Annotated in this window: 60 protein-coding genes, 7 tRNA genes, 1 rRNA gene, 1 pseudogene and 2 riboswitches (1 of these 71 running past the window's edge); of the genes and pseudogenes, 66 read left to right on the forward strand and 3 right to left on the reverse strand. The window is 42.6% G+C overall.

Features of this window, described 5'->3' with window-relative positions; all coding sequences use genetic code 11:
* Nucleotides 1-9 precede the first annotated feature (9 nt).
* From rrf to ACPUYX_RS18545, 14 genes and pseudogenes are all read left to right on the forward strand, one after another.
* Nucleotides 10-125, forward strand: a 5S ribosomal RNA gene (gene rrf / locus ACPUYX_RS18480).
* A gap of 48 nt (nucleotides 126-173) precedes the next feature.
* Nucleotides 174-257, forward strand: a tRNA-Tyr gene (locus ACPUYX_RS18485).
* 9 nt (nucleotides 258-266) lie between these two features.
* Nucleotides 267-341, forward strand: a tRNA-Met gene (locus tag ACPUYX_RS18490).
* A gap of 6 nt (nucleotides 342-347) precedes the next feature.
* A tRNA-Gln gene (locus tag ACPUYX_RS18495) sits at nucleotides 348-422 on the forward strand.
* A gap of 20 nt (nucleotides 423-442) precedes the next feature.
* Nucleotides 443-518 (forward strand) — tRNA-Asp (locus tag ACPUYX_RS18500).
* 4 nt (nucleotides 519-522) lie between these two features.
* Nucleotides 523-598: transfer RNA gene (locus ACPUYX_RS18505), tRNA-Lys, on the forward strand.
* 8 nt (nucleotides 599-606) lie between these two features.
* Nucleotides 607-683 (forward strand) — tRNA-Arg (locus tag ACPUYX_RS18510).
* A gap of 210 nt (nucleotides 684-893) precedes the next feature.
* Nucleotides 894-967: transfer RNA gene (locus ACPUYX_RS18515), tRNA-Cys, on the forward strand.
* Between the two features lie 1,410 nt (nucleotides 968-2,377).
* A riboswitch (cobalamin riboswitch) is annotated at nucleotides 2,378-2,567 on the forward strand.
* Nucleotides 2,568-2,746: 179 nt separating this feature from the next.
* The gene (locus ACPUYX_RS18520; RefSeq protein ID WP_426381099.1) at nucleotides 2,747-3,499 is read left to right on the forward strand and encodes an energy-coupling factor ABC transporter permease; all 753 of its coding nucleotides are present in this window, start codon (nucleotides 2,747-2,749) and stop codon (nucleotides 3,497-3,499) included.
* Complete coding sequence (locus ACPUYX_RS18525; protein ID WP_426381100.1) at nucleotides 3,499-3,825, forward strand: energy-coupling factor ABC transporter substrate-binding protein; 327 nt, start codon at nucleotides 3,499-3,501, stop codon at nucleotides 3,823-3,825. The genes ACPUYX_RS18520 and ACPUYX_RS18525 overlap by 1 nt, the downstream gene beginning before the upstream one ends.
* A gap of 12 nt (nucleotides 3,826-3,837) precedes the next feature.
* On the forward strand, nucleotides 3,838-4,620 hold the full coding sequence (gene cbiQ / locus ACPUYX_RS18530) for a cobalt ECF transporter T component CbiQ (RefSeq protein WP_426381221.1): 783 nt from the start codon (nucleotides 3,838-3,840) through the stop codon (nucleotides 4,618-4,620).
* Nucleotides 4,621-4,909: 289 nt separating this feature from the next.
* Nucleotides 4,910-5,752: an energy-coupling factor ABC transporter ATP-binding protein gene (locus ACPUYX_RS18535; RefSeq protein WP_426381101.1), complete on the forward strand. Its 843-nt coding sequence runs from the start codon at nucleotides 4,910-4,912 to the stop codon at nucleotides 5,750-5,752.
* A gap of 224 nt (nucleotides 5,753-5,976) precedes the next feature.
* Nucleotides 5,977-6,194, forward strand: a pseudogene (locus tag ACPUYX_RS18540) (YnfA family protein); the annotation flags it as partial.
* Nucleotides 6,195-6,289: 95 nt separating this feature from the next.
* Entirely contained in the window at nucleotides 6,290-6,442 is a 153-nt protein-coding gene (locus ACPUYX_RS18545; protein WP_426381102.1) for a hypothetical protein, read from the forward strand.
* Between the two features lie 568 nt (nucleotides 6,443-7,010).
* Here ACPUYX_RS18545 and ACPUYX_RS18550 read toward each other — a convergent pair.
* Nucleotides 7,011-8,459: an MFS transporter gene (locus ACPUYX_RS18550; RefSeq protein WP_426381103.1), complete on the reverse strand. Its 1,449-nt coding sequence runs from the start codon at nucleotides 8,457-8,459 to the stop codon at nucleotides 7,011-7,013.
* A gap of 672 nt (nucleotides 8,460-9,131) precedes the next feature.
* Here ACPUYX_RS18550 and ACPUYX_RS18555 point away from each other — a divergent pair.
* The 4 genes from ACPUYX_RS18555 to ACPUYX_RS18570 all read left to right on the forward strand — a co-directional run bounded on the left by ACPUYX_RS18555 (nucleotide 9,132) and on the right by ACPUYX_RS18570 (nucleotide 14,796).
* Nucleotides 9,132-9,701 (forward strand): TetR/AcrR family transcriptional regulator, encoded by a 570-nt coding sequence (locus ACPUYX_RS18555; protein WP_426381104.1) that lies wholly within the window; start codon nucleotides 9,132-9,134, stop codon nucleotides 9,699-9,701.
* Between the two features lie 191 nt (nucleotides 9,702-9,892).
* On the forward strand, nucleotides 9,893-12,985 hold the full coding sequence (locus tag ACPUYX_RS18560) for an efflux RND transporter permease subunit (RefSeq protein ID WP_426381105.1): 3,093 nt from the start codon (nucleotides 9,893-9,895) through the stop codon (nucleotides 12,983-12,985).
* Nucleotides 12,975-14,204: an efflux RND transporter periplasmic adaptor subunit gene (locus tag ACPUYX_RS18565; RefSeq protein WP_426381106.1), complete on the forward strand. Its 1,230-nt coding sequence runs from the start codon at nucleotides 12,975-12,977 to the stop codon at nucleotides 14,202-14,204. The genes ACPUYX_RS18560 and ACPUYX_RS18565 overlap by 11 nt, the downstream gene beginning before the upstream one ends.
* Before the next feature lie 343 nt (nucleotides 14,205-14,547).
* Nucleotides 14,548-14,796, forward strand: a complete 249-nt coding sequence (locus ACPUYX_RS18570; RefSeq protein WP_426381107.1) for a hypothetical protein — start codon at nucleotides 14,548-14,550, stop codon at nucleotides 14,794-14,796.
* Between the two features lie 65 nt (nucleotides 14,797-14,861).
* On the opposite strand, the gene ACPUYX_RS18575 is transcribed toward ACPUYX_RS18570, so the two are convergent.
* Both ACPUYX_RS18575 and ACPUYX_RS18580 read right to left on the reverse strand, forming a co-directional pair.
* Nucleotides 14,862-15,242, reverse strand: coding sequence for a response regulator (locus ACPUYX_RS18575; RefSeq protein WP_426381108.1), 381 nt, complete (start codon nucleotides 15,240-15,242; stop codon nucleotides 14,862-14,864).
* 133 nt (nucleotides 15,243-15,375) lie between these two features.
* Nucleotides 15,376-15,463, reverse strand: a riboswitch (cyclic di-GMP riboswitch).
* A gap of 328 nt (nucleotides 15,464-15,791) precedes the next feature.
* Nucleotides 15,792-16,778 carry a DUF4405 domain-containing protein gene (locus ACPUYX_RS18580; protein ID WP_426381109.1) on the reverse strand — a complete coding sequence of 329 codons (987 nt, stop codon included), beginning with the start codon at nucleotides 16,776-16,778 and terminating at the stop codon, nucleotides 15,792-15,794.
* 373 nt (nucleotides 16,779-17,151) lie between these two features.
* Between ACPUYX_RS18580 and ACPUYX_RS18585 the strand changes: the two genes are divergently transcribed.
* The 48 genes from ACPUYX_RS18585 to ACPUYX_RS18820 all read left to right on the forward strand — a co-directional run.
* Nucleotides 17,152-17,682 (forward strand): YqeG family HAD IIIA-type phosphatase, encoded by a 531-nt coding sequence (locus ACPUYX_RS18585; protein WP_088226369.1) that lies wholly within the window; start codon nucleotides 17,152-17,154, stop codon nucleotides 17,680-17,682.
* 98 nt (nucleotides 17,683-17,780) lie between these two features.
* Nucleotides 17,781-18,611 carry a shikimate dehydrogenase gene (gene aroE / locus ACPUYX_RS18590; protein WP_426381110.1) on the forward strand — a complete coding sequence of 277 codons (831 nt, stop codon included), beginning with the start codon at nucleotides 17,781-17,783 and terminating at the stop codon, nucleotides 18,609-18,611.
* A 21-nt stretch (nucleotides 18,612-18,632) separates the two neighbouring features.
* On the forward strand, nucleotides 18,633-19,067 hold the full coding sequence (locus ACPUYX_RS18595; RefSeq protein WP_426381111.1) for a prepilin-type N-terminal cleavage/methylation domain-containing protein: 435 nt from the start codon (nucleotides 18,633-18,635) through the stop codon (nucleotides 19,065-19,067).
* An 88-nt stretch (nucleotides 19,068-19,155) separates the two neighbouring features.
* Nucleotides 19,156-20,304 carry a chorismate synthase gene (gene aroC / locus ACPUYX_RS18600; protein WP_426381112.1) on the forward strand — a complete coding sequence of 383 codons (1,149 nt, stop codon included), beginning with the start codon at nucleotides 19,156-19,158 and terminating at the stop codon, nucleotides 20,302-20,304.
* Nucleotides 20,305-20,331: 27 nt separating this feature from the next.
* Nucleotides 20,332-20,859 (forward strand): shikimate kinase, encoded by a 528-nt coding sequence (locus ACPUYX_RS18605; RefSeq protein ID WP_426381113.1) that lies wholly within the window; start codon nucleotides 20,332-20,334, stop codon nucleotides 20,857-20,859.
* The gene (aroB, locus tag ACPUYX_RS18610; protein ID WP_426381114.1) at nucleotides 20,837-21,931 is read left to right on the forward strand and encodes a 3-dehydroquinate synthase; all 1,095 of its coding nucleotides are present in this window, start codon (nucleotides 20,837-20,839) and stop codon (nucleotides 21,929-21,931) included. Before ACPUYX_RS18605 ends, aroB begins: the two co-directional genes overlap by 23 nt.
* A 296-nt stretch (nucleotides 21,932-22,227) precedes the next feature.
* Nucleotides 22,228-22,596, forward strand: coding sequence for a competence type IV pilus major pilin ComGC (locus ACPUYX_RS18615; RefSeq protein ID WP_426381115.1), 369 nt, complete (start codon nucleotides 22,228-22,230; stop codon nucleotides 22,594-22,596).
* A gap of 201 nt (nucleotides 22,597-22,797) precedes the next feature.
* A complete protein-coding gene (locus tag ACPUYX_RS18620; protein WP_426381116.1) occupies nucleotides 22,798-23,148 on the forward strand; it encodes a type IV pilus modification PilV family protein in 351 nt (116 codons plus the stop codon).
* 1 nt (nucleotide 23,149) lies between these two features.
* On the forward strand, nucleotides 23,150-23,671 hold the full coding sequence (locus ACPUYX_RS18625; protein ID WP_426381117.1) for a PilW family protein: 522 nt from the start codon (nucleotides 23,150-23,152) through the stop codon (nucleotides 23,669-23,671).
* 56 nt (nucleotides 23,672-23,727) lie between these two features.
* A complete protein-coding gene (locus ACPUYX_RS18630; RefSeq protein ID WP_426381118.1) occupies nucleotides 23,728-24,027 on the forward strand; it encodes a hypothetical protein in 300 nt (99 codons plus the stop codon).
* A gap of 2 nt (nucleotides 24,028-24,029) precedes the next feature.
* Entirely contained in the window at nucleotides 24,030-25,700 is a 1,671-nt protein-coding gene (locus ACPUYX_RS18635; protein ID WP_426381119.1) for a GspE/PulE family protein, read from the forward strand.
* A 14-nt stretch (nucleotides 25,701-25,714) separates the two neighbouring features.
* Nucleotides 25,715-26,761, forward strand: a complete 1,047-nt coding sequence (locus ACPUYX_RS18640; RefSeq protein ID WP_426381120.1) for a type IV pilus twitching motility protein PilT — start codon at nucleotides 25,715-25,717, stop codon at nucleotides 26,759-26,761.
* Entirely contained in the window at nucleotides 26,758-27,957 is a 1,200-nt protein-coding gene (locus tag ACPUYX_RS18645; protein WP_426381121.1) for a type II secretion system F family protein, read from the forward strand. Before ACPUYX_RS18640 ends, ACPUYX_RS18645 begins: the two co-directional genes overlap by 4 nt.
* An 81-nt stretch (nucleotides 27,958-28,038) precedes the next feature.
* Nucleotides 28,039-28,551, forward strand: coding sequence for a type II secretion system protein (locus ACPUYX_RS18650; RefSeq protein ID WP_426381222.1), 513 nt, complete (start codon nucleotides 28,039-28,041; stop codon nucleotides 28,549-28,551).
* A 103-nt stretch (nucleotides 28,552-28,654) separates the two neighbouring features.
* Nucleotides 28,655-29,404, forward strand: coding sequence for a prepilin peptidase (locus tag ACPUYX_RS18655; protein WP_426381223.1), 750 nt, complete (start codon nucleotides 28,655-28,657; stop codon nucleotides 29,402-29,404).
* Nucleotides 29,405-29,419: 15 nt separating this feature from the next.
* Nucleotides 29,420-30,868 (forward strand): competence protein ComA, encoded by a 1,449-nt coding sequence (locus ACPUYX_RS18660; RefSeq protein WP_426381122.1) that lies wholly within the window; start codon nucleotides 29,420-29,422, stop codon nucleotides 30,866-30,868.
* Nucleotides 30,869-30,900: 32 nt separating this feature from the next.
* Nucleotides 30,901-31,383 (forward strand): hypothetical protein, encoded by a 483-nt coding sequence (locus ACPUYX_RS18665; RefSeq protein WP_426381123.1) that lies wholly within the window; start codon nucleotides 30,901-30,903, stop codon nucleotides 31,381-31,383.
* A gap of 78 nt (nucleotides 31,384-31,461) precedes the next feature.
* Nucleotides 31,462-31,980 (forward strand): LysM peptidoglycan-binding domain-containing protein, encoded by a 519-nt coding sequence (locus tag ACPUYX_RS18670; RefSeq protein WP_426381124.1) that lies wholly within the window; start codon nucleotides 31,462-31,464, stop codon nucleotides 31,978-31,980.
* A gap of 297 nt (nucleotides 31,981-32,277) precedes the next feature.
* Complete coding sequence (aroQ, locus tag ACPUYX_RS18675) at nucleotides 32,278-32,724, forward strand: type II 3-dehydroquinate dehydratase (protein WP_426381125.1); 447 nt, start codon at nucleotides 32,278-32,280, stop codon at nucleotides 32,722-32,724.
* Nucleotides 32,725-32,738: 14 nt separating this feature from the next.
* Nucleotides 32,739-33,800: a M24 family metallopeptidase gene (locus ACPUYX_RS18680; protein ID WP_426381126.1), complete on the forward strand. Its 1,062-nt coding sequence runs from the start codon at nucleotides 32,739-32,741 to the stop codon at nucleotides 33,798-33,800.
* Between the two features lie 118 nt (nucleotides 33,801-33,918).
* On the forward strand, nucleotides 33,919-34,476 hold the full coding sequence (gene efp, locus ACPUYX_RS18685; RefSeq protein WP_047809565.1) for an elongation factor P: 558 nt from the start codon (nucleotides 33,919-33,921) through the stop codon (nucleotides 34,474-34,476).
* A gap of 79 nt (nucleotides 34,477-34,555) precedes the next feature.
* A complete protein-coding gene (locus tag ACPUYX_RS18690) occupies nucleotides 34,556-36,229 on the forward strand; it encodes a ribonuclease J (RefSeq protein ID WP_426381127.1) in 1,674 nt (557 codons plus the stop codon).
* A 169-nt stretch (nucleotides 36,230-36,398) separates the two neighbouring features.
* On the forward strand, nucleotides 36,399-37,421 hold the full coding sequence (gene spoIIIAA / locus ACPUYX_RS18695; protein ID WP_426381128.1) for a stage III sporulation protein AA: 1,023 nt from the start codon (nucleotides 36,399-36,401) through the stop codon (nucleotides 37,419-37,421).
* Nucleotides 37,421-37,930, forward strand: a complete 510-nt coding sequence (locus ACPUYX_RS18700) for a stage III sporulation protein AB (RefSeq protein WP_426381129.1) — start codon at nucleotides 37,421-37,423, stop codon at nucleotides 37,928-37,930. The genes spoIIIAA and ACPUYX_RS18700 overlap by 1 nt, the downstream gene beginning before the upstream one ends.
* Nucleotides 37,931-37,950: 20 nt before the next feature.
* Nucleotides 37,951-38,148: a stage III sporulation protein AC gene (gene spoIIIAC, locus ACPUYX_RS18705; RefSeq protein ID WP_047809561.1), complete on the forward strand. Its 198-nt coding sequence runs from the start codon at nucleotides 37,951-37,953 to the stop codon at nucleotides 38,146-38,148.
* Nucleotides 38,149-38,159: 11 nt separating this feature from the next.
* Nucleotides 38,160-38,546 carry a stage III sporulation protein AD gene (gene spoIIIAD / locus ACPUYX_RS18710; protein ID WP_426381130.1) on the forward strand — a complete coding sequence of 129 codons (387 nt, stop codon included), beginning with the start codon at nucleotides 38,160-38,162 and terminating at the stop codon, nucleotides 38,544-38,546.
* 4 nt (nucleotides 38,547-38,550) lie between these two features.
* Nucleotides 38,551-39,729 (forward strand): stage III sporulation protein AE, encoded by a 1,179-nt coding sequence (gene spoIIIAE, locus ACPUYX_RS18715; protein ID WP_426381131.1) that lies wholly within the window; start codon nucleotides 38,551-38,553, stop codon nucleotides 39,727-39,729.
* A 9-nt stretch (nucleotides 39,730-39,738) separates the two neighbouring features.
* Nucleotides 39,739-40,317, forward strand: coding sequence for a stage III sporulation protein AF (locus tag ACPUYX_RS18720; protein ID WP_426381132.1), 579 nt, complete (start codon nucleotides 39,739-39,741; stop codon nucleotides 40,315-40,317).
* Between the two features lie 29 nt (nucleotides 40,318-40,346).
* Entirely contained in the window at nucleotides 40,347-40,910 is a 564-nt protein-coding gene (locus ACPUYX_RS18725; RefSeq protein WP_426381133.1) for a stage III sporulation protein AH, read from the forward strand.
* Nucleotide 40,911: 1 nt separating this feature from the next.
* On the forward strand, nucleotides 40,912-41,481 hold the full coding sequence (locus ACPUYX_RS18730) for a SpoIIIAH-like family protein (protein WP_426381134.1): 570 nt from the start codon (nucleotides 40,912-40,914) through the stop codon (nucleotides 41,479-41,481).
* Nucleotides 41,482-41,601: 120 nt separating this feature from the next.
* Nucleotides 41,602-41,961, forward strand: a complete 360-nt coding sequence (locus tag ACPUYX_RS18735) for a response regulator (protein ID WP_426381135.1) — start codon at nucleotides 41,602-41,604, stop codon at nucleotides 41,959-41,961.
* Between the two features lie 274 nt (nucleotides 41,962-42,235).
* Nucleotides 42,236-44,152: an acetyl-CoA carboxylase biotin carboxyl carrier protein gene (accB, locus tag ACPUYX_RS18740; RefSeq protein ID WP_426381136.1), complete on the forward strand. Its 1,917-nt coding sequence runs from the start codon at nucleotides 42,236-42,238 to the stop codon at nucleotides 44,150-44,152.
* A gap of 11 nt (nucleotides 44,153-44,163) precedes the next feature.
* Complete coding sequence (gene accC / locus ACPUYX_RS18745; RefSeq protein WP_426381137.1) at nucleotides 44,164-45,510, forward strand: acetyl-CoA carboxylase biotin carboxylase subunit; 1,347 nt, start codon at nucleotides 44,164-44,166, stop codon at nucleotides 45,508-45,510.
* A 215-nt stretch (nucleotides 45,511-45,725) separates the two neighbouring features.
* A complete protein-coding gene (locus ACPUYX_RS18750; protein WP_088226394.1) occupies nucleotides 45,726-46,121 on the forward strand; it encodes an Asp23/Gls24 family envelope stress response protein in 396 nt (131 codons plus the stop codon).
* 51 nt (nucleotides 46,122-46,172) lie between these two features.
* Nucleotides 46,173-46,688, forward strand: a complete 516-nt coding sequence (amaP, locus tag ACPUYX_RS18755; RefSeq protein ID WP_426381138.1) for an alkaline shock response membrane anchor protein AmaP — start codon at nucleotides 46,173-46,175, stop codon at nucleotides 46,686-46,688.
* Nucleotides 46,685-46,930, forward strand: coding sequence for a DUF2273 domain-containing protein (locus tag ACPUYX_RS18760; RefSeq protein WP_426381139.1), 246 nt, complete (start codon nucleotides 46,685-46,687; stop codon nucleotides 46,928-46,930). Before amaP ends, ACPUYX_RS18760 begins: the two co-directional genes overlap by 4 nt.
* 15 nt (nucleotides 46,931-46,945) lie before the next feature.
* Nucleotides 46,946-47,392 carry a transcription antitermination factor NusB gene (nusB, locus tag ACPUYX_RS18765; protein WP_426381140.1) on the forward strand — a complete coding sequence of 149 codons (447 nt, stop codon included), beginning with the start codon at nucleotides 46,946-46,948 and terminating at the stop codon, nucleotides 47,390-47,392.
* Nucleotides 47,393-47,550: 158 nt separating this feature from the next.
* Entirely contained in the window at nucleotides 47,551-48,393 is an 843-nt protein-coding gene (locus tag ACPUYX_RS18770) for a sulfide/dihydroorotate dehydrogenase-like FAD/NAD-binding protein (protein WP_426381141.1), read from the forward strand.
* Nucleotides 48,393-49,784: an NADPH-dependent glutamate synthase gene (gene gltA, locus ACPUYX_RS18775; protein ID WP_426381142.1), complete on the forward strand. Its 1,392-nt coding sequence runs from the start codon at nucleotides 48,393-48,395 to the stop codon at nucleotides 49,782-49,784. Before ACPUYX_RS18770 ends, gltA begins: the two co-directional genes overlap by 1 nt.
* 155 nt (nucleotides 49,785-49,939) lie before the next feature.
* Nucleotides 49,940-50,791, forward strand: coding sequence for a bifunctional 5,10-methylenetetrahydrofolate dehydrogenase/5,10-methenyltetrahydrofolate cyclohydrolase (locus ACPUYX_RS18780; protein ID WP_088226400.1), 852 nt, complete (start codon nucleotides 49,940-49,942; stop codon nucleotides 50,789-50,791).
* Nucleotides 50,791-51,426, forward strand: a complete 636-nt coding sequence (locus ACPUYX_RS18785; protein WP_426381143.1) for a cyclodeaminase/cyclohydrolase family protein — start codon at nucleotides 50,791-50,793, stop codon at nucleotides 51,424-51,426. Before ACPUYX_RS18780 ends, ACPUYX_RS18785 begins: the two co-directional genes overlap by 1 nt.
* A gap of 331 nt (nucleotides 51,427-51,757) precedes the next feature.
* Nucleotides 51,758-52,963, forward strand: coding sequence for an exodeoxyribonuclease VII large subunit (gene xseA / locus ACPUYX_RS18790; protein ID WP_426381144.1), 1,206 nt, complete (start codon nucleotides 51,758-51,760; stop codon nucleotides 52,961-52,963).
* A gap of 1 nt (nucleotide 52,964) precedes the next feature.
* Entirely contained in the window at nucleotides 52,965-53,237 is a 273-nt protein-coding gene (gene xseB / locus ACPUYX_RS18795; RefSeq protein ID WP_426381145.1) for an exodeoxyribonuclease VII small subunit, read from the forward strand.
* Nucleotides 53,238-53,244: 7 nt separating this feature from the next.
* The gene (locus ACPUYX_RS18800; protein ID WP_426381146.1) at nucleotides 53,245-54,111 is read left to right on the forward strand and encodes a polyprenyl synthetase family protein; all 867 of its coding nucleotides are present in this window, start codon (nucleotides 53,245-53,247) and stop codon (nucleotides 54,109-54,111) included.
* Between the two features lie 14 nt (nucleotides 54,112-54,125).
* Nucleotides 54,126-54,566, forward strand: coding sequence for a divergent PAP2 family protein (locus tag ACPUYX_RS18805; protein ID WP_426381147.1), 441 nt, complete (start codon nucleotides 54,126-54,128; stop codon nucleotides 54,564-54,566).
* A 31-nt stretch (nucleotides 54,567-54,597) separates the two neighbouring features.
* Complete coding sequence (locus tag ACPUYX_RS18810; RefSeq protein WP_426381148.1) at nucleotides 54,598-55,212, forward strand: hypothetical protein; 615 nt, start codon at nucleotides 54,598-54,600, stop codon at nucleotides 55,210-55,212.
* Nucleotides 55,187-57,097, forward strand: a complete 1,911-nt coding sequence (gene dxs, locus ACPUYX_RS18815) for a 1-deoxy-D-xylulose-5-phosphate synthase (protein WP_426381149.1) — start codon at nucleotides 55,187-55,189, stop codon at nucleotides 57,095-57,097. The genes ACPUYX_RS18810 and dxs overlap by 26 nt, the downstream gene beginning before the upstream one ends.
* 18 nt (nucleotides 57,098-57,115) lie before the next feature.
* Nucleotides 57,116-57,671 carry the 5' portion of a TlyA family RNA methyltransferase gene (locus ACPUYX_RS18820; protein WP_426381150.1) on the forward strand. Its footprint extends 254 nt past the window's final position, so the window shows 556 of its 810 coding nt (coding positions 1-556); it begins with the start codon at nucleotides 57,116-57,118; its stop codon lies beyond the right edge, outside the window.

Below are 57,671 nucleotides of genomic sequence, written 5' to 3' on the forward strand. Positions count from 1 at the left end.
TCTCAGAGATCTGGTGATCATGCCGGAGGGGTTCCACCCGTTCCCATACCGAACACGGAAGTTAAGACCTCCAGGGCCGATAATACTTGGGGCATAGCCCCTGGGAAAGTAGGTCATCGCCAGGTAAGACAAGGGGACTACTCGAAAGGGTAGCTCCTTTTGTGTCCTAAATTGGGTAGGTGGCCGAGTGGTTAAAGGCGACAGACTGTAAATCTGTTCCGCGAGGTACGATGGTTCGAATCCATCCCTGCCCACCATTTAACCATCGCGGGGTGGAGCAGTGGTAGCTCGTCGGGCTCATAACCCGAAGGTCGTCGGTTCAAATCCGGCCCCCGCAACCAAAAAATTGGGGTGTCGCCAAGCGGTAAGGCACCAGACTTTGACTCTGGCATTCGTTGGTTCGAATCCAGCCACCCCAGCCATGTCATCGCCCACCAATTAAGGCCCCGTGGTGTAGTGGTTAACATGCCTGCCTGTCACGCAGGAGATCGTCGGTTCAAGTCCGATCGGGGTCGCCAAAATGAGCCATTAGCTCAGTCGGTAGAGCACCTGACTTTTAATCAGGGTGTCCCGCGTTCGAGTCGCGGATGGCTCACCAAAAAAATTGCGCTCGTAGCCCAGCTGGATAGAGCGTCTGACTACGAATCAGAAGGCCGGGAGTTCGAATCTCTCCGAGCGCACCAAAAACAAATATGCCGTTGTAGCTCAGAGAAGTACTCAAGTGGCTGAAGAGGACGGTTTGGAAAACCGTTAGAGTGGGTAACTGCTGCCAGGGTTCAAATACCTCCTTCTCCGCCATAATATGTTCCTCGGTTGCTCAATGGCAGAGCACTAGCCTTCCAAGCTAGCTACGTGAGTTCGATTCTCATCACCCGCTCCATAAGTTATTCTTTGGCGGCATAGCCAAGTGGTAAGGCAGAGGTCTGCAAAACCTTTATCCCCAGTTCAAATCTGGGTGCCGCCTCCAATATTTTTGCCAATGTGGCGGAACTGGCAGGCAGACGCACGGGACTCAAAATCCCGCGGGTTAATAGCCCGTACCGGTTCGATTCCGGTCATCAGCACCATAACGAAAGTTGAAATAAGCATAATAGATTTTAACAAACAACTGATCTTTTTGGGTCGGTGTTTTTTATTTTTGATGAGGCTCAACGCTTATGGGGCAAAAGCCAGGTTTTTGAAAAGCACAAGGTTAATAAATCTGAGCCAGACTTAATAATTGAAATAGCCGAGAAGATTTCAGACTGGTCTGTGATGGCCTTGTTGGAGAAGGTCAAGAAATACATAATGGTGAAGAAGCAGGTATTGCAGGAAAGATGCAATTAAAAAGCAGGAAGTAAACATGGATGGTAGTTTGTCCACCAAAGCTAGAGAATGTTTTTAAAGATATATGTCGAGTTAAAACTTTTGATAAATTGGATTTGAATGTTTCTCTACGTTCTCATTTGGCAGATGATGTTTCCGAATGGGTGGCCAGCCTACTTGATGAAACATAGAGGAAGCAAATAATATTAGTATAAAATTCTTGGCCTACAAGTCTCTTAAAAGACTAGACGGATATCCGGTAAGCAGGGTGCCTGTGACGATTTTGTTATTGGAGAACTTTAATAGTCTAACAGTGGCTTGTACTCACTTGTGGCGCGGTACTCGAACAAGCCGGACCAGCAAGAAGTGCCGAACCCCAATGTCGGAGCATAAAGCTGGGCATACGTGAGTGTAAAATGAGTGTTGTCTCGGCCGAGAGCGAAACGGTCTCTATCTGCCGTAGCGATGATAAGGCAGGGCGACCCGATATGCTCTATGAGCGGATATCTTTAGGCACAGGTTAATCCATTTTTGAGTTTTTCGCTTCTGGTCACTTTTTGGTACTTCTTCCAACTCCCATACTGGGAAAGACTCCGGCGTTTTCCGGACATCCGACATTCGTGTAATTTTGAAGATTCAATATGTATGTTTTTGCTATTTCCGGTGGCAATACAGTTATATGGAAACAAAGTATGTTTTTATGCTTGAGTTGATTAGATCTTCAGACAAACAGGAGGAATAATATATACTGTACATAAATTATCCCCTACTACTTAGTCTGATTTATAGTTGGAGTTTTCCTTAATTTAAAGGAAAAGTTTCTGTTATTAATAAAAGCCATTAATAACATATCAACATTCTATCGACAGGGGATATATGTAATGATAACCTTTTATTAGTTAAAGTGGATTGGCGTTCACTTTAACCTCCTTGTTGGGCTCCTGTAGCGATACGGGGGTTTCTTCTTTTGCATAATAACGAGTCTCAGATACAATGGTGATAACAAAGTAATCAGGTCCATTAGAATTACATAAACACTATACAAACTCTTTTCTTCTTGTTATAATAATTATAGTTAAATATTGGAATGAGTGATTCTTTCCTGAGGGGAAGGAATTGAAAAGGGAAGTCAGTTAAAGCTGACGCGGTGCCCGCCACTGTAAAAGGGAGCCAATTCACAAATGTCACTGGATATCGATCCGGGAAGACGTGAGTTGATGATGATCTTAAGCCAGGAGACCTGCTTATTCCGAAGTTGAACTACCTACGGGATGTTAGGGAGGTGTATACCTGTGTTTTTGGTAATTTTACCTGATACCGGTTGAGCTAGAAACCCTTCTGTTGGTAGAAGGGTTTTTTTAGTTGGAGGGTAATTCGAACAAGCAGGAGTCTATTAAGAATAAGGAAGAGGTCTTTTTAAAAGTTAGGGGAGGATTCAATTATGAATATAAGGGAAAAGAAAATAGTTAGCCTATTTGCGGTCTTTGCAGGGTTATTCGGAATAACTCCGGCTGCTTATGCAATGCATATTATGGAAGGATACCTTCCACCCAAATACTGTATCGCATGGGGACTCATCTGTCTGCCATTTCTGGCAGCAGGTTATTTTGCCATCAAGAAACAAGCTGCACAGAATCGTAAATCCATGACCTTGCTAGCAATGGCTGGTGCCTTCGTTTTCGTCTTATCTTCTTTAAAGATTCCATCAGTTACAGGAAGCTGTTCACATATGACAGGTACAGGACTTGCTGCAATTTTATTTGGACCATTTGCAGTAAGCATTTTGGGTATTATTGTACTTATTTTTCAAGCAATTCTACTGGCGCATGGCGGACTTACCACGCTGGGTGCAAACACTTTCTCCATGGCAATTGCTGGCCCGATTATATCCTATGTTATTTATATGTCGTGTAAAAAACTAAAGGTCAATAATAATGCTAGGATTTTTCTAGCAGCTTCAATTGGAGATTTATTTACGTATTGTATTACCAGTTTTGAGCTGGCACTTGCCTATCCGTCATCGAACGGCGGTGTTGTTGCCTCTGCTCTTAAGTTTCTCGGTGTATTTGCACCGACCCAGGTGCCGTTGGCAATTATTGAGGGTATTTTGACAGTTGTTATTGTGATTGGTCTTGAGACGTATGCAAAATCAGAATTGATAGGTATCGGATATATGGACGGAGGTGTTGAATAATGTCGAAATCGAAAAAAACAGTTATCATTTTATCATTAATTGCACTACTGATCGCAGTTGTTCCTCTGTTTATGTTAAAAGGAGCAGAGTTTGGTGGTTCTGATGACGCCGGAAGCAAAATAGTTGCAGAAATTACAGGAACCGACTACAAGCCGTGGGTTGAACCGGTTATGAATCGATTAATTGGTGGAGAATTACCGGGCGAAGTAGAAAGTCTATTGTTCTGTGTACAGACCGGTATCGGCGTGGGAGTTGTGTTCTTCTTCCTCGGCAGATTTGTTGAAAGAAGTAAATGGGAAAAAGAAACAGGCAAAAAATTAGGTTAGGGGGTTGTTTTTCTGAAACATGGGGGGGAATTCGAAATTGATTTTTATTCCTATGCTTCGAAAATCAGAAAATGGAATGCCACGTTTAAGGTTTTATTTGCAGTATTATTAATGAGTCTGTGCATTGGACTGAATAATCCCTATGTATCTGCTGCAGTTATCCTTGGAATGGCATATTTGATCGTGATGAAGGGAGGTCTTTCATTACACGAATATCTTTCGGTATTGGCGATTCCAATTTCCTTTATTCTCCTGGCAACTCTGACAATTGCCGTTGATTTTGCCTGGAAGCCAATAGGACAATATAATTTACATCTTGGCCTTTTCTATGTTTTTACCTCCCTGGAGAAGCTCAAAGAGGCAATTTTCATGATCCTAAAAGTGTTTGCTGCAGTTAGTGCATTACAGATGATGACATTATCAACACCATCTTCAGAAATTATCTCTGTTATGAGGAAAGCACATATTCCGAAACTTATAATTGAACTGATGAACATGATTTATCGTTATATTTTTATTATTTTAGATGTTCACTCCAAAATGAAGAATTCTGCAAACTCACGACTGGGGTTTTGCGATTTCAAGACATCATTGCATACCTTCGGAGGGATTGCCAGTAATATGCTTGTTATTTCTTTGAAAAAGGCAAATGGATATTATGATGCGATGGCAGCTCGATGTTATGATGGTGAAATGATATTTTTGGAGGAAGACAAAAAGATAGACATTATCCAGTTAATATCGGCAGCAGTATTTATTGCCATTTTGTTTTTGATCTGGGGATTTACTAAATAGATTTCTTCGCCGCTAAAGGTACCATCAAAGAGTGAACTCGTTCAGCTAAAACTGAACATCGGAGCTTCGGTGACGAAAGTGTTCTGCGGACACTTTCGCCGAAAGCGCCAAGCCCATAACAAATGCTATCGCGCTGAAGGATGGACTCTAACACCACCGAAGCGAACGGGGGTCACTCCCACTTGAAGTGGGGGTCTCACGATTAGATGAAAACTGGTGCGCAGCAAACACTTCCTTTTGAGGAAGATCTGGAGTTTCTTGACACTATTTAATCATATGAGGAGAGTCTATGAAAGAACCAATTTTAAGTATCCGCGATTTATATTATATCTATGGAAACGGACAAGCAGCATTAGACGGGGTCAGTATTGATATTAATGAAGGTGAGAAAATTGCAGTTATCGGTTCAAATGGAGCCGGAAAATCTACATTTTTCCTGAATGTCAATGGTGTTCTAACGCCGAAAAATGGAGAAATTCGTTATAAGGGCACTATTATTAATAAAATGAATCTAAAAGAACTGAGGAAAACTATTGGAATTGTTTTTCAGGATGCAGATAATCAGATTATTGCTTCAACGGTCAGGGCGGAAGTAGGGTTCGGACCAATGAATTTAAAACTTCCTAAAGAGGAAGTCATAAGAAGGGTCGATGAAGCCCTGACTTATATGAATATCCTAGATTTTAAAGATCGTCCGCCTCACTATTTAAGTGGTGGGGAAAAGAAAAAGGTCACTATTGCTGACATTATTGCCATGAAGTCAGAAATCATTATTTTTGATGAACCAACGGCTGCGTTAGACCCGTTAAATGCCAAGATGTTGGAAGAGATTTTATCCAAATTGAGTATGGAAGGGAAAACAATTTTGATTTCTACACATGATGTGGATTTTGCTTACCGATGGGCACAAAGAGTTCTTGTTTTTTGTCAGGGAAAGATCATTGCGGACGGAACACCACTGGAAATATTCCAAGAAGAAGCAGTTTTAAAGAAGGCAAATTTAAAGCAGCCGATGATGTTAGGTGTGTATGAATCGCTGGTGGAGGAGCATCTTCTTGCCGATGGAAAAATATTTCCAAAAAGTATCCAGGAGTTTCGAGAAATGCTCCAGAAGATGCGTAAAAGTAACTAATTTCATAGTCAGCATAACGACAGTTCCAGTTAAGGGAGACTTCGGATAAATACCAAGGTCTCTTTTTACGTTATAAGGCACATCAAGGCCATACAATTACCGTAATAATTAGCGGTTTGCGTTTGTTAAGACAAAGTCGAGTAGAATTGACATAATACTTAAATTTAGAAAGGAATTAGTTTGTATGAATGCAATCATACTATTTGTTCTTGCTGGTTTGTTTTCTTGGTAGAATCATACTTGTTATATACGGTATCATCCCTACTTTACAAAGGTTTCCGAACTTCGGGAGAGTTTATGCTGCTTATGGAGGGGTATTCATATTTTTAGCTGTTTTATGGGGGTGGATCATTGATAAAAAAGTACTTGATCGGTGGGATTGGATAGGTACAGTAATTTGTTTAGTGGGTTATCAATAATGCTTTGGACACCCCGTCATTAGATTTTGCTGGTTTGACTTATATAGAATACTTCTAAGCAACGTTCTTTATAGCCTTGTTTCTAAATTGCATTCCGGTTGTGATTTCGTTAAATATAATGGATATCGTCAGAAAGTCCGGTGACAAAATCGATTCTCAGAAACTTGGAGCGGCTTTAGGCTGCGAAGTTGTGGAAACCGCCGCAATTATAAAGGTGAAGGTTCCATATACTTTTCTTTACGCTGTATATGTTGTTCCGTCCGTTACCTAAACAAAAAGCAGTTCTGAGCCGGGCAGTAGGTGCTGAGGCATAGATTTATTTTCCAATACAATCCCCATTTGCTTAAGAAGGTTTTTTTTATGAATTTGCCTACAATACTTATCAGTTTTTTCCTAGTTGCTCTTTTTGCTCTGGCCGTCCGCTGCGTTATAAGAAAAGGAACCTGCGGTGGATGTGGCCAAAAAGGCTCCTGCAGTCATTGCAGTCACAGTTAAGACGATGAAGGTTTCCGATTACCAGGAGAGGTTGATGCTAATCTTTCATAAGTGTTTATAGAGAAGGGACAGAATTATGCGTTCACGAGACAAAAGTTCAATCCCAGTAATAGGTTCATCGATTAGTAAGGGTTTAACTTTCTGTGCCAGACATGGAATTACATGCAAACTGGCTTGCTGACCTTTGGACAAGTTGGAATTCGATGAACTTGAAGACGCATACTAGCCTTGCCTGATCATGTCTGCTGTGTAGAACTGTAAGAAAGGTCCCCCCGATTTTCCGTTACTGGAAATCGGGGGGACCTTTTGGGGATGCTATTTGTTCCACCGCTTAACTAAAGCAGTTAATGAAGAGATATATATTTATTTAACTCAACACTTGTGTTGTCGGAGTGTTTAGCAGCAAATACACAGATTAAAGAAGCAATAATCCCCAGGATAGTTATTCCTGCGAAGCCTACATGAAATGAAAGTATCTGGGCTTTAGCAAGAGTATGGTGTACAAGAGAGTAATCACTGAAAGCACCGTCATAGAGAGTCCCTGCGATGGCTACTCCCATACTCATACCTAAGGATCTGGACATATTCAATATTCCTCCGGCAACGCCTGCGTGCTCAGGCGGAATGCTCCCCATTACCGAACTATTATTAGGAGGCGTGAATATTCCAATTCCTGCGCCTACTAAAACCAATCCCAAGAGATAGACATAAGCAGCAGTATTATTTGATAATAGGATTAATACAATTGCGCCCAACGAAGAAATAATCATACCGCTGCTCGTCAATAGTTTAGTTCCCATATGGTCAGCAAGTGCTCCGGAAAAGGGTGACATAATAAACATCGCCAGAGAGACTACCGTCATTATAAGACCGACCAGGAATGGAGACAGTTGTAATATCCATTCCAGATAAAACGGCATCAAAAATAGTACACCAAACATTAGCGAATAAGAAAGTAATCCAGTAATATTTCCGCTTGTAAACGTTCTGTTTTTAAATAAGTGAAAATCAATCATAGGATTTTTGCATTTTTTCTCCCTAAGGATAAAAAGAGAAAAAAATATAATACTTACAAGAGACTCCACTAAAATTTCGGGGGATAACCAACCGACTTTATAACCGTTTTTAAAAATCAGAACCAATAAGATCAAAAATGGTGTGAAAAGCAGGGCGCCTAAATAGTCGAACCGGGAGGAATGAAGATTAGGCTGATCCTTTGGTAAGATAAAACTTGCTGTGATTGTACCGATTATCGCAATAGGAATATTAATATAAAAGATTAAACGCCAACCAAAACTTCCAATTATTAAGCCGCCAACTGTAGGCCCTATAGATAGACCAATAGCTTGAGCTGCCCCTTGGATGCCAATAGCTTTACCTCGGCTTGTTGAGGGAACAACTGAAGTGATAATTGCAATTGAGTTCGCCTGTAACATGGCTGCGCCCAGAGCTTGCAACACTCTGGATCCTATTAGCAAGGGCATGGTTGAAACGACTCCGCATAATCCTGAGCCGAAACCAAAAATTACAAAACCAACGGTGTAGAACTTTTTTCTTCCTATCCTATCTGATAAACTGCCTAATAAGGTAAGCAGAGATGTTAACGCTAAAAGATAAGCAATTGAAACCCATTCAACGCTGTTCATACTTACCGCAAAACTTTTACTTAAAGTAGGCATAGCAACATTGATGATACTTGCGTCCAAGGCAGCCATAAATGCACCAATACACACTGTACCTACTACGAACCAATAATAGCCTTTTCTATGATGTAATGATGCATTCGTACTCATTATTGTCACTCCTTAAAGTTCAAATAGCTGCATTGTTTAAATTTAAAATAAGATTGTTTAGGGGCCATTCTGAAATGGGTACCTTTGTAAATCAATGAAATATTTGTATAGAGCATTATTATGCTCTTCTCAATAACATATTTTAATAGCATTAACCTTGAAATTAATTCGGTCAACTTGTTAATACCAGTGAATAATATAAGTATAAATTTAAACAACTCGAAAATCAAGGAGATCAAGGTCTAAAAACATAGAAAATTGTAGAATGTTATTACATATGTTTTAATATTTGGTAATAGATAGGAATACCCGTATTTTGACTTAGAGATATTAGGCATATGATTGCCTAAATAAAGAAAAGTGACCATTAAATATAATAATAGCACTTTGCTGCAGTGTCCATTTGATCGAAGATCATTATCTTTGATGGCGCAAGTGCCATTCACCTTGGTGCAGGGGCATCCTTTTTTAGATTCAGCCATTGGACACATTCTTTAATCCTTGCCAAAACACTACCAGTGATTAATGGCTGTTTAAAATGACCTTGCTTTTCCAAAGACGTTAGATTAAACATTATTACGAAATAGAATTGACAAATCATAGTAATATTAGCTTTTACTATTTGTGAATTTTGTGTTATACTTTAGCGGAATAGTGAAAAGAGGTTCATTTATGCAACATCTTAAAGATGAAGTTCGAAACAGAATAATCATGGAGGCAATGAAAGAATTTCAAGATAGGGGGTTTTTACATGCGTCAATGAGAACTATAGCTAATAATGCCGGGGTAGCTATAGGCAATGTCTACAGATACTTTAAAAACAAGGAAGATCTGTTCAATGAAATAGTAGAGCCGGTATATCAATGCTTTTTAGGAATGGAAGTACATAAGCAAGAGATATATTCGTTTGAAGAAATTGTTGATTCCATTATGGAAGTTATGAAAGAGTATAAAATCCAGTTATTAATTATGGTGGATAAAAGCAAAGGAACAAAGTATGCGAGTTTCAAGGAAGAAATAACTAAGTTCGCAGAAAAAAGTCTAAGAGAAAGTTTATGGCCTGAATTGCAAAAAAAAGGAATTGAAGTTAAAGATCCTTTTATTTTTTATATTATTGCTTCAACGTTTATCGAAGGTTTATTTTTAATATTACGAAAAGCTGAGGAGGAAGTGGCAACACGATACTTGATTCATCAGCTGATGATTCTGTTTTTTAATAACCTGGATAAACGTTTTGAGTAGTTTTTATAAGTTATTAAATAGGGGCATTTTCAGGGAATAAATGAAATTTAGCACATTCTTTATGACAAATAAGTAGGGCGAGGCAATTTGTTGAGTACTTAACCTAGTAGTCAGATTATTTAGTTTGCCTATTTTGGAAGAGAGCGTAAACTTGTCAGTTACTAAATTTGAAATGAATAAGGAAGAAAAAAATGAATTTAACAGAGATATCGGTTAAAAAACCAGCGGCGATGTGGATGGTCGTCGTATTATTAGTGGCGTTAGGAATAATTGGTTATACCAATATGGGCGCCAATTTACTGCCTTCGATGAATATTCCGGTTATATCTGTCACAACAACGTACAGCGGTGCAAATGCTGAGGACATCAGGAAAGATATTATCAAGCCGATTGAAGATGCTGTCTCAGGCATAAGCGGGGTAGACACAATAAATTCCACGGCTAAAGAGGGATATGGAACTGTCACAGTTACTTTTAAAATGTCTGCGGACATGAATACTGCTTATTTGGATGTCCAAAAAGCTATTGATGGTATTTCCAATACACTCCCGGCAAATGCCGATAAACCTGTTTTATTTAAGATGGACACCAACGCAATTCCAATCTTGCTGCTTTCTGTCAAAGGAGATAAGGTTGGTAGTGACGAGCTTTATAATGAATCAGATATCATCAAGCAGAAAATAGAGAAAATCCCGGGAGTAGGTAATGTTACGATCAGCGGCGGAGAAAAGAAAGAGTTAATGATTAAACTCGATAAATCCGCTGTGGAATATTATGGCATAACCGTTAACACGTTAATCAACAAATTAAATTCCGTAAATATAAACATTCCTGGCGGAGAGCTAAAACAGGATAATGTTGATCAATCAGTCAGAGTTATTGGGCAATTTCAGAATATCGAGGATGCCCAAAATTTGATGGTTCCTACGGCAAATGGAGGAACCGTACGTCTGGGCAATATTGCCCAAATTAGTCTTGAAGAACCGGAAGCGACGTCATTGGCACGGTTCAACGGACAGAAAACAATGACAATAATTGTAGGCAAACAAAGTGATGCCAATGTCGTTGAAGTAGCTAATAGTGTAAAAAATGAATTAGAGACCATTAAAAAGACCATTCCCGCAGGTATACAGATGGATACCGCCTTTGACACGACTACATTTATTACAGACTCATTAACGGAGGTAAAACACAACCTTATTGAAGGGATTATCGTTACGGCTTTGGTGTTGTTTGCGTTTTTCCGCAGTTTCAGATCGTCCCTGGTAGTTCTGGTTGCCATACCGACATCCCTGATTGCTACCTTTTTCATGATGTATAAGCTTAATTTTACATTGAATATGATGTCTTTAATGGGGTTATCTCTAGTTGTCGGTACCCTGGTTGATGATTCTATCGTTGTAATCGAAAGTATTCAAAGACATCTGACGATGGGTAAAGGGCTGGTTCGAGCAGCAATTGATGGCCGAATGGAAGTTGGAATGGCTGCCATAGCTATCAGTCTCTGTGATATTGTTATTTTTGCTCCTATATCTATGATGTCAGGGATGATTGGTCAGTATTTCAAAGAATTTGGCTTGACAATAGTTGTAGCTACGTTATTTTCTCTTTTGGTATCCTTTACGATTACCCCAATGCTTTCGTCAAGGTTATTAAAAACAGAGAAAAAGCAAGTGACTCCCGAATATAAAAAGGACAGCCTTTTTGGTAAAGTCACTCAAAAATATCGGGAAACACTCGTTTGGGCGCTTGAACACAGAAAAAGAGTACTGATTGTAGGAATTGCTGGGGTAATCCTAAGTATTGCTCTTGTTCCTATGGGAATATTGAAAACGGAATTTGTACCGACTACCGATCAAAGCAGTTTTACCGTCAATATGGAGCTCGCTCCAGGTTCGACTTTGGAGCAGACCAGCAGCAAGGTCACTCAGCTGGAAAACTATTTACACAATACCAAAGAGGTAAAAAGTTATTTTTCAATGATCGGTCAAAGTGGGCAATCGAACACGGACAAATCAGTCGCCCAGATATATGTTAATTTAGTCCCTAAAAACTCTCGTCAAAAAACTCAAAGCCAAGTTGCCGGTGAGGTTCGCAGCTTTGGGAAAAGCATGACCGGAGTGGATTTTGATGTTGAAGAGTCTCAAAGCGGAGGCGGAGCATCGAAGCCTATTTCAATCAGTATTAAAGGAGATGATCAGGCTACCCTTGCGACTCTGTCCAAGCAAGTTGAAACTATCGTCAAATCGGTTCCCGGTGTTATAGATGTTGGTAATAGTGCCGATGTCAAAAGCAGTGAATTAAGAGTGACGATGGACAGTATAGCTGCCGCACAGGCGGGAATCTCCACTTCGGATGTAGGCAGTACGATCAGGATGGCCTTGCAGGGTACAAAAGTGGGAGTCTACAGATCCAATGACTCGGAAAATGATATAACACTTAAATTTATGGATGGACAAATAAAAAATGTCGATGACATCAAATCCATAAAGATTACCAATCAGGCGGGAGTACAAATTCCTTTAAGCCAAGTTGCAGCAGTTGTGAGAGGAGAGAGTGAACCATCTCTGTCCAGAGAGGATAAGCAAGACGTTGTTACTGTTGATGCTAACCTTCAAGGAAGAGTTCTTGGTGAGGTCACCAGGGATATTCAAACGAAACTTAGTTCTGTAACCTTGCCTTCAGGATATAGCATAAGTTATGGTGCAAGTCAGAAGAATATGGCCGATTCCTTCAGCTCTCTTGGCCTAGCCTTAGGTGCTTCCTTGGCGCTGGTATATATGATCTTAGTAGTTCTCTATGAATCGTTTTTGACCCCAGCGATCAGAATGGTTTCTCTTCCCTGTGCTATTATTGGAGCGCTTCCTTTGCTGGCCTTAACCGGGCAAACGTTAAATATGATGTCTTTTATCGGTTTGATTATGCTGGAGGGGCTGTCATCCAAAAACGGAACATTGTTAATAGACTATACGAATACCTTAATGCACAAAGGTATGAGCTTAAAAGAAGCCCTGATTGAATCGGGTACAACAAGACTAAGACCAATTATTATGACCAGTGCAACCATGATTGTTTCCATGCTGCCTGTTGCTCTTTCCATTGGTGAAGGAAGCGAGATGAAACAAAGTATGGCTATTGTAATCATCGGAGGCATGATCATGTCTACGCTCCTTTCACCCATTATTTTGCCGGTAGTTTATACTTTAATGGATGATTTAAAGCATCGTATTTCAAAGAAAAGAAAAACAATAAATACCGGGGAGGTTCCACAAATTGAAATTTAATCTTAGTAGGATCAGGCAGATTAAGAAACGTACTATAATTATCGGTCTATTGGTAGTAGCCGCTGCCTTGGGGGGGAATTATGCTCTAAAGCATAAAAAAGTTGAAACTCCAGCGGTTACTGTAAAAAACGTAAAAACTCAAAAGGTCGCCGTTGGTTCTTTGTCGACTATGGTTGATTACGCCAGTAAATTTGATCCTGTTCAGGAAGTACAGGTTTTTCCCAAGACCGGTGGAAGAGTTTCAAGTTTAAATGTTGATATTGGTTCTAAGGTAACCAGCGGACAGGTTCTCTTTACGATTGATGCGTCGGATCTTCAAGCTCAGCTGCAAATACAACAACAGGCCTTAGCCGTGGCAGAGGAAAACTTGGCAAAAACACGCTTGACCTCACAACAAACCTTAGAGAAATCTCAGATCAGTTATAATGATGCTCAAACTGATTATAATAATGCAAAAGCTTTATACGATGGGGGAGCTGTTTCTAAACAGGATTTAGACAGCGCCAAAACAAAATATGATAATGCTGCTATAGAGTTAAAGGCTGCTCAAGATGATTTAGCAGTGTCAGCAGCAGAAGCACAAGTAGAACAAGCGAAAGCAAGTGTCAATGCTGCTCAGATCCAGCTTGATAATCTAACCGTAGTATCCCCTATCTCGGGAGTAGTTTCTGCTAAAGACGTTAAAGTCGGAGGAATGGTCAGCAGCCAATCAGGTTCGGTTACGGTTATTGATTCCAGTAGTATGGTGGCTGAAATTAGTGTTCCGGATATTGTTATCGGTAAAATAAAGGTAGACCAAACTGTACCTGTGAGCATAAATGCCATGAAGGACAAAAAGGTCTCGGGAGTCATTACTACGATCAGCCCTAACTCGGATGCGAAGGACAATTCGTATTTAGTGAAAGTAAAAATTGACAATTCACAGAGTGGTTTAACTGCAGGTATGTTTATTAAAATATCGCTGCCGGCTGAAACTGAAAGTAATATATTGCTCGTTCCCAATGAAGCCCTCAGCATAGAGAATAATGTAAATTATCTTTATGCAGTTGTTAATGGAAAAGTTAAGAAAATAGCTGTCACGGTTGGTATTTCTGACAATAAAAATACGGAAGTCAAAGGAAATATCACAAAGGGTATGGAGGTAGTTACAGAAGGACAGAGCTTTTTAAATGAGGGAGAAAAGGTGGATATTGTCGAAGGAAGTAGTAAGTCGGAATAAAGTCTCTAGATGTTAAGAAGTAGGTTATAGGCGAGATAATAATAAGAGCCCCCTGGACATTAGATTGTTGTCTAGGGGGCTCTTAATGTTGACTGTAATTATTTTTACCTACGTGCTGGCAAACGGGAGTCTAAGGGGTGAAATAGAGCCTGGTTGAAACTTCTTGCTGGTTGGGCTAAATAATAGTGACTTCAGGACAAATATATGGTATAGTACCTTTAGTGATAGTATTCACAATCACAAATAATAATTATAATTGTGAATTATGTGACAAAGTGTTTCTTTTGGTACTTATAAGCAACCTAAACGCTTATTAAGTTATATTTTAAAGGGGGAATTTAAAATGTGTCCATATAGTAATGAAGGGATGAATGTCAACGGTTCGTATTATTATTGTGATGCTGCGGCTCTGGGTATAAAGCTAAGCGCAAAGGAATTAGTAGATATAGGCTGTACCGTGACGCAAAGGAAAACGTGCAAGAGTTTAATGGAAATGACTCTTGGGTACGCGATGCTTCCAGATCCTGTTGAGAAAAATACAAAAGTAATTATTGATTTCAATAGAGACAGCAAAAAACTTTGTGCGAAATAAATTTATAACTGCAGTGTGCGCATAGCTAAAGCCCTCACAGATGAGGGCTTTAGCTATGGCCAACCTTACTGACGATGTCCGTTCAATAATAAGTTATCAACTGCAATGCTGAGCTCCTCCAAATCAAAAGGCTTAGTCATGACATAATCGATACCGCCATTATGAAGTATTTCATTGATCTCTTGTTGATCCGTATAAGCTGACATTAAAATGACACGAATGTTCGGATTGTAACGATGTAATTGTTCGCGAAGCTCTAAGCCATTCAGACCAGGCATCTTGATGTCGGATATTATTAGGTCGGGCAATTGCTCTTTCGCTAATGACAATGCTTCAATTCCTGAAGTAGCAGTCAATACGGTGTACCCTTTCGAAGAAAAAAGAGCATTCAGAAGACTTCGAATTCCAAGATTGTCATCAACGATTAGTAAAGAACCTTGACTCAAGCAAATCCATCTCTCTTTCCATAGTTTTCCTAACATATGTATTGGAATTATGGTATTTATATGACCCAATAAGCCAAAATAACGGCTTCTGAAATTAAAAATGTAAGCAACAAAAGGCTGCTTACACTTCTTAGTTTGCAGCTAGGCTGTCATATTCCCGATGGAAGTTAGACCCTTTAGCTTTGCGTCTCGCTCTTTCGAACAATTTGCCCTAAATATACAATATGTTGATTTCGAGAAAATCAGAACATTTCTTATATTATAAGACAAATTTTAACAAATTACAACATAATTTAAAACCTTTAGCCAAAATACGTTAATCCATAACTAGTATGATAAAATTTGCAAAGGTTGTTACTATTGCACAATCTGCAATGGTATTTGCTTAAGTGTTTTTAAGTATTAATAAAAAAAGCCCAAAAGGCGTAATGATGTGTCAAAACGCGTCCTCTCAGGCTAATTTTCTGTATGCATATTTCTTTCGATTGTCGTTTTGCAGCGGCTCCTTGTTTAACGACGCTGCCTTCGTACGAGCTACAATGGATCTGCTTATGCTCGGAAACCTGTTCCATGAAAGCCTCTATGACGATGGTTCTGAAATGTCCTATCATTAAATTGATCACTGTTTCTGTGATTTTCTTCCTGCGAATTTGGTATTGAATAGCTATCGTTATTGCTATTATTACTGTTATTGTAATTGTATTCTTGTCCCTGATCTATTGTGGTGTCACTTGAAGTTTGACCATATAAGTTTTGATATTCTGTCATAGCTGCTTGCATTTGGGTTTCCCCTCTATTACATCCCGGGCTTAAAAGAGGGCAATGCTTATTACAACCTGTACAAAACAGGTTTCCAAGATAATCGGACAAACTAGGGTGATTAACTCCTGGAGTGTTGTCATAGGCCTGGTTTGAATTTGGTCGATCTCCCTGAGTTAGGTTGCCTTCGCTGGGGGGATTAAGGGAATTTCGCATTGATACTGTTGGAGGGCTCGTGGGATTACTTAACGATTTATTAGATCCTAGTAGATTACGGTCAAATATAATACCTAGAATTAATCCTATTCCTAGAGCTAGTACTAGTTTTCTTTTGCCATATGCAAGCATACTGCCTAAGGAGGCAGATAAATACTTTCGATGCAATACAATATGTATGGATATTAATCCTAGACAAAAATATGAAACTGATTTATGAACTGATACTAGAAAATCAGAATTTCCACTTAATTCAACTGGAAAAATTACTCGAGAAATAAGAATACCGGTTATGACTATAATGCTGACACAAAGGAATAATCCAATATTAATTAAGAATATACATAGTCGTTTCTTTGCTGATACTCCTCTGAATTGGAATTTAAAGATGTTTTTAATCCACGTCAAGTTTACAAAGAGGTGAAGGATAAAGAGAGTGATGGCCAAGACCCCTGCAAATTCGTGGAAAACCAGTCCGGTATCAAAAGGATTTAATAAAAGTAAGTAAATAATGATCATAGTAAAATCAAGAGCTATTTTTAATGATGGTTTACAATTCAATGAACTCACTTCCTTAAAAGATTTTATTCAGTCAATGTTATGTGCCTTTGTAATAACTATAAAGGGTCTCCCTGAAATTAATCTGAATAAAACCAAGATTATAATCTAAAGAAGTCTAGTACTCTGATTCACTCAGGAATAGCTCATTTTCTCATTCGTTTGTTGCCAAAAAGTGCAAAGGGGAAACCATTTTCTACAAAAGTATTGTACCTAACTGGTATGTTCTTATTCATAATTGGCACGATCTGTGTGGATTAGAACGGGTTTGCGAAAAGTTCTACACGAATACAACTTCAAATTAATACCCTCTTGACTTGCTTGAAGCGTATTACCTAAGGTATAATTATGAAAAGTTCTATACTTGGAGGGTTCAATGTTTGACTATTTTCGACCAACACTTCAAGCTCCTTCCATAGATCTCATTGTTGTTGAGCAACTTGTTCGAGATGGAATTAAGGGGCTCATTATCGATTTAGACAATACTATGACACCTTGGAATGATGTCGAAGTGGGTCCAAAGGTTAGAGAGTGGTTTATCAAAGTCAAGGCGGCTGGCATTTCTGCCTGCGTCGTGTCAAATAATAAGAAGAGACAACGCGTGGCAGTTGTTGCGGAACGGTTAGGAATTCCTTTTGTTTTTGGAGCGACAAAGCCGCGCAGAAGGGCTTTCCGTGCGGGATTAGAATTGTTAGGTACAGGGCAGAATGACACAGCTGTTATAGGCGATCAGTTATTCACAGATATTTTAGGCGGAAATCGGCTCGGCCTCTATACGATTCTTGTGACCCCTATTAATGATCGTGAATTTATTGGAACGCGGATTATGCGGCGGATGGAAAAGGTCCTTGTTTGGCTGATGAAACATTTTGCCCCTGCGAAACCGTATAGTCCTAAAATACATTAAGAATTATAACAACAAGGGAATGGGTCAGCCATTCCTTTTTCACTATTGTGATGACTCATTGTCAATAATTATTAAAACTTTGATAAGGGATGGATGCTATGGAAAAACATTTTGCTGTGATTGGGAACCCCATTGGGCATTCTTATTCGCCGGCAATGCATAATGCGGGCTATAAATATCTGGGTATTGATGCGCAATACCATCGTTTTCAAGTGCCCCCTGATCGTTTGGACGAAGCTGTCAAAGGGTTGTGTGCCCTAGGTTTTAGCGGCTGGAATGTTACACTTCCTCATAAGGAGACTATTATTCCGCATCTCGATATCCTTACGCCCCAGGCCAAGCGAGCCGGTGCCGTGAATACCGTAAAGATTCTCGATGGGGAAAAGATAGGTCATAATACGGATGGGGACGGATTTATCTGTTCCATCGAGAGTGAGCTTGGGGAATTTACGGACAAAAGGGCAGTTGTTCTAGGTGCCGGAGGAGCTTCGAAAGGGATCGCTTTAGCTCTCGCAGCCAAAGGTATGCACGTACATATTCTTAATCGAACACCTGAAAAAGCGGCAGAGCTAGTTAGAATTCTAGATTCTAAAGGCGGTAAGGGAAGTTTTGGCGAATTTAAGCCGGGAGATTGGCTGGAGGACGTTGACCTATTAGTTCAGACAACCTCCTTGGGTTTACGTGGCGAACCATTTCCCTTTTCACTGGAAGGCCTTTGTCCAAAGGCCTTGGCCGTCGATATCATCGTAACCGTTCAGAGAACCTCTTTTCTGCAAGAAGCTAATAAGTTGGGATGTCGTGTCTTAGATGGAACTGGCATGCTTCTCCATCAAGGAGCATTGGCTTGGGAATTTTGGCTGGGCGGACAGGCGCCAATTGAGGTTATGCTTAAAGGCCTGGAAGATCAGATGCAGCGGGAGAGGTTATAAAAAAACAAAAGGAAGAGAACCATGTCACAGACAGGGGACAGAGAGTACGGATTTACTCTTCTGGAAATGTTATTGGTATTGACACTCTTGGCAGGAGCAGGCTATGCACTGCTCGTCAAGCTTCCCAATCGATGGGAGCAGGATCGACTATCCCTTGTGACAACTCAATTATTAGAAGAGATTCGGGATGCCCGACAGGCTGCCCTGGCTGAAAATGATTGGTATCAAGTTAAGTTTTACACTCAAGGTGAACATCATTATCAGATTTTCAAAGAGGGGACTAGAATCGAAGACATTTCTTTGCTGAAGGGCATCCGATTTCTCGGACAGCCGGACAATCTTTTATTTAATGCTTCTGGCAGAAGCGCAGGAACAACTATTAGTTTAACTAACTCTTTTGGAGAGCGTCGAAGTGTTGTCGTTGCCCCAGTAGGGATGAGAATTCGAGAAAAGTGAACTCGTTCAACTAAAATTTATTATCTTGAGTAACATTTTCTATATTAAGTCAGCAAATTTTTTAGTTTAGCAGAGGGAAGGGATTAGAGTGCGTTTTTTAACCGCAGGGGAATCTCATGGTCAAAAGCTGATAGGGATAATTGAAGGACTTCCCTCAGGTATGAAGATTTCCAAAGAAATAGTCGATCGGGCTTTGAAAGAACGGCAGCAAGGTCCGGGACGCGGGGGAAGGATGGCTATTGAACAGGATCAAGTCCATTTTATTTCTGGAGTACGGGGCGGATTGAGCACTGGCGCTCCTCTGGCCATGGAAATTTTGAACCGGGATTGGGAAAACTGGGAGAAAATCATGACCTGGGAGGAAAAGGCAGATTTAGAAAGCCGAAGAGTGATGACTCCTCGGCCAGGTCATGCGGATTTGACAGGGGCTTTAAAATATCGTACAGAAGTAAGGAACATCCTGGAAAGGGCGAGCGCTCGCGAAACAGCAATGAGAGTGGCAATCGGGAGTATTGTAAGGCAAGGCTTGTCCCAATTAGGAGTGGAAATTAGGGGGCGGGTGACCGCTGTAAGTGGTGTTCATGCTGAATTATCGGAGGATGCTGAGTATTGGCAGCGTGTTCAGCAATCAGAGTGGTCGGTGGGAGACCCTGTGGCCGAACGCCTAATGGGGGAACGTCTTCAGGCAGCTCGTGAGGAAGGAGAATCCTTAGGAGGCTTGTTAGAAGTCCAAGTTCTTCATCTTCCGGCAGGGCTGGGTTCTCATGTACAATGGGATCGTAAACTCGACGGAAGATTAGCTCAAGCTGTTCTTTCTGTACAAGCTATTAAAGGAGTCTCTTTTGGTATAGGTTTTGATGCCGGAGAAAAAATGGGTTCCTTGGTGCATGATCCAATAGGATATCGGCCGGGTCAAGGGTTCTACAGGGAGTCAAACCATGCCGGAGGAATTGAGGGAGGGATGAGCAACGGAGAGGCGATTGTCCTCCATGCTGTCATGAAACCAATTCCTACTCTTTATAAACCGCTGAATTCTGTTCATCTTGAAACAAAGGAAATCGTCAAAGCAAGTGTGGAGCGCTCTGATGTTTGTGCAGTTCCGGCCGCTTTGGTGGTTTTGGAACATGTTGTTGCTTGGGTCATAGCAGAAGCAATTTTGGAAAAATTTCCCGCAGATAGTTTTCCAGAGTTAGAAGCCTCTTGGCAGACTTATCAAGAATATCTAAAGAATATTTAAAATTACAGGGAGAGAGGAAGAAGCTCCATGAGGAACATCGTTCTCATTGGATTTATGGGAACCGGCAAAAGTACAGTTGGCCGGCGCTTAGCTCAGGCACTGGCATGGAATTTTGTCGATACGGATGCTGAAATCGGAGAAGTAACAGAATTAAGTGTGAGTGAAATCTTTCGGCGTTATGGAGAGACCCGCTTTCGGTCTGAAGAAAAGATCGTCGTCGCAAGACTGTCTCAGGAGGATGAGCTAGTTATAGCTACCGGTGGGGGGACAGTATTGAATTCGTCAAATTGGGGTGTTCTGGCGGAAAATGGAGTTATCGTCAGTTTGTACGCCTCGCTGGACGTGATTCTCAATCGAATCGGCCATAAGAACGACCGCCCGCTTCTCAGAAGTACTCATGACGAAATTGAACGATTATTTCTGGAACGGCAGCCATTTTACGAAAAGGCCGATTTTACCATTGATACAACCTTTAGAACTATTGAGGAAGTGGTGGGCGAAATCCTGGCTCACCTGGGAAGGATGGCTATCCATGAGTTTACCAGAAAAAATTGAGGTTGCAGCGAAACAAAGATATCCGGTTTATTTAGGAGCTGCGCTGGAAGAGTTGGGAGATTATTTGCATTCTCTGTCCGATAAAATCCAACATATTCTTGTCATCTCACACAAGAAGGTCTCAGATCTTTATCTGGAGCGACTTATGAAGGGGCTGGAGAATTATCGCGTTGATTTGTTAACTGTACCGGAAGGGGAAGAGGAAAAGTCTTTGGAACGTTTGAGCCGGCTGACATCAGCTGCTTTGGACTGCGGCGCAGATCGTAAAACGTTAGTTATTGCCTTAGGCGGTGGTGTAATCGGAGATTTAGCCGGTTTCTTTGCCAGCGCATTTATGCGAGGTGTTCGTTTCCTTCAAGTTCCTACGACGTTATTAGCTCAGGTAGACAGCAGCATTGGCGGTAAAGTTGCCGTCAATCATCCGGCGGGAAAAAATATTCTGGGAGCTTTTTATCCGCCGCTGGCTGTCTGGACAGATTTTTCGACGTTAAATAGTTTGCCTTGGAAGGAAGTCGAAAATGGCTTGGCGGAAAGTATTAAACATGCTTTAATAGATGATGAGGATCTTTTTGTTTTTTATGAGACTCAGGTCGATAGTATCAGGCAGCGAGATCCTGCAATTTGGCGTGAGATGGTAACACGGTCCGCTTCAATTAAAGTCAGGATTGTATCTCAAGATGAACGGGAACAAGGCATTCGCCGTTTATTGAATTTAGGCCATACTTTTGGACATGCTCTGGAAACGGAAATGAATTACCGCGGCGTGACTCATGGCCAGGGAGTCAGCATAGGTATCGTTGCCGCGGCTTATCTGGCCAATGCCAAGGGATTTCTCACTCTGACAGAGGTTGAAAGAATTAAACAGTTGCTTCAACGTTATGACCTGCCGACGTCGATTGAAAAGCAAGACCCTCAATCTTTGCTGCGGCGAATGCAAACAGACAAGAAAAATCAGGGTGGCCGCAAAATTCTTGTTCTTCCCCAAGGAATCGGGAAGTCAGTGGTTTCTGAGGATTGTACGGATGATGAGATTTTGGCGGCTTGGCATAAAATTATTGTGAAAAACAATTAGGCCGCAAGGTATGGGAACTACTACTCCCACTTGAAGTGGGAGTCTTAACAGGTAAAACTTAATAATTTGCTTCGCGGCTTTGAAGATTCGGCTCGGATATTAATTCCAGTCGGATCTTCTTTGCTTATTTTTGCTAAAATGTGGAACTAAACTGAAGATGTCGTTGGAAAATGAAAAAGAACCGTTAATAAACATATAATGAATAAAGATGTGTCGATGTCAAAAGGAGTTTTAAAATAGATAGAGAAGTTTAAAGGAAAATCAAGGTAATTCTCGATCTGAGGAGACAAATAACTATGAATAGAATGATGACACTAAAAAGAGTGAAGAATGTACAAATGGGTTTTACCCTTTGGGAACTTATGATTGTTCTTTGTTTAATGGGAGTTCTTTTAGGTAAAGCTGTTCCTCACTTCTATTCGTCTTCTAACTTTGTAAGATTAGAGGCCGATCTGGCTAATCGCGAAGAAATCGAAGGTGCCGCGCAGTTATATCGAATTGATATCGGAACCTTTCCCGTCAGTGTTTCTGATTTAGTCAATTTGCCTGATGATATAAAGGAATGGAGAGGACCGTATTTGCCTGAAATCCCAGTAAACCCCTTAGACCCTAAGGTGGGCTATCAAATTGACAACTTGGGGCAGGTCATAACTATCAATAATTGATGATCAATAAGTGAATGAAACACCTAAGGTTTTAAAGGATAACGATTAATTAGCAGTCGAGTACGAAAAAAGAGAGTTTCCAGACTATAGGAAGAAGGAAGGTTGATAATGGAGTAACAAGAAAAGCTAAAGAAGGGAAAACATAAATACCGGGAAGGTGGTTAGACGAGAGATTATCGATATTTTCAGGGTTATATTTTGTTGGATGTTTTATTGGCAGTCTTCCTTTTTTCTTTAGGGTTTGCCGCTCTATATGGATTATACGAAAGAGCATTAGTCGAAGCGCATCAGTCCTTATCCCTAATGGAGGCCGCAAATCTAGCTCAAAAGAAGATGGAGGAGTTAGCGGCTCAAAGCTGGAGAGACAATATCGACGCACAGCGTTGCTTGCCAGGAGGAGTAGTAGAGGGAAATGAAGGAAAATTTCAGTGGCGGATCGATTCCAACTGGGATGATATCCCCCAATTATTGAGAGTTAAGGTGAATGTATACTGGATTGAAAGAGGAACTTCAGATTACTACCAGATAGAGAGTTTATTTGAGGTTGAATGAAGTGAAAAACAAAGACGGGTTCACTCTTTTGGAGGTGTTGAGCGGATTACTAATTGCCGGAATAGTTTTAATTAGTGCCTTAAACCTTTTGGCAGGTATGTGGAAAGAAGCACGCACTCTAAAAGGTCAGTTGGAGGTCCAATATGCTCTTTTGACAGCCGCTAGAACAGTGGGTGATGAGATTCGGCGGGCAAAATCTGTCCAATGGGTCAAAGAAACTTGTGAATTGAAGCTCATCCCGTCAATTATTGAGGAGGAGAATCCCTCACAAATTGTCGATTCCTATTTTGTGGCTGATTTGGATGGCGACGGAATAAGGGATCTGTATTGGAAGCATATGGGTGTATCTCAGCCAATTGCAAGCTTCTTGACCGGTTGGGAAAGCGTGGAGGTGGAGCCGGGATTGTGGGAAATAGTTCTAAAGGTGACTGTCGACAAGCAGAGTGTCACGTGGAAACAAGTTGTTCGCCAGCGTGTTTATCCCAGCACATCTTCACAAAGTGTTGCTCCAGAGGCTTCGTAACTCCTCTTATCCTTTTGCTTTTAGCCTCCTTTTCGGGATTGGGAATGGAAGTGTATATGAAGGCAAATTTAGGAAAGAGAATGGTCAGGAGAGAGACCCAGAGCCGACAGGCGCTTTATATGGCTGAAGGAGGAGTCGAATGGGCGAAGGCTCATTTGCTGTCTGATTTTGGACTGCGCCGTGGAGAGGTAGTATTTGACATGGGGCAGGCAGCTATCTTCATTGAGAGCAGCGGAGATGACTATAAAATCATTTCCGAAGGGCGTTCAGGTTTAGCTGTCCGTAGAATTGAGGAAATCCTGCAAGAGAAAACTGGGAAATGGATTGTTAAAAGTTATCAGGAGCTACATCAGTAATTATGAAACACGCACTGGAATTTGTTCGATATCTCAGGGGCCTAAGGAAATTTGATTCTTTTTCAGCAAACAAAGCTATCGATAACATCAACAGTGAAGAGCATCTTCAGAAAAAAGTCCTATCCCGTGAAACTTTAAATGATGATTTGCGCCGATACTTGGGTATACCAGAGATTTCTATGACTCAAGTCGTAGTTGACCCTGAGGCTGTTAATTTAATTCCTGAAGAAATAGCACGACGTTATACCCTTATTCCTTATCAGCTTCAAGGGAAAAGCTTAATGGTCGCAATGGCAGACCCGACGGATGAAGGGGCTCTTCGTACTGTTCGCATAATTACCGGCATGGATGTGGCTCCGGTTTACGTTCGAGAGAAAGAAATTAAAGCTGCCATTCGCCAGTATCTTACTGTTGAACAATCTGTGGCTCAAATGACGTATTTAATGAGACAGACGGATAATGAAACGATTGCGGAAAAAGCAGCAGGTGAATTATTCAACAATTGGGAAGAAGACGCCCCAACGTTAAGATTTGTTTATTCAGTGCTTCAGGAGGCGGTGATCGAAGAGGTTAGCGATATTCATTGGGAACCACGTCAGAAGGATTTTGTTGTCCGTTATCGTATTGACGGTAAATTGCTTAAGAAACATATCCTTTCTGCGTCAACAGCGCGCACGATTATATCCTCACTGAAAGTAATGGCCAATATGGATGTTGCAGAACGGCGGATTCCCCAAGACGGACGCATGACCTTTAGCGTCGGCACGCGGCAGGTAGATCTGCGCATGTCTTCCCTACCGACGGTCTTCGGAGAGAAAATTGTCGTTCGCGTCTTAAATCCTGAAATGGCCCAACGTTCTCTGGAAGAGTTGGGCATGCGTCCGGAGGTTAAAGTAGGGGTTCAAGGGCTATTAAAGCATACCAATGGTTTAATTTTAGTCGTAGGACCGACGGGGAGCGGCAAAACGACGACCCTTTATGCACTTCTTCGTGAGTTAAATGCCGAGGAGCAAAACATTATTTCGATTGAAGAGCCCGTAGAATATCAGCTTCCGGGAATTAATCAGGTTCAGGTAAACTTGCCGGCAGGACTGACTTTCGCCGTCGGTTTAAGGCATATCCTTCGTCAGGACCCCGACGTGATTATGATTGGCGAAATTCGCGATGAAGAAACCGCCCGTATAGCGATCACGGCTTCCCTCACGGGTCACTTAGTGTTGTCAACACTGCATACGAATACGGCGGCCGAGGCTTTAGAGCGCCTTTTAGACATGGGAATTGAGCCTTATCTTTTAGCGTCTGCTGTAAGGGGAATCTTATCTCAACGCTTGGTGCGGCGCTTATGTAACTCTTGTAAAAAGGGTTATAACATTTCTGAGGTGGAAAAAAGGGCTCTCCGTTTACCAAAGCCAATAAATCAATTGTATCGCTCTCAGGGCTGTAATAAATGCTTTGGTACAGGCTTTAAGGGAAGGATCGGGGTTCATGAGTTTTTGCACTATAATCAGGAAATTAAGGAATTAGTACTTACGCGGCATAATTCCAGGGATATTGAACGACAAGCAATACTTTCAGGGATGTTAACGATTTATGAAGATGGTCTTTTGAAAGTTACCCAAGGTTTAACCACCATTGAAGAAATGCTTTTTACAACGTCTGAGATAGAACGCTAAGAGGAGAGAACAACATGCTTTCGATGGAAGAATTATTTCTTAATGCTGCAGAAAGAAAAGCCTCTGACATCCATTTAACGGTAGAGAGTCCTCCTGTTCTCAGGGTGGATGGTTCATTAGAACCTTTGCCCATGGACAAGCTGTCTCAGGTCGATTTAGATACCTTTGCCCATTCCCTGATGAATGAGATCCAGCGAAAACGATTTGCTGAATTGGGAGAATTGGATTTATCCTACAGTTTACCGCAGGTTGGGCGTTATCGGGTCAACGTCTTTCGCCAAAGAGGATCTATTGGGATCGTTATTCGCTTAATTCCCTACGATATTCCAACTCCGGAAAGCCTTGGCCTCCCACCCGTGAGCCTTGATTTAGCCAGGCTGCCCAAAGGTTTGGTGCTTGTGACGGGTCCTACCGGCAGCGGTAAATCTACAACCCTTGCCTCATTGATTGATTTTATTAACCGGACGAGAGCTTGTCACATTATGACTATTGAAGACCCGATCGAGTATCTGCATAAGCACCAATTAAGTTTAGTGAACCAACGTGAGATTGGCTGCGATACAAATTCTTTTGCTAATGCTCTGCGGTCTGTTCTGCGGCAAGATCCCGATGTGATTTTAGTGGGTGAAATGAGAGATCTTGAAACAATCGCCACGGCTGTGACAGCAGCTGAAACAGGACATTTAGTTTTTAGCACATTGCATACCAATGATGCTACACAATCGGTAGATCGGATGATTGATGTCTTCCCGCCCCACCAACAGCAACAGATCCGAGTGCAGCTAGCGGCTGTATTACAGGGAATTCTGTCTCAACAGTTATTTCCCAGAGCAGATCATCGGGGAAGAGTTGCAGCGATTGAGGTTATGCTCGCAACTCCTGCCGTTCGAAGTCTAATTCGGGAGGGAAAAACTCATCAGCTTCCTACTGTAATTCAAACAAATAGCAAATTGGGTATGCAAACAATGGATAAAGCCATTCTTGACCTCGTTCAAAAAGGATTGGTAACCTATGAAATCGCTCAGGAAAAACTGCAAACCCCTGACAGTCTCCACAGATGAGTAAACGCTGGTTTAAATGGAAAGCGGTGGATGCTGAAGGAATTTTGCAAAGCGGTCGCTGCTTGGGAAACGACTCTTTCGAGGTTCAAACACTGTTGAAAAAGGAAGGATATTTACCGGTCAAGATTAAGAACCATAAGAATTGGTTTGCAGAGTTCATTGTTCGTCCAAACGCTCAATGGGGTCATTTTGCAAACCGCTTGAGTTTATTATTAGAGGCCGGAATTCCTCTGCTCCAAGCTTTGGAGATTATGACCAAGTCTCAAGGGAATTTAACCTTTGAACAAAGTCAGTGGTCAAGTGTCAAAAATTCTATAGCGGCCGGATGTGATTTATGGGAAGCGCTTCTCCAGCTCAAATCGCCTCCGAACGCTTATGTCTTGTCGATGATCAAAGCGGGAGAGTATTCGGGAAATTTAGCGAAGGTTTTGAGTGAAGTGGCTGCAGAATTAGAGCAAGAAGATAACTTCAGGCAGAGAATAAAGGCTGCCCTGGCTTATCCAATCTTTTTACTGCTGGTTGTTTTTGTTGTCCTCTGCAGTCTATCCATAGGTGTGCTTCCCATGTATGAGAGGCTCTTTGCAAGCATGAATGTGGAGTTGCCTAAATTGACTCAAGTCATTTTTGTTGTCGGAAGAAAATTCCCTCTGATGTTGCAAGTAATAGGGGGACTGGCAGTAGTGATGCTGCTGATCTGCGTAATTTGGAAACCAAAGGATTGGCAGAACTACCTTAGCAACAAGATTAGACATTTGCCTTATCTTGGCAGGATATATCGTCTCAGGGATTTAATTCAATTTAGCAGTATCTTGGGTCACCTCTTAATGACGGGTATTCCCTTGTTAGAAGGGCTGGTGTTAACGGCTGGAACGCTGCAAACAACGGAAATGTTGGCCTTGACAGAGCGGCTTATGCTCAGCGTTAAACAAGGAAATCCCATGGCGGATTTGTTGCTTGAAAGCGGAATTTTTCCTAAAGAAGGGGCAGAGATGGTCGCAGTCGCCGAAGAAAGCGGGAACTTAGATAAAATGTTCTTGCAAATTGCGCTTTCGTTGCGCAAAGACCTGGAATTTAACCTCGATCAATTTACGCGTATACTTGGACCGGCCTTGATTTTAATTATGGCAGGGCTGGTTGGTTTAGTTGCCGGAGGAGTAATGATTCCTGTTTTTGATCTTAGTTCTCAGCTGAAGTAAGCTTTCACATGGGAACTAAGGAAGGGAAGTTTTTAGATGAGGAAGGAAATATCCGAGTAGGAGGATGAAACAATGAAACCTATGAAACCGATGAATGATTTTCAGCGGGAGAATGGATTTACACTCATCGAAGTTATGGCAGTCATCATAATAATGGGTATTATAGCTGCTGTGATCATTCCCAAAATGACGTCAAGTACGGCTTTGGCACGAAAAAAGGCTGATGTGGCGACTGCGCATCAGGTTAAAGCGGCTCTCGACCGTCTTCAAGTTGAAAACGGAGTGTATCCGAAATATGGAGAACTGACAGCGGATGAGGGCGAAGTGGTTTGCAGCGAGCTGATTCCGAAATATATCGGAAAACTGGATAAAACAACAACCCAACAAACAGTGGCAGATAGCAACAAAGGGTTTGGTGTTGCCCAATTGGCAGCGGTTGATTCCGATAAAAGCCAGTATTCGATTCCAGAACCGGGAGATAGTAGTAACGATATTAAAACGATCATGATCTATTTGTCTTCTGACGGTCTGGCGGCAGAAGTCCGAGCATATGATGACGATCTAAAGACTGTTCTTTGGACATCAGCAAATTAAATAATTGAAATAAGCAACTAACTAACTAATAATTACTAATTAAATTAGTAACTAAATCGGTAGACTCAGAAAAGAGGTAACTTTTTTGATAGGCTTTAATTTGATGATCGGTGTATTAGGCATTATCATCGGCAGCTTTTTAAATGTTGTCATATATCGCGTACCGAAAGGGGAATCCATCGTTTCACCGGGTTCGCATTGTCCGAAATGCGGGCATGCTCTTCGAGCTTGGGAACTTATTCCCATTATTAGCTATTTAATTCAACGGGGCCGATGCCGAAGTTGTCAGGCTAAGGTTTCTTGGCGCTATCCCATGGTAGAACTTCTTACGGGTTGTTTTTTCTACTTAACGGGTACACTGGGTTTCTTAATGGGACTTCACCCGGCTCGAATTTTATTAAATCTGGTCTTTATATCAGTTTTGATTGCTTTATCGTTTATCGATTTAGACACATACCGTTTACCCGACGTTTTGACGATTCCCCTATGGGGGCTGGGTTTGTTGGGGGCTTTTTTAATACCGGGGAGTCCGTCAGGATGGGAGGGTATTTTCAGTTCCCTGGGGGCAGGAGGTTTTTTTTGGCTGATAGCCAAATTTTATCCTCAGGGTATGGGCCTGGGAGATGCTAAATTGGTTGCTGCTTTAGGGGCTTTTGTGGGTTTTCCGGGGATCTTTTTGGCTGTCTTTTCCGCGAGCTTTCTGGGAGCAATTGTTGGTCTAGTGTTTCTTGGTATAGGTCAAAAGGGCTTTCGTCAACACATTCCTTTTGGCCCCTATCTTTCTTTAGGTGCTGTCCTGGCTTTATTGTGGGGACCGAGGATTTTTGATTTGTATTGGGCATGGTTTAAATAGCCCGGGAGGTGACTGATGCGCAAGAAACTTGTCGTATTTGAAATAACCGACAGTGAACTTCGGGTCTTTAAAGCTTCTCTTCCCCTGATTGCAAAACTTAAACAAAGTCATAGCTCTGCGGCGGTCAAGTTTGACCGAATTCAAATTACGGGCGTAATAGAACAGGGGATTGTCCGTGATAAAGCCGCCCTGCTTGGTTGTTTAATGGATTATCAAAGGGAAAACCCATGTGATGGACACTTGGCCTTTTTAGCAATACCCATGCAAACAGGATTTATTCGTTCCTATAAACTACCCTGGCTTGCGAGATCTTATAGAGATTCCGCCATAGCCCTTTTGGTGGCTGAAGAAGTACCGAGCAGTGCAGATCTTCTTTATGATTATGTGATTCTCAGGGAAGAAAAGCATAAGAGCCTCACCATTTTGCTGGGAGCTTCCCGCCGTGAAGTTCTTGAACAGTATGTCGCTATTTTTAAACAGGCTGGAATAAGGGTAGGCGGGGTTAATTTCTCATGGGCCGTATTAGGTCAGGGGTTAGAACTAAATCCTGATGAGGATACTCTCTACGTTCGTGAAGAGGTCAATGAATTTCAATTCGCACTTTTTCGAGGTCAGATACCTGAAAGAGTGCGAACTCTGTTTGCCAAAGAAACAACCGTTGCTCTCGTTGACGCCGAGATTTGCAGCCAAGATATTCAGAGATATTCAAAGGAATGGGAAAATGAAATTCGGAGCTTTCTCTTGTATCTTAAGGCGCAAAATTCAGATAAGACGTTAAAATGTCTTCTATGGAGCGGCGGTTTGCGTCTTGAATCCCTGGTCAAGAGTGTAACACTTCCTGATTACATCACGGCGGCCCAGGCTAAATTTAAGTCAGTTCCCGAGACATGGTTATGGGCTCTTGGAGAATATCAAGGTTTTGCAGAAGCTGTTATTGCCTATGGGATTGTCCTTCTGCAAAAGTCTGCGTCCCTAAATCTTTGGAGACAACCCAGTAAGGCAGAGAAGATGCTAAAAAGGTATCAAATAATAGGCGCAGCTTTAATTTCTCTCTTGCTGCTTGGAAACAGCGGTTGGGTGTTTCTGCGGCAAGAGATGTCAGCTCAGCAGAATAGGGTTCAGCAACTTTTACATCAAGGTACTGAACTTGAAACCCAATTAAGACGCCAAATGGACTTGACGAGATCTTGGAAAATGATACAAGCCCGTTCTGAAAAAGTGGCCGACATTTTAGGGCAAGTGCAAAACTTACTGGACTCGCAGTTAACGATCAAGAAATTGGTTTATAGGCAAGGTACTCTTTCTCTAACCGGCAGTGCAGGAGACGTTAGATCTATTCAATCCTTGATCCAAGGACTTCGCAGATTAGGTTGGTACCAGCCTGTCCTGACAGGCTATTCCTCAACGTCATCCGAGCAAACTGAATTTTCCATTAGCGCGAAACGAAAAGATGTCAACAATTGACCGGGTTCAATTTTGAAATGGGGGGATGAGCTTTGGCATTTTTCAAGAACAATATCAGAGCTTGTCTGGTCGCTTTTGTTTTCTTAAATCTTTTGGAATTTTGCACATTCTGGAATCCGGCCTATCGCAACCTACAGGATTTGCGGAAGAAAATAATATATTGGGAAACAATGTCGAGGACAAGCTTAGACATAGCTGTTCCCAAACTTCCCACAAGAGATCAATTTCTGGATATCGTGGAAGGATGCCGAGATAATTTTCTTCAGGCCGGAGTTAAGGTGACTGATTTGAAAGTCGAAGGATTTGGAACGCCGGAGAACCGGGTGATTTCCCAGGGAGCAGCCATTGATTATGCTCTGCTGCGTTTGCATTTGCAGGGGAATTGGGAAACTATTATTTCACAGCTTGAAGTTCTTGAAGATTCTCATGAAGAGATTTATATTCAGGAAATTATGTTAGCTCCCGAAGGCGGAGAGAGCTTGCTGCAGATTTATTATTATTCGCCTAATGAGTAACGTATCTGCTAAGGTTCTGGAATATTGTGGAACGAAACATCCCTTCTCCGGCATATGTTAGCGCGAGGAGGGATTTCTGTGGTTAAACAATACATCCTTCAGCCTGGAGACAATTTTCATCGTCTGGCAGAGCGCCTGGGGTGTGCCTGCGACGATTTTATGCGGGTAAATCCAAATCTGGATCCTTGGAAACTTCAAATTGGACAAAAAATTGTTCTTCCCGAGTTGAAAAGTAATCTCCAAGGGAAGGAACAATATGCAGCTATAGGTACTGATCGAGGGCAAGAATTTGCCGGAGATTATCTTGATGATGTGGAAATGGAAGTTGAAGGAGTCCAATTCCGTCTCAAACGAATTGGAGAGCCTAAAATTCCCCATGAAATTCACTTTATTCTTCCCCGGACTGAGATTCATAAAGTTCAGCCTGCTGGCGAAGGCGGGCCTACTGAAGTGCAGATTATGATCAGCAACTTGGATATTGTTCTTTCTCCGCGTCTCGCTAGCGGTGACACCGCCGAACAGATTAAAGCCACGCCTCAAACCACGGTTCAGATGAAAGAACAGCAAAGCGTTCAACCCTTTCAATCGTCTCCTTAGGTGCGGGAGCAGTTTGGAACAACTATTAAATATCTGAAATTTTGCCTCCGTATAGCGGAGGTTTTTGTTTGGAATAGTAACTTATAGGTTCCTATACCTTGCTTCGCTGGGGGTAGAGTCCCTCCTTCAGCGCGATCGCATTTGTTATGGGCTAGGCGCTCTCGGCGAAAGTGTCCACAGGAAACTTTCGCCATCGAAGCCCTGATGTACAGTTTTAGCTGAACGAGTTCACTTAACTACTTTGCTACGGTGCTAAATTATGATAATATTTTCAGTGAGGAATAAGGAAGTGATGAATTGGCAAGTATTTATGTGTTTCATGGTCCTAATTTAAACTTATTAGGAACACGTGAGCCGCAGCATTACGGCATGCGTACTTTAGCAGAGATAAATCAAGAGGTGCAAGGGCTTGCTGGACAAGCAGGATTTAATGCTGAATGTCGGCAGACGAATCATGAGGGAGATTTGCTTGATTGGATACAAATGTTAACGCCTGAGGATTTCCTGATTCTTAATCCTGGGGCATGGACTCATACGAGTTACGCCATTCGCGATGCTATAAGCGGTGTTAAGGTACCCACTGTAGAGGTTCATCTTTCCAATATTCATGCTCGGGAATCCTTTCGAGAAACGTCTCTGATCGCACCGGTTTGTCTTGGGCAAATATCAGGATTGGGATCTGACGGTTACAATTTGGCAATGCGCTTTGCCATTGATTATCAAATTGGACGGACAAAAAAATAAAGGGGGTTGAATCATTGACTCGATTAGAACGGATGCGCCAGCAAATGCAGGAAGAAAACATTGATACGTATGTGGTTCTTCGTCCTGAGAACGGAAGGTATTTAAGCGGCTTTACCGGGGGCGAGGCAACATTGGTCATTACCCTGGAAAGGTCTTTTTTGTTGACAGATTTCCGATACATAGAACAGGCTAAAGAACAATCGCCTGATTTTGAAATTGTTAAGACGGGACATGAACATTTTTCAGCCATGGGGGATATGGGCCTTCAATCTAAGCGAGTGGGTTTTGAAGGTGACTTTATTACTTATACGGATTACGAAAAGCTGAGACAGTCATTTGCCCAAAGTGAACTTTTGTCCTTACCGAGTCTTATCAATAATCTTCGTTCGGTCAAAGATGACCAGGAGATACCTTTAATCCGGCAAGCCGTTCAAATTGCCGATGAGGCTTTTGCTGAAGTCTTAAAAGCCATTGAAGTTGGACAGACAGAAGAGGAAATCGGACTGAATTTGGAGTTCTCCATGCGTCGTCGGGGAGCCAGCGGAGGTTCTTTTGAGTTTATCGTGGCTTCAGGCCTTCGAAGTGCTATGCCGCATGGCACAGCCAGTCCGAAGAAGGTACAAATGGGAGAGTTTCTCACCATGGATTTCGGCGCGATTTATCAAGGATACTGTTCCGATATAACGAGAACAGTTTTTTTAGGCGAACCCACTGAGAAACATCGAGAACTATACGCAATTGTTTTGGCCGCTCAACGGGCCGGTATCGCTGCCGTGGCCCCTGGACGAACCGGCAGAGAGGTTGATGCTGCAGCTCGTAATATTATTGAAGATGCCGGCTTTGGGGAATACTTTGGGCATGGTTTAGGACATTCTGTAGGTTTGGCGATTCATGAAGGACCAAACTTTAATCAGCGGGAAGAACGTGTTATCGAACCGGGAATGGTTCTTACGGTGGAACCGGGTATTTATATTCCTGATTGGGGCGGTATCCGCATTGAAGATATGGTTCTGGTGACAGAAGATGGCTGCGAAGTCTTGACCCGGGCTCCCAAAGAATTAATTCTCTTAACATAGATCCGAGCCGATTTTTTTGCTTCCTGACCTTTAAGTTACAAGAACTAGTTGCACTCGGGCTATCCGGAAGGTATACTTTCGTTGGTACAAAAGAATATATAGGGGGAACGATTAATTTATGATTTCTTCGAACGACTTTAAGACAGGTCTCACCATTGAAATTGATGGAGACGTTTTTTCGGTGGTTGAGTTCCAACATGTTAAGCCGGGTAAAGGGGCTGCCTTTGTTCGCACGAAACTAAAAAACGTTAAAACAGGCGGGGTTGTTGAACGTAAGTTTAATGCCGGCGAAAAAGTCAATACGGCTCATGTTGAGCGGCACGAAATGCAGTATCTTTACAAAGATGGAGATCATTACGTGGTAATGGATAACGAGACTTATGAGCAAGTTTCTTTAACAGAAGGACAAATTGGTGATGGCGTGAAATGGCTCAAAGAAAATATGAACTTAGGGGTTCTTTTCTTTGATACGGAGGTTATCGGTGTTGATGTGCCGAACTCAGTGCAACTCCTAGTGACAGCTACGGAACCGGGAGTGAAAGGTGATACGGCTACCGGGGGAACGAAACCTGCGACCTTGGAAACGGGTGCCATTGTGCAAGTTCCTTTCTTTGTCAATGAAGGAGACGTGCTTATTATTGATACCAGGACAGGAAACTATGTTCAAAGGGCGTAATTAAACGAAATTAAACATGTAATCACCTCCTATGGGACAAACTAAGAGTACTTAGTAGTTTTATAGGAGGTGTTTTTGTTTGTTTCACAAGACTTCAAAACTTAGTGTAATTCCCCTTGGAGGAACCGGGGAAATCGGGAAAAACTTAATTGTTCTTGAATATGAAGATTCAATTATTGTCATTGACGGAGGCGTGAAGTTCCCTGACGAGGAGTTGTTAGGGATTGATCTTGTCATCCCTGATATCTCCTATTTAGAAAAAAACCGTGAACGGATAAAAGGGCTCTTTATCACCCATGGCCATGAAGATCATATTGGGGGCCTGCCCTTTATTTTGCCACAATTAAATATACCGATTTACGGAACAAAGTTAACGATTGGCTTGGTGATGGCGAAGTTTCAAGAGCGCGCTCCTTATCCGGAATCGCTGGTTCACACTATCGAACCTGGTGAACTTATCCGGGCTGGGGCTTTTCAGGTGGAAGCCTTTCGAGTGACCCACAGTATTCCGGATGCTGTGGGGTATTCCTTGCTTACTCCTATCGGCAGAGTAGTCTATACCGGCGATTTTAAAGTCGACTATACACCCATTGATGGGCAGAATATGGAGCTGGGGAAACTAGCTGGCTGGGGAGAAGAAGGAATTCTGGCTCTGATCTGTGATTCAACCAATGCCGAGCGTCCAGGGGTTACTATGTCGGAAAGAGTTGTAGGAAAAACCTTGCGGGAATGGTTTGAACGAGCAGAAGGAAAAATTATTCTGGCCTCCTTTGCCTCCAACGTGCACCGAATCCAACAAGCCATCGATGCTGCTGCTGATATTGGCCGCAAAGTTTGTGTTGTGGGCAGGAGCATGGAAAGTGTTGTTCGGACAGCCATTGAGATGGGATATCTAAAACTGCCTGCTCAGGAGATCTTAATAGAAAGTTCAGAAGTAGATAAAATTCCTCGCACAGGCTTACTGGTGCTTACTACAGGGAGCCAGGGAGAACCTTTGGCAGCTTTGACCCGAATGGCGACGGGCAGCCATCGTCAAATCAAAGTCGAGGCCGGCGATATGGTGATTATTGCTGCAACGCCGATACCCGGAAATGAGAAACTCGTTGGCAAAACAATTAATCACCTCTATCAAATAGGGGCCGAAGTTGTTACCAAAGAGATGGGACAGGTCCACGTATCCGGGCATGCCAATCAGGAAGAGCTCAAGTTAGTTATTCGTCTTGCTCGCCCTCGGTTTTTGATACCTCATCATGGAGAAATCCGGCACCAAGTAGCTCTGCGCAGAATAGGGCATATGATGGGCTATGATGATCAGGATATTGCCCTAACCCAACTCGGTTCAAGAGTTGAGCTTTCGGCAGAGCGGATGGAATTTGGAGCAAGTGTACAAGCCGGAAGCGTATATATCGATGGCTTGGGCGTGGGAGATGTTGGCCAGATTGTACTTCGTGATCGTCAACAACTCGCTCAGGATGGTGTCGTTATTGTCGTGGCAGCTATTTCCAAAGTAAAACCCTATACGCTCATATCCGGACCGGACATTATTTCCCGAGGGTTTACGTTTATGAAAGATGCCGGAGAATTAATTGACGGAGCTCAAAAAGTAGGGAATAGTGCGTTAACGGTTCAGCTGGAAAAGGATCAAATAGAGTGGGTGACGTTAAAAGCCGCCCTTCGGGATAGTCTCGGAAATTATTTTTGGGAGAAGACTCACCGTCGCCCAATGATTTTGCCTGTACTGGTTTCTATTTAAATATTGCTTAGAGTTTTATTTGGAGCATGAAAAACGGGGGTGTTGTAAAACGAACGACTCAAGTTCGTTTTACAACACCCCCGTTTTTTTAGAGAGAACTACTTTTTCCCTCTTAAAACATTCTAAAATTGCCAGAGAGGACATACCTTCAATTAAGGGGGGCAAAAGCGTGTCGCTGCATTATCAGTTATCTGTCATCCAAGCAAAAAACGTGTCGTCTTCACGGTCTAAGCAGGTGTCAACGGGTTGGGAAGATATGGCGAGATGGTTTGGCGAAACAGTTTGCTCGATTTTCCATAAAATTCAGGGTTTTGAGTTTCGGGAAGCTGAAGAAATACGATTACGAGTTGGTCAACCCTTAATGCTCAGGACCTCAGATAAAGACCTGTTTCTTAACCGCGAAGGACAAACTACATCACCGGACAAAGCCTATTGTATTACCATGCCTGATTTGACAGCGGCTTTGGAGAAGATGACTCAAAGTTCTGTTTATGCTGTAGAAGAAGATTTGAGGCAAGGTTTTTTAACCCTTCCGGGAGGAAATCGGGTTGGAGTCACAGGAGAGGCGATCTTGCAAAAAGGTAAACTACTTAAGCTAAAGCATATTTCCTCTTTGAATATTCGCCTTGCCCGTGATGTTCAAGGACAAGGTCTGAGGATTTTGCCTAAACTATGCCGTAAGGACGGCTTCATCTATCACACCTTGGTAATTTCTCCGCCGCGGGCCGGAAAAACAACTCTTCTGCGTGACCTTATCCGGTTAATAAGCAATGGGGTCCCCCAGCTGGGACTTGAGGGAAAGAACGTGGGAGTTATCGATGAACGGGGGGAGCTCGCCGGAATGAATCAGGGAGCAGCCTCATACAATCTTGGGTATCGTACGGATGTGCTCGATGGCTGCCCAAAGGCATATGGCTTATCGATGCTGATTCGATCTATGGCTCCTCAAGTTATCGTTATGGATGAGCTGGGGAATCTCGATGAGGTTGAAGCCTTAAAAGATGCCTTGCGTACAGGGGTGCGAATTTTATGTACGGCTCATGCGAGTTCTTTGGAAGAAGCTAAAACAAGACCAACCTTAGCTCAATTACTTGAGGAAGGAGTGTTTGAACGATTGGTTGTGCTGAATAGACAAACCGGACCGGGTACCATCGAAGGAGTATATGACCTTAAGACGGGGAGGAACCTTTAATGATAGTGTTCGGATGTATTGCCCTTATTGCCGGTTGTGGATCTATGGGACTATGGCTTGCTCAGCGGGTTCGACGCAGGCCGGAGGAACTTAGAGGTTTTTTAGTCGCTCTTACTCTTTTAGAGACAGAAATTGTTTGGGGGTCAACCCCTTTACCTGAAGCGTTTTGTGTCTTAAAGGAACGAACGAGTCCGCCATGGCAAGATTTTTTCTCTGCCCTTCAGCTGCGCTTAGAGCGGGGAGATTCGGCAGGGAAAGCCTGGAATGAAGAAACTTCTCTGCAAAGATCCCGGTTTTGCCTAAAAGAAGAAGATTGGCGGGTGATTCGCGATATTGGCAAAGGATTAGGACGTTCAGACAGTCAGGAACAGCAGAAGCAATTGCAGCTTGTCTTGCGCCAGCTTTCAATGCTGAAAGATCAAGTAGGGCTATGGTCAGAAAAGCAAGCTAAAATGTGGTCCTATTTAGGGTTCCTCTGCGGAGTTGCAGGAGTGCTCATTTTAATATAACCAAGAGAGGAGTCGAAAGAATGAGCTTCAATTTAATTATTACAGTTGCCGGAATTGGGATTTTGGTTGGGGTTCTGGCTTCCGTTTTAAATCAATCCGGAAGAGGGGAAATGGCTCAAGGTGTAACAATTATCGGCGTCATAGTGGTTCTCTATATAGTGGTACAATCTATTGCAGAATTATTCACCTTAGTAAAAAGCGTTTTTAACCTATATTAGGGGGACAAGATGTGGAAATATGGCAAATCGTGGGACTAGCCCTTATTGTCACCATCATAAGTGTTGTCTTAAAACAGTTCCGTCCTGAAATAGCGTTACAACTTTCTATTCTCGCCGGCGCCACTATATTTATCTTGATTCTAAGCAAAGTCAGAGTCATTATTGACCTGCTTCAAACGTTGGCGGATCAAGCCAATATAAGTTCTTATTACTTAATGATTGTCTTAAAAATTGTCGGGGTGGCCTATTTGGCAGAGTTTGGAGCCCAAATTTGTCGAGATGCAGGAGAAGGGGCCTTGGCGACAAAAATTGAGATTGCTGCCAAAGTTGGGGTTATTGTTTTAGCGTTACCGATTATTGTTGCCATAACAGAATCCTTAGTCAGACTTGTTCCGTGAGGTGATGCATTTGAGGGTATCTATAATTAAAGTGATTCTTTTCCTTATTGTCATGTTGAGTGGGACAACTTCTCCCGTATTAGCGGATGAAATTCCCTCACAGCAGCCGCCTAAGTTGGAACTTACCCAACAGATTGATTTGAGTCAACTACGAGGCTTTCTGGACCAACTGGATCGTGATGCTCAAAGTGGAACCGGTTTTTCCTTAAGTCAAATGTTTGAGGATTTGAAGAGTGGGACATTAAATTTATCACCTGAGAAATTTGGCCAGTTACTTCTTGGAATTTTAGCTCGCCAAATATCGGCCAATGTTCCCTTGATCGGAAAACTGCTCGTGCTTGCAGCTTTGGGAGGAATTTTAAATCAGCTCCAAACTGCCTTTAGCGGAAATGTTGGCAAAACAGCTCAAGTAATGACGTACCTCGTTCTTCTGAGTATTGCGCTTACCTCTTTTCGTGAAGCCTTGACTATTGCATCTGGTGTCATTGATCAAATGGTAGGGTTAATGCAAACCTTGTTCCCGGTGATGATGACGTTATTAATTACTATGGGGAATCTTACCAGCGCAGCGCTCTTTAAACCCCTTATCTTGGGAAGTTTGACTGTCTTAGCAACAATTATTAAAACGGTTATTTTGCCGCTCTTTTTTCTGGCTGCCGTATTAAAGCTTTTTAATCAAATCTCCAAGGAGTTCAAACTCAGTAAGCTGGCAGGACTCTTTGAATTTGTAGGAAAAGTTTCCTTGGGAGTGATCCTGACAATATTTATCGGCATCATGACTGTCCAAGGAGTCACGGGAGGAGTAGCCGATAGTGTCGCTTTCAGAACAGCCAAATATTCGGCTGATCTTGTTCCGGTGGTAGGGAAGTTTTTTAAGGATGCCGTAGAATTAGTCATAACTTCAGGGTTGTTGTTAAAAAATGCAGTAGGAATTGTTGCTTTGCTGGCAATTATCGTGATTTGCCTTGGCCCTCTGCTGCGGCTTTTAACCATGATTCTTGTGTTTCGAATTTCTGCTGCTTTAATAGAACCGCTTGGGGAAAAGGCCTTGGCAGACAGCCTTCAGGATATGTCCAAAAGTTTAATCTTTATCTTGGTAACTGTTGCTTCGGTGGGAATTATGTTTTTTATGACAATTGCGGTGGTCATTGGGACTGGAACATTATCTGTAATGTTGCATTGAGGAGGAGATATGGTGCAGACGCTGCAAAATTTGGTACGTAATTTAGCGTTGATCCTGCTTATGGCAACCTTCCTGGAAATGCTTTTGCCGAATAAATCCATGCGGGGATTTGTGCAAATGGTTATGGGGCTGTTTGTGATTTCAGCAGTACTTTCTCCTATAACAACCTTTTTACATACCCCGCTGGCAATGGGAGTACCTGCTTGGAGCCCTTCAGCCCCCCAAGACCTGCCAACAATTGCTGAAGGACAGGATATGAATGTCGGACGGGATGCTGTGCAGGGACAATACCGGCAAATTCTCGAAAACCAGATAAAAGCATTAGCTCTTGGGACAAAAGGGGTTAAATCTGCAGTCGTGGCTATAAAATTTGCAGAGGGGGGAGGGGGCATGACCGATCAGCCAAAGATTTCGGACATTAATGTAACGATATCGTTAGATAATGATGGAATACAACCCGTTCAACCCATAGAAATAGGATCACAGCCTGATGTCAAATCACAATCTTCCCAATGTGAAGAAGTACGAGATAAAATTTCGGTTTTAATGAGCTTGTCGAAAGACCTAATTCATGTTCAAGAAACCTAAAATGATGTTTTGGAAGGGGGCAGCAATTTGTGAATCTGACAAAATTTATTTCTTCGGAAAAAACTTTAGTGGGGTTAGTAGCACTCATCGCTATAGGCATGTCCTTTATCTATTTGGGCAAAGGTCCGGAAAATCCTCTGCCCAAAACGCAAGCCGTGCCTACAAGCTCGACGATAGAAGCCTCGGGTTCGAAAATCACTGCTTTGGAAAAGGAATTAGAGAACAAACTTCAAGCTAATTTATCATTAATGGATGGTGTGGGCAAAGTTCAGGTATCCGTGAGTTTAGCAACAGGACTGAAGACCGAATATGCCCGCAATCAAAATGTTACGAAGAATACGTCTAAAGAGACGGATAAAACAGGAGGAACTCGAGAAACAACACAGGTTACGGAGAACAATCAGGTAGTTATGCCTAATGGTTCCTCTCAGCCGGTTATGATGATGGAAGACCGTCCTGAGGTTGCCGGAGTATTGGTAATTGCCGAAGGGGCTCGTGATCCCAAGGTAAGGGAAGGGATTCATACGGCAGTTCAAACTCTCTTGAGTATTCCCAGTGCCAAAATTACTGTGGTTTCAATGGGGGGAGAATGATGTGAAGAGTAAGCTGAGCAAGCCTCTAATTATCATAAATAATTTTCTGCAATTATGGAGAGTATTGGGATTGGCTGCCTGTTTAGTCATAATTCTTGGGGCGTTATGGGTTTGGTTTAATAGCCCGCGGCATATAGATACAGCGAAGCTAACACCCCAGTCTTCTTCACCACTTGTTGATAATTCAATTAAAATCCAATATGAGACTATCCAGCCGGACGGAACCGGAGAAAACTATTTTGTAAATTATCGTTTAAAGAGAGATCAGTTTCGGCAGGAAACGAAATCAATGATCTCAGAATTGCTGGATTCAACGGTGGAAAAAACTAAGATTCAAGCCCAGGAACAATGGCTGACACTTAGTTCGAAAATCGAAAAAGAAGATGAAATTGAAAATCTTTTAAAAATCAAGGGATTTAAAGATCTTGTGACAGATGTCTGCCCAGATAATGTAACAGTGATTGTTTATGCATCAGGTTTAACACCTAACGAAATCAGTATTATCCAAGAGGTTGTTGTGCGAGTTACAAATGTAAGATTGGATAAGATTATGATATCAACAAAACAGTGAATAATCCCTCAATAAAAATTCAAAGCCGTGAGCAGGAAAATCAACATTGAGCACGAATCTACTATAGATTGGGCTGAAGTCCTTAGGGCTAAAGTCCTGGTTAAAGGAGAGAAACTCCGAATGAAAAGAATCTTAATCGCGGATGATGCTAGCTTTATGCGCTTAATGATCAGCGAAATTCTAGCACGTAAAGGTCTTCCCGAAACCCTGGAAGCTGAAAACGGTTTACAAGCTGTTGAGCTCTTTAGAACTTATAGACCTATATTAACGATCTTGGATATCACCATGCCAGAGCTTGACGGTCTGGCTGCACTTGAGGAAATATTAAAGATTGATCCCTCAGCCAGAGTAATCATTTGTAGTGCTGTTGCCAGTGAAGCTACGGTATCTGATGCCTTGCAGCGGGGAGCGGCAGATTTTGTTTCAAAACCTTTTCGTCCGGATGAACTGTTGCGAATTGTGAAGAAGTATCTTGAATAAAAAAGTATAATGATTAAAAAGCTGGCACTGGTGTGACAGCTTTTTAATGCTGGATCCTGCTGACATAAAGCAGCTGAATTTTTTCCGTTGTGAAGTAAAATACAATATACTTTGCATCCCTGCGTTGAAAATAGCAACGCTGCCCCATATAATAAGACATATGTTTTACTTAGGTAAAGTATCGTCTTAAGCAAGATAAATAAAAATTTATCCCTTCATAAATAATTTCTATTATTGTAATTCGCTTGGGATAAAAGAGAGAGGGGCAACGGCAGTGAAACCGATTAAAATTACAGATACGACACTAAGGGATGCTCATCAAAGCCTATGGGCTACTCGTATGCGTACAGAGGATATGCTGCCGATTTTAGAAGAACTGGACGAGGCAGGGTATTTTTCTTTGGAAGTATGGGGAGGAGCAACCTTTGACGTTTGTCTGCGATTTCTAGGTGAAGATCCTTGGGAACGCCTGCGGGAGATCAAACGTCGCGTTCGTAAGACTCCCTTACAAATGTTGCTTAGGGGGCAGTCCCTGGTAGGTTATCAACACTATCCCGATGATGTGGTACGAGAGTTTGTCTCTCTCAGCGTTAAAAACGGCATCGATATTATTCGGATTTTTGATGCACTTAATGATGTAAGAAATATGGTTGTTCCCATGGAAGCGGCTAAAAAGGCAGGTGCTCATGTTCAAGCATCTGTTGTTTATACCATGAGTCCTGTACACACCATTGATCATTATCTGGAAACTGCCACAGCCCTTGCGGAACTGGGCGCAGATTCCATCTGTATAAAGGATATGGCTGGACTTTTGACGCCCTTTAAAGCTTACGAGTTAGTTTCCCTTCTTAAAAAGAAGCTAGGAATTATGGTTCATCTACACAGCCATTATATTGGTGGAATGGCTGTCGGAGCTTATTTAAAGGCTGCAGAAGCCGGCGTTGATGTCATCGATACGGCGAGTGTCCCTTTAGCTTTTGGAGCAAGCCAGCCACCTGTGGAAACAGTAGTTCGGGCTTTTCAAGATTCAGACTACGACAGCGGTTTAAATCTTAGACATTTGTTCCATATTTCGAAGTACTTCGAAGCTTTGCGTAAAAGCCGTGGTTTTGAACGTGGGATCACACGAATTACAGATATGCGGGTTTTTGAACATCAAGTTCCTGGCGGAATGATCTCGAATTTGGTCTCTCAATTGGAAGAGCAAAGGGCCCTTGACCGTATTCATGACGTATTGGAGGAAATTCCTAAGGTTCGGGCAGAGTTAGGCTTTCCGCCTCTGGTTACCCCTACAAGTCAAATTGTTGGAACTCAGGCTGTATTAAATGTTCTGAGCGGGGCAAGATATAAATTAGTCCCTGGTGAGGTAAAGGCTTATGTTCGTGGCCAATATGGCCGTCCGCCGGCTCCAATGAATCTTGACATTCAGAAAAAAATTATTGGTGACGAGGAACCTATGACTGTGCGTCCTGCAGATAGTTTAGAACCGGGGATGGAAAAAGCCAAACGGGATAGTTTAGGGTTAGCCGATTCCCCGGAGGATGTTATGAGTTTTGCAATGTTTCCTCAAATTGCCAAGAAGTTTTTTGAAGATAAAAAAAAGGGCATTCTTCCTAACAGGGAAATTCAAACCGGAACCAATGTATCTAAGGAAACAAAGGCATCGAGTGAACTATGGAAGACGGGATTATCTAAGGAGGATTTAAAAATGAACTTAAAAGAAATTAAAGAATTAATTAAGATAATCGACGAGACGGAGATAAGTGAGTTAAATCTGGAAAGTGATGGGGTAAAAATAGCGATTCGCAAGGGAGGAAACCCGCAATCTTGTGTCCCGGTTGCTGCACCTGTCCGGCAGGAGGTTAAAACAAGTGCTGCGGTGAGTCCCAATGTCCAGGTTGAGGCAAGCAACGAAGCACCTCTTGTTTCTTCGAATATAGCGAAGCAGGAAAATACAGAAACCATAACCGCTCCCATGGTGGGAACGTTTTATCATGCTTCAGCACCGGATGCAGCCCCTTTTGTTGAAGTAGGACAGCAAATCAGCATCGGTCAGCCCGTTTGTATTATTGAAGCTATGAAATTGATGAATGAAATCGAATCGGAAGTAGAAGGAAAGTTACTTGAAATTCTTGTCGAGAACGGGCAACCGGTAGAATATGGTCAACCACTGTTTATCATTGAGAAATAAGGAGTAAAGGTATGTTTAAAAAAATCCTGGTTGCAAATCGAGGAGAAATTGCCCTTCGTGTCATTAGGGCCTGTCATGAACTGGATATTGAAACGGTCGCTGTGTTTTCTGAAGGAGATCGGGAAGCTTTACACGTGAAGGCCGCAGATGAGGCGGTGTGCGTGGGACCGGTTGCAAGCTCTAAGAGCTATTTGAATATTCCTAATATCATCAGTGCGGCTGAATTAACCGGTGTTGATGCGATTCATCCCGGTTATGGTTTTTTGTCTGAAAACGCTCGTTTTGCCGAGATTTGTGAGTCTTGCGGAATAACCTTTATTGGACCATCCTCGCAAGCCATAGAGATGATGGGCGATAAGGCTATAGCCCGAAAAACTATGATTGATTCAGGAGTACCGGTTGTTCCGGGGTCAAAAGACATTATTAAAGACCTGCGAATGGCCGAAACTGTTGCCGAAAGTATTGGATATCCGGTTTTAATAAAAGCCTCAGCAGGAGGCGGGGGTAAAGGAATGCGAGTTGCTCAGAACGTTAAGGAGCTGAGTAAAGCAATTCAAGCTGCCCAGACTGAGGCTCAAGCGGCTTTTGGCAACTCTGATGTTTATCTGGAAAAATATGTTGAAGAACCCAGACATATTGAAATTCAAATCCTGGGGGATAAATATGGTGAAGTTGTACATCTGGGAGAAAGAGATTGCTCTCTGCAGCGCCGTCACCAGAAGCTCTTGGAAGAATCACCGTCCAGCGCCATAACTCCTGAATTAAGGGCTAAAATGGGTGCGGTTGCTGTGAAAGCTGCCAAATCGGCAAATTACTCCAATGCCGGGACCATTGAATTTTTGCTGGATCGTCATGGTAATTTTTATTTTATCGAAATGAACACCAGGATCCAGGTTGAGCACCCGGTCACAGAACTTGTAACAGGCCTTGATTTGGTGAAAGAACAAATCCGTTTAGCAGCAGGAGAACCATTAGGCTTTACTCAGGCGGATATTGAAATTCGCGGCTGGGCCATTGAGTGCCGAATTAATGCTGAGAATCCAGACAAAAATTTCATGCCATCACCAGGTACTCTGAAACTGTATCATGCTCCCGGAGGGCCGGGAGTTCGGGTAGACAGCGCTGCTTATCAAGGTTATGCAGTCTCCCCTTACTACGATTCTATGGTTGGAAAGCTGATTGTTTGGGGGGCTACCAGACAGGAAGCTATTCAGAGGATGAAACGTGCCCTTGAGGAATTTGTAATTGAAGGAATTCATACCACCATACCATTTCATTTAAAAGTTTTAGAGAACGCCTTTTATCGGCGCGGCGAGGTTTATACGAATTTTATTCAGCGCCGTATTCTTGGAGAATAGGTTAATAGATTTTACAAGTAAAGATGATTTTTAATTGAGGGCATTTTCAAAGATTCAAACATAATCTTTGCCAGAATGCCCTTGATTTGTTATAATAGCAACGATTAGCGGATACTTGGGTTTTATGTTTTAGCTGATCTTATCGCGGTCTTGGGTTAACTCTAACTCGGATTTAAACTTATATGAATATTGATCTATGGTGGGAGGTGTAGATAGTGGAAAGTCTTGAAACGGAGAACTCCCTGGGGTCCATCCGTATCGCTGATGAAGTTGTGGAGGTCATTGCTGGCTTAGCAGCTTCTGAGGTTGAGGGTGTCGTTGGTATGAGCGGAGGTTTTGTAGGGGATCTTGCGCAAATGTTAGGACGAAATAAAAATTTATCCAAAGGGGTTAAAGTCGAGGTTGGCGAACACGAGGTTGCCGTAGATCTCTTTATTGTTGTGGAGTATGGAGTATCGATTCCGGAAGTTGCTTATAAGGTTCAAGAGGCCGTTAAGGATGCCATTGAAAGTATGACAGGACTTAGGGTTGTGGAAGCAAATGTACATGTACAAGGGGTTAACTTTAAACCGGTATCGGAAAGCAAAGAAGAAGACTTCCGTCTGAAGTAGAAAAGGCCCCCCCTGGAATTCCAGGGGGGGTTTCTGAAAGGAGGACGACACTTGTTAGGCTTTATTTTGGGAGTTCTCATGGTTCTGGGGGCATTTTGGATAGTTGCCATGGCCACTGGGTGGGGACTCCCTTATATGTTATTGCTTCAGGGACTCCATTGGCTTAAATGGAATCCCTGGGAGAGCTTAGCGGCAGCCGCTTTCTTACTTATAGGGGGATTGCTCCTGCTTCTTAGGCCGCAAGATAACTCTAATCGTACCTTCCGAACTCCTTCAAGTGGAGGAGAGGTTCGAATTTCCCAGGAAGCCCTTGAAGAGATTATTGCCCGCAGTGCAAAAGCTCTCACTGGTGTTATAGAGGTTCAATCAAAGTTCAGAGAGCGTGAAGCAGGTCTTCAAATTACTGTAGCATGCCAATATGAGCAAGGAGTTTTAATACCTCAGCTGTCTAAAGAACTGAAAGAAAAAGTAAAAGAGGATGTCGAACTATATACCGGAATCAGTGTAACAGAGGTGAAAGTGCTGGTGCGGCGCTTAGAAAAAGCGCGCACGGCACGTGTTCGATGAGTAATTTTTGGCAAGGCATAGGAGAGAAAATCTCTGGGTTTGTCATGTGGGCCTTAGAACATCATCCCGGTAAATTTATTGGAACTGTTAGTGGTTTTGCGTTGGGACTATTAATGGTCACTCTTGGTTTTTGGCGTACAATGATACTCATATTTTTTGTTATTCTGGGATTTATAATAGGTAAACGCCAAGATGATCATCAGGATATTATGACTTGGCTGGAAAAAACAATAAACAAGTAGTAGGAGGAATAATCCTTGAGCCGTAGATTAGCTCGTGAAACGGCATTACAGGTGCTGTTTCAAAAAGACCTGACAAAAGAAACTCTGAAAACTACAGCAGAAGTTGAGCGTTGGGCGGAAGAATTCAAAGTACCGGAGATTAGTAAAACGTTTGCCCAAGAACTTGTCGATGATACAATTGCTCATTTAGAGGAAATTGATAAAACCATTGCTTCCTTTGCTCAAGGATGGGCAATTGGGAGGATGGCCAATGTTGACCGCAATGTCATACGTCTAGCTACCTGTGAGATCCTTTTTCGATCTGATATACCTGGCAGGGTGAGTCTTAATGAAGCCATAGAATTAGCTAAACGCTTTGGAGGGGAAGAGTCCGCGAAGTTTGTCAACGGAATCCTTGATCGCATAGTAGACAGCGTGGCGAAAGGAAATACTAAGGCGACTGATGCTGGATCGTCAAACTAGTTATATTAATTTTTTTATGAGTTTAAATACTTTAATAAATGATTTTTTTATATACGTTTAATCAAGCTATTTTTGAAGGATATTGACTTAAAGATATCGAATAAACAATTAAATATAAAAATATGGGTTAATTACTCTGGACATTGAGGAGGAGTCAAATGTACCGTATTGTAAAGAAAAGACTTTTGGCTCAAGGTATAGCCTTGCTGGAAGTTGAAGCTGCGGCTGTAGCTGCTAAGGTTGAGCCCGGGCAATTTGTAATTGTCCGGGTTGATGAGGTTGGCGAGCGAATTCCGCTGACTGTTATGGATTTTAATCGTGAAAAAGGAACAATTACTATTGTCGTTCAAGATGTAGGATACTCTTCGGCGATCATTACAACAATGAATGAAGGCGATACGTTCCAGGATTTTGTCGGCCCCTTGGGGGTTGCTTCCGAAATTGAAAACTACGGTACTGTTGTATGTATCGGCGGAGGCCTGGGGATCGCTCCGATTCATCCCATTGCTCGGGGATTAAAGGATGCCGGCAATCATGTGATTTCGGTCTTGGGCTCGAGGAGTGCAGATCTCTTGATTTTGGAAGAAGAAATGCGCGCCGTAAGCAATGAGGTAGTCATTGCCACCAATGATGGCAGTGCCGGCGTAAAAGGGTTTGTCACCGATGGTTTAGCAAAAGTGTTAAGCGAAGGGCACAAAGTCGCTGCTATTTGGGCGATTGGTCCAATGATCATGATGAAGGCGGTTGTAGAGTATACACGTCCTTTAGGTATAAAAACTATTGTCAGCATGAATCCAATTATGGTCGATGGAACTGGTATGTGTGGTGCTTGCCGTATCAGTGTTGGCAATGAGACTAAATTCGCTTGTGTCGACGGTCCTGAGTTTGATGGCCATTTGGTTGATTTTGATTTGGCCATGAAACGTCTCGCCTTTTACAAGGACGAGGAAAATCGAGCTAAGGCTCGTTTGGAATGTCATCACGAAGGAGGGCATCATTAATGGCTGCAAACAAAATACCCCGTCACGAAATGCCCTGCCAGGATTCAAAGGTCAGAGCACATAACTTTGAAGAGGTTGCTCTGGGCTATACTAAAGAAATGGCTGTCGAGGAAGCCCAGCGCTGCCTGCAATGTAAAAAGCCTTTATGCCGCACTGGCTGCCCGGTGGAAGTGCTTATTCCGGATTTTATTAAACAAATTGCTGAGGAAAACTTTGAAGAGGCCTCTAGAGTTTTGAAAATTAAAAATTCTTTGCCTGCAGTATGCGGCCGGGTTTGTCCTCAAGAATCCCAGTGCGAGAGTAAATGTATTCTGGGCATAAAAGGGGAACCTGTGGCTATCGGACGTCTTGAGCGTTTTGCAGCAGACTTCGGTATGAAAGCAAAGAAAGCAGAGATGGAAAAAGCTGAACCGAGCGGAAAACGAGTCGCCATTATTGGAGCAGGACCGTCAGGTTTAGCCTGCGCCGGCGATTTAGCGAAAGCGGGACATGCTGTTACGATTTTTGAAGCGTTGCACGTTGCCGGAGGCGTTCTGATGTATGGGATTCCTCAGTTCCGTCTTCCTAAAGATATTGTGCAAACAGAAATTGATACCTTGAAACAGATGGGAGTTGAAATTCTCACCAATCAAGTTGTGGGAAAAGTAACTTCTGTAGATGAACTTATGGCAAACGGCTATGATTCCGTATTTATCGGCACAGGTGCAGGGCTTCCCTATTTTATGAATATCCCCGGAGAAAATCTCAATGGTGTATATTCAGCTAATGAATTTCTGACCAGAACGAATTTAATGAAGGGATATAAATTCCCGGATTATGCAACCCCTGTTAAAGTTGGGAAGAATGTGGCAGTTCTCGGTGCTGGAAACGTGGCCATGGATTCGGCGCGGACAGCGCTGCGTTTAGGTGCAGAAAATGTTTATATCATTTACCGTCGTTCACGTGACGAAATGCCGGCTCGGAAAGAAGAGCTTGAACATGCTGAGGAAGAAGGAATTCAATTCCGTCTTTTGACCAATCCTGTTTCCATCGAAGGAGATGAACGGGGTTGGGTGAAGAGTTTAACTTGCCTGCGTTATGAACTTGGTGAACCTGATGCATCTGGACGGCGGGCTCCGGTCGCTATTTCCGGTTCGGAATTCGAAATCGAAATGGATACTGTCGTCGTAGCGATTGGACAAGGTCCTAATCCATTAGTTACAACATCGACGCCTGGATTAGAATTAAATAAACGCGGTAATATTGTCGCAGATCCAGAAACCCTAATGACTTCGAAACCTGGTGTTTTCGCCGGCGGAGATATTGTTACAGGTGCAGCGACAGTTATTCTGGCCATGGGTGCCGGTAAAAAGGCCGCTGCCGGTATTGATGCTTACCTAAAAACGAAATAATACAAAATTTAGGCTGAATTTTGTTGGGCAAACGAATTCAGCCTAAATTCGCCTAAAAAGATTCAGTTTTTTTATAATATTACAACTAATAAGCTCGAATTAACTTGTGAAGTGCGAAGCAAGGCCTAGCCAAAATTATGAGAGGAGTGTGTCAATTGGCTCAACTACTAGATGGAAAAGCAGTAGCAAAAGTTCTGAAGGAAGAAATTCGTGAGGAGATCGTTCAGTGGAAAGAGAAAGGTATCCAACCAAAGCTCGCTGTAATCTTAGTTGGAGATGATCCGGCATCCGTAGTTTATGCTCGGTCAAAGCAAAAAGTCAGTGAAAGTCTGGGTATGGCCTTCGAATTATTCGTTATGCCTGGCAGTACGCCTGAAGCCGAAGTTCTGGCTCAGATTGAAAAACTTAACCAAGATCAGAATGTTCATGGGATAATGATTGAGCTTCCTCTTCCCAAAGGTATTGCCAAAGAAAAGGTCATGGCAGCTGTTCGACCGGATAAAGATGTTGATGGGGTTCACCCGATTAATCGAGGTTACATTTTAAGTGGTGAGGAAGGACTGTTCCCCGCTACTCCTCAGAGTTGTATTGAACTGCTTGTCCGTTCGGGTGTACAAATTGCAGGCAAGCATGTGGTCATCGTCGGCCGCGGAGAAACAGTTGGAAAGCCTTTAGTATTCTTAATTTTAAAGCATAACGCTACGGTAACTATTTGCCATTCTAAAACTCCTGATCTTGGGGCCTTTACCCGTCAGGCTGATATTGTCATTGCTGCAGTCGGACGTGCTAAATTAATTAAGAAAGATATGATTAAACAAGGTGCCATTGTTGTTGACGCAGGAATTAACGAAACTCCGGAGGGAATTTGCGGAGACGTGGATTTTGAGGCTGTCAAAGAGGTAGCTGACTTGATTTCTCCTGTTCCCGGCGGAGTTGGCTCTTTAACAACGGCTTTGATCATGCGCAATGTTCTTAAAGGAATTGTCTTGCAAGGAGGTAAGCGATAGTGGACTCAAATCAAATCTGGCAATGGACAACAGAGGATTTTTTAACGGTATCTGCTAGTTCTTCCCCAACACCGGGCGGAGGGAGTGTTTCTGCCTATGTTGGAGCCCTTGCTGCTTCCATGACATGTATGGTCGCTAATCTGACCATTGGCAAGGAAAAATATAAAGAGGTTGAGCCAAAGGTAAAAGAGATTTTGGCACAGGCGGAAATGGTTCTGGACCTCTTAAAAAAAGGACTCAGTCAAGATATAGCCGAGTTCTCAAATTTTATGGCGGTATTAAAATTACCAAAGGGTACTGAAGAAGAAAAAGCGATGAGGGCTAATAAGCTGCAGGAAGTGTTGGTTTCAGCTACCGATACACCATTGGGAATTGCCCAAAATTGTTTTAAAGTTTTGCAATTAGCTCAAGAATTAGCGCCAATCGGGAATAAAGGAGCCATTAGTGATGTAGGGGTCGCTGCTTATTTGGCGGAAAACGCCCTTAAATCGGCGATGCTAAGTGTTGATATTAATCTGCCTCAGATAAAAGATCAGACATACCAAGAACGGGTCAAGGCCGAACGGACTCGGTTATTTGAACAGGCTGCCGCAATTTGTGCAGAAACAGTTGCCGTAGTACAAAGCAGACTTTAATATCATCAGCCGCCTATGACTGACCAATAATGATTAGCTATGAATTTTATGGGTGGGTAAGGAAATTCGTTGAGGCTGTTGCATAACGAATATGTATACTTATTTATAAACAAAACCATGCATTTAAGTGGATGATTTAAACCACTATTTATGCATGGTTTTGTTTTAAGAAGGGCGCTTATGGATTTTATAAATGGCCACTTTGGTGATGGTAAGATCCAATAAATACGTAGGCATTTAGTTTTGAACTAAACTTCTCTTTCCGGGCGCGGTCCGGAAAGCTTGACTCGATCCACTTTTTTAATGGTATAATGATTTTGAGGTGAAGGTTGTGCCCAAAATATGGTCGGTATCCGAACTTGTGGGTCAAATCAGTCAAGTTCTTCAGGAACAAAAAGATTTTCAAAATTGTTGGATCAGCGGAGAACTTTCGAACTTTAAGAATCATCGTGCCTCCGGGCATTGGTATTTCACCTTGAAGGATGAGTTTTCCAGTCTTAAAGCGGTTATGTTTAAAAGCCGTTCTGAAAGAGTTCGTTTTGCCCCGTCAGATGGATTGAAAGTTCTGGTACGCGGTAATCTGCGCATTTATGATCGTGAGGGAACGGTACAATTTTATGTTGAGGAAATGGAACCAAGTGGTCTAGGACAACTCTACTTAGCCTTTGAGCAGCTTAAAAAAAAGCTGGCCGCAGAGGGATTATTTGACCCGGTGCGAAAGAAAAAGATTCCTGCTTATCCTCGCAGTATTGGGATTGTAACAAGCCCAACAGGAGCAGTTATTCGAGATATACTCAATGTTATGGGGCGTCGTCATCCAAATCTTTCATGGATTTTGGCGCCTACTGCTGTGCAAGGTGAATTGGCGCCGCAAGAAATTGCCCAAGCAATCGCCCGGCTAAACCGTTCAGAAGCAGTCGACGTTATTATTATCGGGCGAGGCGGCGGGTCTCTCGAGGAATTGTGGGCTTTCAACACGGAAATTGTTGCAAGGTCAATAGCGGCCTCCAGAATACCCATTATCTCGGCAGTTGGGCATGAGACTGATGTAACTATATCTGATTACGTGGCAGATCTAAGAGCTCCAACTCCCTCGGCGGCGGCTGAACTGGCTGTTCCCATACTGGGTGATTTACAGCTTCAAGTAGAGCAATTGCGGACTCGCTTGAAGAATGGCTTAGAAGCGCAAATTGAACGCAAACGCCAACAGCTTGCGGGGATTGCTAATAAGGGTCCGCTTAAGGATCCGTTCTGGAGAATTGATCAGAATCGCCAGCGTTTGGATAGCCTTCATATGCGTCTTCAGGAAGGCATGACTAGATTTGTCAACGATAAAAATGGTATACTAAATTTGTTGGCGGCAAAATTGGATTTACTAAGTCCGTTAGCGATCTTAGGCCGAGGATATTCCCTGGCCTATAATGAAGAAGGAAAACTTCTTCGTTCGGCTGCGAATGTCGAGTTACTGGAACAGATTCGTGTTCATCTAAGTGAAGGACGGCTGGTCTGCAAGGTAACTGAGAAGGAGATTGAATAATATGAATGAAGAGCTTCTCAATTTTGATATATCAGAAGAAAGAGACGCTATTTCTTTGGAAACCGGATTTGAACGATTAGAATCCCTTGTTAAGGCTCTTGAACAGAAAGACCTTCCTTTAGAAAACGCTTTGAACTATTTTAAAGTTGGTGTTGCTCTCGTCCAACATTGTTCCAGGGTGCTAAATCAGGCGGAGAAACAAATGCAGGTTTTACTTGAAGACCCTGATGGACAACTACAGTTTCAGCCCATCAGTTTTGATGTGAAAGGATGAGAGAGTAGTGTTCCAGGAAACCTTTCAACAGTATATAACCATGATTGAGAAATATCTTGCGCAAATGCCCTGGGGCAAGGATAAACTAAGTGAAAGCATGTCCTATTCTCTGGTTGGAGGAGGTAAACGTATCCGACCAGTTTTAGCTTTAGCTTCGGCCAAGGCAGTGGGAGGAGATCCGGAAAAGATTTTACCCGCTGCTATAGCTCTGGAGTTAATTCATACGTATTCTCTCATTCATGATGATTTACCGGCAATGGATAATGATGACTATAGAAGGGGAAGATTATCTAATCATAAGGTTTTTGGTGAGGCTAATGCAATTTTAGCAGGGGATGGGTTGTTAACCTATGCCTTTGAATTTCTCGCCGATCCGGTTCTCTGTCAACCCGAAAGGCAGCTTCGAGTTATCCGTGAAGTGGCTGTTGCAGCGGGAAAAAACGGTATGGTGGGAGGACAAGTTTTAGATATTGCAGGTGAAGGGAAAAACCTTTCTTTGGCGGAACTCGAAGAAATACATAAAGCGAAGACGGGTGCGTTATTGACAGTCTCCGCTCGTCTTGGCGGTATATTAGCAGGAGGCACTGAAGAGCAGATTGAGGCCTTAACCAATTATGCTCAATCCTTAGGGCTGGCCTTTCAAATAAAAGATGATATTTTAGATGTAACCGGAGACAGTGAGACCCTTGGTAAACCTGCAGGCAGTGACCAACGTCAAGAGAAAGCAACTTACGTCTCGATATTGGGCCTTGAAGAAGCGAAATGTCAGCTGCATGCTCAAATTCAAAGAGCTCAATCTGCCTTAAAACTATTGGCTAACGGGGCAGGGTTTCTTGGCGATCTTGCTGTTTATATCGAACAACGTCAGCATTGAAAGAGGGTGCTACCATGCCCATTTTTCCAGGGATTTTTTATAACGCGATACTTGTTTCTGCAGTAACGGCTTGGCTTGTTGCCCAACTTTTAAAAGTTGTTATAAACCTAATTGTGGCAGGTGAATTCAACCTTCAACTTATATTGAGTTCTGGAGGATTTCCAAGTTCTCATTCAGCAACGGTCAGTGCCTTAGCTTTGGGAATCGGGAAATATTATGGATGGAATTCTCCTATTTTTGCAGTCTCTGCTGTTTACGGAATGGTTGTTTTATATGATGCTGCGGGAGTCAGGCGAGCAGCCGGCAAACAAGCAGAAGTTCTTAATCAACTGGTTGAGCGATTGTCCCAAGGGTCAGATCTGGCCCAAGACCGATTAAAAGAATTAATTGGACATACACCCTTAGAGGTCTTTGGCGGTGTTCTCGTAGGAATTATTGTGGGACTTTTAATCTGATCAGACGTATATTGAGGAGGTTTACGGAACGTTGGCAGTTCGCAAACGTAAAAGCTTGAAGCATCTAAGCCTTGTTTTCATTGGGAGCTTTCTTATTGCAGCCGCTGTTGGGGTCAGTTCAGAGTTATTAATGCGCAAAACCTCATCCTTATGGGTTGCAGCCTTCTTGCTTTTAACCGTAATTGGAGTGCATATTGTTTTTGATATTATAGGGATTGCTGCCACCGCTGCTCAGGAAGCTCCTCATCATGCCAGAGCTGCCAACCGTGTCCAAGGTGCACGCCAAGCGGTGTTTCTTGTACGGCATGCAGACTTGGTAGCCAATATGGCGAATGATGTCGTGGGGGATGTTACAGGAACCTTAAGCGGAGTGATGGCAGCGGCAATTGTTATAGATATAGTCCGGTTATATCCGAATTTAGGAACGAAAGAAATTTGGTTAACGACGATTATCCTGGCCTTGGTGGCGTCAATAACTGTCACCGGTAAAGCAATAGGTAAGTCTCTGGCTATCCAAGAAGCGAATACAATTATTGCCTGGGTCGGGAGTGTTATTGCTGCTTTCGAACGAATTACGGGTTGGAATCTGACCGGAGCGAATAAACGGGGGGGCAAAAAGGATGGGACTACTCGAAAAAATCCATGAACCAAATGATTTGGGCTCGTTGGATTTGGCCGAGCTTAACACTCTGGCTCAAGAGATTCGAAAACATATGATTGATGTGATCTCTAAAAATGGCGGGCATTTAGCACCTAACCTTGGAGTCGTTGAATTGACAATAGCATTGCATAGGGTATTTGACAGCCCTAAGGACAAGATTGTCTGGGATGTCGGCCATCAAACCTATGTTCATAAGTTATTAACGGGTCGTTATGATCAATTTTCTACGATACGTCAATATCAAGGTATCTCGGGTTTTCCCAAACGCTCCGAAAGCGTACATGATTGCTTTGAAACAGGTCATTCCAGTACCTCTATCTCGGCAGCGGTTGGTTTTGCAAAGGCTCGCGACATTCTGGGGAAACATCATCATGTGGTCGCAGTAATTGGAGATGGGGCTATGACCGGCGGGATGGCTTACGAGGCCTTAAATCATGCTGGCCATAATGAAACAAACATTATTGTCGTTCTCAATGACAATGAGATGTCCATTTCACCAAATGTCGGAGCAATGTCTTCCTATCTCAACCGTTTAAGAACGGATCCTCTTTATGACAAGCGCAAGGAAGAAATTGAGGAGTTATTGAAACGTATTCCCAAAATTGGGTCGAAAGTTGCCAAAATGGTTGCTAAAGCAAAAGACAGCCTGAAATATTTGCTGGTTCCCGGCTTGCTTTTTGAGGAATTAGGGTTTACCTATTTGGGCCCAATTGATGGTCATGATCAGGCTTTATTAGAAGAAGTTCTCGATCAGGCCAAGCATAAAAATGGCCCTGTCCTTGTTCATGTTGTAACCTGCAAAGGAAAAGGATTTAAACCAGCTGAAGAGAACCCTGATGTATTTCATGGTGTGGCTCCCTTTGATCCGGAAACAGGTAAGATTATAAAAAAATCTGCACCGCCAACCTATACAGCAATTTTTGGGGATACTCTCTGTCGATTAGCGAAGGATGACCCTGAAATTGTGGCCATAAGTGCTGCCATGCCGAGTGGGACGGGTTTAAAGACTTTTGCGGAAATGTTTCCTGAACGTTTTTTTGACGTAGGAATTGCAGAACAACATGCTGTAACGTTTGCCGCTGGCTTGGCTTTCGGGGGACTTAAACCGGTCGTTGCCATTTATTCGACATTCTATCAGCGAGCCTATGATCAGGTTCTCCATGATGTTTGCCTGCAAAATGCCCCCGTTGTCTTAGCTATTGATCGGGCAGGAGTCGTAGGTGATGATGGGCCAACACATCACGGCGTTTTTGATATTTCCTTTTTGAGGATTATTCCTAACCTCATTCTCATGGCTCCTAAGGATGAGGATGAATTGCGCCATATGCTTTTTACGGCCTTGAAGTATGATGGCCCGGTTGCTTTGCGTTACCCGAGATCGGCGGGACAAGGAGTTTCCTTAACGGAACCATTGCATGAGATTCCCATCGGTAAGGGAGAAGTGTTGCGAGACGGCAACGATGTGACATTGATCGGAATTGGTCCTACGGTAAATATTTGTCTATCAGCTGCGCAAGAATTGCGTCATAGAGGCATTGAGGCTGCGGTAATCAATTTGCGCTTTATTAATCCTCTTGATCGCGAATTGATCTTATCCTATGCCCAAAAAACCGAAAATTTTGTTACAATTGAAGACCATGTCTTAAAAGGTGGTATGGGCAGCGCTATTCTTGAACTTTTAGAAGAAGAAGGAATCCAAGGGGTTAACGTTGAACGTCTTGGATATACTGGTTTTGTGGAACAGGGATCAATTCCTCAGCTGCATATGTCTCAAGGATTATCTGTTAAAGGAATTATCCAAGCAATAGATCGTTTGAAAATAGTTGGATCTATCACCCAATCTCCGGATAGAGTGTCTACCGGCAAATGAAGGGGCGAAAAGAAAGTATTGTCTAAAGGAAAAGAACGTATTGATATTTTAATGGTGAAAAATAATTTGGCGGCTAGTCGGGAGAAGGCTAAAGCCATGATTATGGCCGGAATCGTGTTTGCAGGCGGGCAGCGTGTCGATAAACCCGGGGCAGAATTAGCGAATAATTCTCGAATTGAGGTGAAAGGGGAAATCTTGCCCTTTGTTTCAAGAGGAGGATTAAAGTTAGCCAAAGCTGTTGAAACCTTTTCACTTCAATTTAATGACCAGATCGTTGTCGATATCGGAGCCTCCACTGGCGGGTTCACAGATTGTGTTCTGCAAAATGGAGCAAAACGCGTTTATGCTGTAGACGTTGGCTACGGACAGTTAGATTGGAAACTACGTACTGATCCCCGAGTAATCTCCATGGAACGTGTGAATGCTCGGTATTTAACCAAGGATTCTTTGCCGGAACAAGTGGATTGGGTTGTTTCCGACGTGGCTTTTATTTCCATAACTAAGATTTTTACAGCAATGAAAGAAATCTTAAAGGAACATGGACAAGTGCTCACTCTTATTAAGCCTCAATTTG

The sequence above is a fragment of the Desulfosporosinus sp. SYSU MS00001 genome (assembly GCF_049943955.1).
In the GTDB taxonomy this organism is placed as follows: Bacteria; Bacillota; Desulfitobacteriia; order Desulfitobacteriales; family Desulfitobacteriaceae; genus Desulfosporosinus.

Bases quoted from the DNA above. Each gene is read 5' to 3' on its own strand.
- ACPUYX_RS18520 (WP_426381099.1), top strand. From the start codon at position 2,747: ATGAATATAAGGGAAAAGAAAATAGTTAGCCTATTTGCGGTCTTTGCA.
- ACPUYX_RS18525 (WP_426381100.1), top strand. From the start codon at position 3,499: ATGTCGAAATCGAAAAAAACAGTTATCATTTTATCATTAATTGCACTA.
- ACPUYX_RS18535 (WP_426381101.1), top strand. From the start codon at position 4,910: ATGAAAGAACCAATTTTAAGTATCCGCGATTTATATTATATCTATGGA.
- ACPUYX_RS18545 (WP_426381102.1), top strand. From the start codon at position 6,290: ATGGATATCGTCAGAAAGTCCGGTGACAAAATCGATTCTCAGAAACTT.
- ACPUYX_RS18550 (WP_426381103.1), bottom strand. From the start codon at position 8,459: ATGAGTACGAATGCATCATTACATCATAGAAAAGGCTATTATTGGTTC.
- ACPUYX_RS18555 (WP_426381104.1), top strand. From the start codon at position 9,132: ATGCAACATCTTAAAGATGAAGTTCGAAACAGAATAATCATGGAGGCA.
- ACPUYX_RS18560 (WP_426381105.1), top strand. From the start codon at position 9,893: ATGAATTTAACAGAGATATCGGTTAAAAAACCAGCGGCGATGTGGATG.
- ACPUYX_RS18570 (WP_426381107.1), top strand. From the start codon at position 14,548: ATGTGTCCATATAGTAATGAAGGGATGAATGTCAACGGTTCGTATTAT.
- ACPUYX_RS18585 (WP_088226369.1), top strand. From the start codon at position 17,152: ATGTTTGACTATTTTCGACCAACACTTCAAGCTCCTTCCATAGATCTC.
- aroE (WP_426381110.1), top strand. From the start codon at position 17,781: ATGGAAAAACATTTTGCTGTGATTGGGAACCCCATTGGGCATTCTTAT.
- ACPUYX_RS18595 (WP_426381111.1), top strand. From the start codon at position 18,633: ATGTCACAGACAGGGGACAGAGAGTACGGATTTACTCTTCTGGAAATG.
- ACPUYX_RS18605 (WP_426381113.1), top strand. From the start codon at position 20,332: ATGAGGAACATCGTTCTCATTGGATTTATGGGAACCGGCAAAAGTACA.
- aroB (WP_426381114.1), top strand. From the start codon at position 20,837: ATGAGTTTACCAGAAAAAATTGAGGTTGCAGCGAAACAAAGATATCCG.
- ACPUYX_RS18615 (WP_426381115.1), top strand. From the start codon at position 22,228: ATGAATAGAATGATGACACTAAAAAGAGTGAAGAATGTACAAATGGGT.
- ACPUYX_RS18630 (WP_426381118.1), top strand. From the start codon at position 23,728: ATGAAGGCAAATTTAGGAAAGAGAATGGTCAGGAGAGAGACCCAGAGC.
- ACPUYX_RS18635 (WP_426381119.1), top strand. From the start codon at position 24,030: ATGAAACACGCACTGGAATTTGTTCGATATCTCAGGGGCCTAAGGAAA.
- ACPUYX_RS18640 (WP_426381120.1), top strand. From the start codon at position 25,715: ATGCTTTCGATGGAAGAATTATTTCTTAATGCTGCAGAAAGAAAAGCC.
- ACPUYX_RS18645 (WP_426381121.1), top strand. From the start codon at position 26,758: ATGAGTAAACGCTGGTTTAAATGGAAAGCGGTGGATGCTGAAGGAATT.
- ACPUYX_RS18650 (WP_426381222.1), top strand. From the start codon at position 28,039: ATGAAACCGATGAATGATTTTCAGCGGGAGAATGGATTTACACTCATC.
- ACPUYX_RS18655 (WP_426381223.1), top strand. From the start codon at position 28,655: ATGATCGGTGTATTAGGCATTATCATCGGCAGCTTTTTAAATGTTGTC.
- ACPUYX_RS18660 (WP_426381122.1), top strand. From the start codon at position 29,420: ATGCGCAAGAAACTTGTCGTATTTGAAATAACCGACAGTGAACTTCGG.
- efp (WP_047809565.1), top strand. From the start codon at position 33,919: ATGATTTCTTCGAACGACTTTAAGACAGGTCTCACCATTGAAATTGAT.
- ACPUYX_RS18700 (WP_426381129.1), top strand. From the start codon at position 37,421: ATGATAGTGTTCGGATGTATTGCCCTTATTGCCGGTTGTGGATCTATG.
- spoIIIAC (WP_047809561.1), top strand. From the start codon at position 37,951: ATGAGCTTCAATTTAATTATTACAGTTGCCGGAATTGGGATTTTGGTT.
- spoIIIAE (WP_426381131.1), top strand. From the start codon at position 38,551: ATGCATTTGAGGGTATCTATAATTAAAGTGATTCTTTTCCTTATTGTC.
- ACPUYX_RS18720 (WP_426381132.1), top strand. From the start codon at position 39,739: ATGGTGCAGACGCTGCAAAATTTGGTACGTAATTTAGCGTTGATCCTG.
- ACPUYX_RS18735 (WP_426381135.1), top strand. From the start codon at position 41,602: ATGAAAAGAATCTTAATCGCGGATGATGCTAGCTTTATGCGCTTAATG.
- accC (WP_426381137.1), top strand. From the start codon at position 44,164: ATGTTTAAAAAAATCCTGGTTGCAAATCGAGGAGAAATTGCCCTTCGT.
- ACPUYX_RS18760 (WP_426381139.1), top strand. From the start codon at position 46,685: ATGAGTAATTTTTGGCAAGGCATAGGAGAGAAAATCTCTGGGTTTGTC.
- ACPUYX_RS18770 (WP_426381141.1), top strand. From the start codon at position 47,551: ATGTACCGTATTGTAAAGAAAAGACTTTTGGCTCAAGGTATAGCCTTG.
- gltA (WP_426381142.1), top strand. From the start codon at position 48,393: ATGGCTGCAAACAAAATACCCCGTCACGAAATGCCCTGCCAGGATTCA.
- xseB (WP_426381145.1), top strand. From the start codon at position 52,965: ATGAATGAAGAGCTTCTCAATTTTGATATATCAGAAGAAAGAGACGCT.
- ACPUYX_RS18805 (WP_426381147.1), top strand. From the start codon at position 54,126: ATGCCCATTTTTCCAGGGATTTTTTATAACGCGATACTTGTTTCTGCA.
- dxs (WP_426381149.1), top strand. From the start codon at position 55,187: ATGGGACTACTCGAAAAAATCCATGAACCAAATGATTTGGGCTCGTTG.